This is a genomic window from Chryseobacterium gambrini, from assembly GCF_027920505.1.
Lineage (GTDB): Bacteria > Bacteroidota > Bacteroidia > Flavobacteriales > Weeksellaceae > Chryseobacterium > Chryseobacterium gambrini.
In genome coordinates, this window is the sequence record NZ_CP115857.1 from 692057 (window position 1) to 749727 (window position 57671).

The 57671-nt window shown below is 36.1% G+C and carries 59 protein-coding genes (2 of these 59 running past the window's edge); 16 read left to right on the top strand and 43 right to left on the bottom strand.

The window, feature by feature from the left end; genetic code table 11:
• From PFY09_RS03060 to atpB, 33 genes are all read right to left on the bottom strand, one after another.
• Positions 1–413 carry the 5' end (the start) of a UbiA family prenyltransferase gene (locus PFY09_RS03060; RefSeq protein WP_271161369.1) on the bottom strand. Its footprint begins 517 nt before the window's first position, so the window shows 413 of its 930 coding nt (coding positions 1–413); its start codon is at positions 411–413; its stop codon lies beyond the left edge, outside the window.
• Between the two features lie 12 nt (positions 414–425).
• Positions 426–1352 carry a mevalonate kinase family protein gene (locus PFY09_RS03065; RefSeq protein WP_076390124.1) on the bottom strand — a complete coding sequence of 309 codons (927 nt, stop codon included), beginning with the start codon at positions 1350–1352 and terminating at the stop codon, positions 426–428.
• A gap of 235 nt (positions 1353–1587) precedes the next feature.
• Positions 1588–3759, bottom strand: coding sequence for a T9SS type A sorting domain-containing protein (locus PFY09_RS03070; RefSeq protein ID WP_076390123.1), 2172 nt, complete (start codon positions 3757–3759; stop codon positions 1588–1590).
• Positions 3760–3954: 195 nt separating this feature from the next.
• Positions 3955–5484 carry an MFS transporter gene (locus tag PFY09_RS03075; protein ID WP_116099197.1) on the bottom strand — a complete coding sequence of 510 codons (1530 nt, stop codon included), beginning with the start codon at positions 5482–5484 and terminating at the stop codon, positions 3955–3957.
• Between the two features lie 447 nt (positions 5485–5931).
• Complete coding sequence (locus PFY09_RS03080) at positions 5932–7113, bottom strand: acetyl-CoA C-acyltransferase (RefSeq protein WP_271161370.1); 1182 nt, start codon at positions 7111–7113, stop codon at positions 5932–5934.
• 55 nt (positions 7114–7168) lie between these two features.
• On the bottom strand, positions 7169–7600 hold the full coding sequence (locus PFY09_RS03085) for a hypothetical protein (RefSeq protein ID WP_271161371.1): 432 nt from the start codon (positions 7598–7600) through the stop codon (positions 7169–7171).
• Between the two features lie 7 nt (positions 7601–7607).
• Positions 7608–7997, bottom strand: a complete 390-nt coding sequence (locus PFY09_RS03090; RefSeq protein ID WP_271161372.1) for a hypothetical protein — start codon at positions 7995–7997, stop codon at positions 7608–7610.
• A 72-nt stretch (positions 7998–8069) separates the two neighbouring features.
• Positions 8070–9155 carry a coiled-coil domain-containing protein gene (locus PFY09_RS03095; protein WP_271161373.1) on the bottom strand — a complete coding sequence of 362 codons (1086 nt, stop codon included), beginning with the start codon at positions 9153–9155 and terminating at the stop codon, positions 8070–8072.
• Positions 9156–9235: 80 nt separating this feature from the next.
• Positions 9236–9943, bottom strand: coding sequence for a hypothetical protein (locus tag PFY09_RS03100; RefSeq protein ID WP_271161374.1), 708 nt, complete (start codon positions 9941–9943; stop codon positions 9236–9238).
• The gene (locus PFY09_RS03105; RefSeq protein WP_108408611.1) at positions 9921–10466 is read right to left on the bottom strand and encodes an RNA polymerase sigma factor; all 546 of its coding nucleotides are present in this window, start codon (positions 10464–10466) and stop codon (positions 9921–9923) included. Before PFY09_RS03105 ends, PFY09_RS03100 begins: the two co-directional genes overlap by 23 nt.
• A gap of 114 nt (positions 10467–10580) precedes the next feature.
• Positions 10581–11915, bottom strand: coding sequence for an MFS transporter (locus PFY09_RS03110; RefSeq protein WP_271161375.1), 1335 nt, complete (start codon positions 11913–11915; stop codon positions 10581–10583).
• Positions 11916–11936: 21 nt separating this feature from the next.
• Positions 11937–12536 carry a bifunctional nuclease family protein gene (locus tag PFY09_RS03115; protein ID WP_271161376.1) on the bottom strand — a complete coding sequence of 200 codons (600 nt, stop codon included), beginning with the start codon at positions 12534–12536 and terminating at the stop codon, positions 11937–11939.
• Positions 12537–12725: 189 nt separating this feature from the next.
• A complete protein-coding gene (locus PFY09_RS03120; RefSeq protein WP_271161377.1) occupies positions 12726–13673 on the bottom strand; it encodes an electron transfer flavoprotein subunit alpha/FixB family protein in 948 nt (315 codons plus the stop codon).
• A gap of 129 nt (positions 13674–13802) precedes the next feature.
• Complete coding sequence (locus tag PFY09_RS03125; RefSeq protein ID WP_076390078.1) at positions 13803–14549, bottom strand: electron transfer flavoprotein subunit beta/FixA family protein; 747 nt, start codon at positions 14547–14549, stop codon at positions 13803–13805.
• 183 nt (positions 14550–14732) lie between these two features.
• Positions 14733–15440 (bottom strand): SDR family oxidoreductase, encoded by a 708-nt coding sequence (locus tag PFY09_RS03130; protein WP_271161378.1) that lies wholly within the window; start codon positions 15438–15440, stop codon positions 14733–14735.
• Between the two features lie 141 nt (positions 15441–15581).
• Positions 15582–16499 (bottom strand): T9SS-dependent choice-of-anchor J family protein, encoded by a 918-nt coding sequence (locus PFY09_RS03135; RefSeq protein WP_271161379.1) that lies wholly within the window; start codon positions 16497–16499, stop codon positions 15582–15584.
• Between the two features lie 159 nt (positions 16500–16658).
• Positions 16659–17663, bottom strand: coding sequence for a T9SS type A sorting domain-containing protein (locus tag PFY09_RS03140; protein WP_271161380.1), 1005 nt, complete (start codon positions 17661–17663; stop codon positions 16659–16661).
• Positions 17664–17752: 89 nt separating this feature from the next.
• Positions 17753–19132, bottom strand: a complete 1380-nt coding sequence (locus PFY09_RS03145) for a dipeptidase (protein WP_076390074.1) — start codon at positions 19130–19132, stop codon at positions 17753–17755.
• Positions 19133–19433: 301 nt separating this feature from the next.
• Positions 19434–19706 (bottom strand): hypothetical protein, encoded by a 273-nt coding sequence (locus PFY09_RS03150; protein WP_076390073.1) that lies wholly within the window; start codon positions 19704–19706, stop codon positions 19434–19436.
• 120 nt (positions 19707–19826) lie between these two features.
• Entirely contained in the window at positions 19827–20975 is a 1149-nt protein-coding gene (locus PFY09_RS03155) for a THUMP-like domain-containing protein (RefSeq protein WP_271161381.1), read from the bottom strand.
• 2 nt (positions 20976–20977) lie between these two features.
• The gene (locus PFY09_RS03160; protein WP_256040720.1) at positions 20978–21427 is read right to left on the bottom strand and encodes a hypothetical protein; all 450 of its coding nucleotides are present in this window, start codon (positions 21425–21427) and stop codon (positions 20978–20980) included.
• An 11-nt stretch (positions 21428–21438) separates the two neighbouring features.
• Positions 21439–22590, bottom strand: coding sequence for a methylmalonyl-CoA mutase family protein (locus PFY09_RS03165; protein ID WP_271161382.1), 1152 nt, complete (start codon positions 22588–22590; stop codon positions 21439–21441).
• Between the two features lie 173 nt (positions 22591–22763).
• Positions 22764–23117 carry an FtsB family cell division protein gene (locus PFY09_RS03170; protein WP_087710363.1) on the bottom strand — a complete coding sequence of 118 codons (354 nt, stop codon included), beginning with the start codon at positions 23115–23117 and terminating at the stop codon, positions 22764–22766.
• Position 23118: 1 nt separating this feature from the next.
• A complete protein-coding gene (udk, locus tag PFY09_RS03175; protein WP_076390068.1) occupies positions 23119–23733 on the bottom strand; it encodes a uridine kinase in 615 nt (204 codons plus the stop codon).
• A gap of 129 nt (positions 23734–23862) precedes the next feature.
• Entirely contained in the window at positions 23863–25701 is a 1839-nt protein-coding gene (locus PFY09_RS03180; protein WP_271161383.1) for a T9SS type A sorting domain-containing protein, read from the bottom strand.
• Between the two features lie 132 nt (positions 25702–25833).
• On the bottom strand, positions 25834–26139 hold the full coding sequence (locus PFY09_RS03185) for an ATP-dependent Clp protease adaptor ClpS (protein ID WP_271161384.1): 306 nt from the start codon (positions 26137–26139) through the stop codon (positions 25834–25836).
• Positions 26140–26160: 21 nt separating this feature from the next.
• Entirely contained in the window at positions 26161–27519 is a 1359-nt protein-coding gene (locus PFY09_RS03190; protein WP_076390065.1) for a hemolysin family protein, read from the bottom strand.
• A gap of 102 nt (positions 27520–27621) precedes the next feature.
• Positions 27622–28485 (bottom strand): ATP synthase F1 subunit gamma, encoded by an 864-nt coding sequence (gene atpG / locus PFY09_RS03195; protein ID WP_076390064.1) that lies wholly within the window; start codon positions 28483–28485, stop codon positions 27622–27624.
• A gap of 85 nt (positions 28486–28570) precedes the next feature.
• On the bottom strand, positions 28571–30148 hold the full coding sequence (gene atpA / locus PFY09_RS03200) for a F0F1 ATP synthase subunit alpha (protein ID WP_076390063.1): 1578 nt from the start codon (positions 30146–30148) through the stop codon (positions 28571–28573).
• Positions 30149–30165: 17 nt separating this feature from the next.
• On the bottom strand, positions 30166–30705 hold the full coding sequence (atpH, locus tag PFY09_RS03205) for an ATP synthase F1 subunit delta (RefSeq protein ID WP_076390062.1): 540 nt from the start codon (positions 30703–30705) through the stop codon (positions 30166–30168).
• Between the two features lie 2 nt (positions 30706–30707).
• Entirely contained in the window at positions 30708–31205 is a 498-nt protein-coding gene (locus PFY09_RS03210) for a F0F1 ATP synthase subunit B (RefSeq protein ID WP_108409973.1), read from the bottom strand.
• A gap of 86 nt (positions 31206–31291) precedes the next feature.
• Positions 31292–31486: an ATP synthase F0 subunit C gene (atpE, locus tag PFY09_RS03215; protein WP_002979108.1), complete on the bottom strand. Its 195-nt coding sequence runs from the start codon at positions 31484–31486 to the stop codon at positions 31292–31294.
• Between the two features lie 51 nt (positions 31487–31537).
• Positions 31538–32641 (bottom strand): F0F1 ATP synthase subunit A, encoded by a 1104-nt coding sequence (gene atpB, locus PFY09_RS03220; RefSeq protein ID WP_271161385.1) that lies wholly within the window; start codon positions 32639–32641, stop codon positions 31538–31540.
• Positions 32642–33269: 628 nt separating this feature from the next.
• Here atpB and ffh point away from each other — a divergent pair.
• Positions 33270–34631 (top strand): signal recognition particle protein, encoded by a 1362-nt coding sequence (ffh, locus tag PFY09_RS03225; protein WP_100375478.1) that lies wholly within the window; start codon positions 33270–33272, stop codon positions 34629–34631.
• A 31-nt stretch (positions 34632–34662) separates the two neighbouring features.
• Positions 34663–34935, top strand: a complete 273-nt coding sequence (locus PFY09_RS03230; protein WP_087710381.1) for a TM2 domain-containing protein — start codon at positions 34663–34665, stop codon at positions 34933–34935.
• A 78-nt stretch (positions 34936–35013) separates the two neighbouring features.
• Here PFY09_RS03230 and PFY09_RS03235 read toward each other — a convergent pair whose 3' ends face one another.
• From PFY09_RS03235 to PFY09_RS03255, 5 genes are all read right to left on the bottom strand, one after another.
• A complete protein-coding gene (locus PFY09_RS03235) occupies positions 35014–35637 on the bottom strand; it encodes an OmpW family outer membrane protein (protein WP_271161386.1) in 624 nt (207 codons plus the stop codon).
• Between the two features lie 88 nt (positions 35638–35725).
• Positions 35726–36334: an outer membrane protein gene (locus tag PFY09_RS03240; RefSeq protein ID WP_268054132.1), complete on the bottom strand. Its 609-nt coding sequence runs from the start codon at positions 36332–36334 to the stop codon at positions 35726–35728.
• Between the two features lie 211 nt (positions 36335–36545).
• Complete coding sequence (locus PFY09_RS03245; protein WP_116547534.1) at positions 36546–37055, bottom strand: hypothetical protein; 510 nt, start codon at positions 37053–37055, stop codon at positions 36546–36548.
• A 120-nt stretch (positions 37056–37175) separates the two neighbouring features.
• On the bottom strand, positions 37176–37844 hold the full coding sequence (locus PFY09_RS03250) for a porin family protein (protein ID WP_271161387.1): 669 nt from the start codon (positions 37842–37844) through the stop codon (positions 37176–37178).
• A 141-nt stretch (positions 37845–37985) separates the two neighbouring features.
• Positions 37986–38945 (bottom strand): PhoH family protein, encoded by a 960-nt coding sequence (locus PFY09_RS03255; RefSeq protein ID WP_087710390.1) that lies wholly within the window; start codon positions 38943–38945, stop codon positions 37986–37988.
• 135 nt (positions 38946–39080) lie between these two features.
• Between PFY09_RS03255 and PFY09_RS03260 the strand changes: the two genes are divergently transcribed.
• From PFY09_RS03260 to rplI, 8 genes are all read left to right on the top strand, one after another.
• Complete coding sequence (locus PFY09_RS03260; protein ID WP_076390051.1) at positions 39081–39908, top strand: SAM hydrolase/SAM-dependent halogenase family protein; 828 nt, start codon at positions 39081–39083, stop codon at positions 39906–39908.
• Between the two features lie 63 nt (positions 39909–39971).
• Positions 39972–41282, top strand: a complete 1311-nt coding sequence (locus tag PFY09_RS03265; protein WP_271161388.1) for a dihydrolipoamide acetyltransferase family protein — start codon at positions 39972–39974, stop codon at positions 41280–41282.
• Between the two features lie 209 nt (positions 41283–41491).
• The gene (locus PFY09_RS03270) at positions 41492–42919 is read left to right on the top strand and encodes a beta-lactamase family protein (RefSeq protein WP_271161389.1); all 1428 of its coding nucleotides are present in this window, start codon (positions 41492–41494) and stop codon (positions 42917–42919) included.
• A gap of 53 nt (positions 42920–42972) precedes the next feature.
• Positions 42973–43596, top strand: coding sequence for a hypothetical protein (locus PFY09_RS03275; protein ID WP_271161390.1), 624 nt, complete (start codon positions 42973–42975; stop codon positions 43594–43596).
• A 40-nt stretch (positions 43597–43636) separates the two neighbouring features.
• Positions 43637–44995: a chloride channel protein gene (locus PFY09_RS03280; RefSeq protein ID WP_271161391.1), complete on the top strand. Its 1359-nt coding sequence runs from the start codon at positions 43637–43639 to the stop codon at positions 44993–44995.
• A gap of 165 nt (positions 44996–45160) precedes the next feature.
• A complete protein-coding gene (rpsF, locus tag PFY09_RS03285) occupies positions 45161–45502 on the top strand; it encodes a 30S ribosomal protein S6 (protein ID WP_029293501.1) in 342 nt (113 codons plus the stop codon).
• Positions 45503–45532: 30 nt separating this feature from the next.
• Complete coding sequence (gene rpsR, locus PFY09_RS03290; RefSeq protein WP_002979091.1) at positions 45533–45835, top strand: 30S ribosomal protein S18; 303 nt, start codon at positions 45533–45535, stop codon at positions 45833–45835.
• A 132-nt stretch (positions 45836–45967) separates the two neighbouring features.
• Positions 45968–46477 carry a 50S ribosomal protein L9 gene (rplI, locus tag PFY09_RS03295; RefSeq protein WP_076390046.1) on the top strand — a complete coding sequence of 170 codons (510 nt, stop codon included), beginning with the start codon at positions 45968–45970 and terminating at the stop codon, positions 46475–46477.
• 452 nt (positions 46478–46929) lie between these two features.
• Here rplI and PFY09_RS03300 read toward each other — a convergent pair whose 3' ends face one another.
• Positions 46930–47733, bottom strand: coding sequence for a helix-turn-helix domain-containing protein (locus tag PFY09_RS03300; protein ID WP_271161392.1), 804 nt, complete (start codon positions 47731–47733; stop codon positions 46930–46932).
• Between the two features lie 194 nt (positions 47734–47927).
• Here PFY09_RS03300 and PFY09_RS03305 point away from each other — a divergent pair, with 194 nt between their 5' ends.
• The 3 genes from PFY09_RS03305 to PFY09_RS03315 all read left to right on the top strand — a co-directional run bounded on the left by PFY09_RS03305 (position 47928) and on the right by PFY09_RS03315 (position 52037).
• A complete protein-coding gene (locus PFY09_RS03305) occupies positions 47928–49208 on the top strand; it encodes a TolC family protein (RefSeq protein WP_271161393.1) in 1281 nt (426 codons plus the stop codon).
• Positions 49209–49212: 4 nt separating this feature from the next.
• Positions 49213–50259: an HlyD family secretion protein gene (locus PFY09_RS03310; protein WP_271161394.1), complete on the top strand. Its 1047-nt coding sequence runs from the start codon at positions 49213–49215 to the stop codon at positions 50257–50259.
• 215 nt (positions 50260–50474) lie between these two features.
• Positions 50475–52037: an MFS transporter gene (locus PFY09_RS03315; RefSeq protein WP_271161395.1), complete on the top strand. Its 1563-nt coding sequence runs from the start codon at positions 50475–50477 to the stop codon at positions 52035–52037.
• Between the two features lie 32 nt (positions 52038–52069).
• Here PFY09_RS03315 and PFY09_RS03320 read toward each other — a convergent pair whose 3' ends face one another.
• Positions 52070–52645 (bottom strand): thioredoxin family protein, encoded by a 576-nt coding sequence (locus PFY09_RS03320; RefSeq protein WP_076390043.1) that lies wholly within the window; start codon positions 52643–52645, stop codon positions 52070–52072.
• A gap of 79 nt (positions 52646–52724) precedes the next feature.
• Between PFY09_RS03320 and PFY09_RS03325 the strand changes: the two genes are divergently transcribed.
• Genes PFY09_RS03325 through PFY09_RS03335 form a run of 3 tightly spaced genes read left to right on the top strand, consistent with a single transcriptional unit; the run spans position 52725 to position 55186 of the window.
• Positions 52725–53609: a lysophospholipid acyltransferase family protein gene (locus PFY09_RS03325; protein WP_256039921.1), complete on the top strand. Its 885-nt coding sequence runs from the start codon at positions 52725–52727 to the stop codon at positions 53607–53609.
• A gap of 6 nt (positions 53610–53615) precedes the next feature.
• Positions 53616–54602: a glycosyltransferase family 2 protein gene (locus tag PFY09_RS03330; RefSeq protein WP_271161396.1), complete on the top strand. Its 987-nt coding sequence runs from the start codon at positions 53616–53618 to the stop codon at positions 54600–54602.
• A gap of 29 nt (positions 54603–54631) precedes the next feature.
• Entirely contained in the window at positions 54632–55186 is a 555-nt protein-coding gene (locus PFY09_RS03335; RefSeq protein WP_076390040.1) for a 3'-5' exonuclease, read from the top strand.
• Between the two features lie 73 nt (positions 55187–55259).
• Here PFY09_RS03335 and apaG read toward each other — a convergent pair whose 3' ends face one another.
• The 3 genes from apaG to PFY09_RS03350 all read right to left on the bottom strand — a co-directional run.
• Positions 55260–55649: a Co2+/Mg2+ efflux protein ApaG gene (apaG, locus tag PFY09_RS03340; RefSeq protein WP_076390039.1), complete on the bottom strand. Its 390-nt coding sequence runs from the start codon at positions 55647–55649 to the stop codon at positions 55260–55262.
• Between the two features lie 81 nt (positions 55650–55730).
• Complete coding sequence (gene odhB / locus PFY09_RS03345; protein ID WP_271161397.1) at positions 55731–56999, bottom strand: 2-oxoglutarate dehydrogenase complex dihydrolipoyllysine-residue succinyltransferase; 1269 nt, start codon at positions 56997–56999, stop codon at positions 55731–55733.
• Between the two features lie 38 nt (positions 57000–57037).
• Positions 57038–57671, bottom strand: the end of a protein-coding gene (locus tag PFY09_RS03350; protein WP_271161398.1) for a 2-oxoglutarate dehydrogenase E1 component. It continues 2183 nt past the right edge of the window; only the last 634 of its 2817 coding nucleotides appear in the window; its start codon lies off the right edge, out of view; the stop codon is at positions 57038–57040.

Here is a 57671-nt window from a genome sequence, read left to right on the forward strand (position 1 = left end):
AAAAATGCAAAAACATTATGTGAAATCATCCATGCAACTCCCAAAGAAATTAGGCTTAAAACGAGGTAAGCATAGAGAAAATATTTCTGCTTAATGAAGCTCTGAATCCTCGTTCTGAAAGGCTTTACAACATGATCTTTTTCGAAATCGTAAAACTGGTTGATGATTCCTCCGGCAAGAATCGTAAGAACCGTACAGAAAATAATCCCGTGAACTTTAAAATCGAATACGAATTTTCTGAAATTTTCATCCTGATTAAAGAGGAAAAATGTGGAAACATAGAGGGCAAAAATCAGCAGAACGGCAACAAAAAAGCGAGCTCCCAAAAGAAAGCCCACAAATTGTGAAAATCTGTAAAAAAAAGATTTTTGAATATAATTTCTCTGTTGGAAAGTTTCTTTTTCAGAATTCATTCACAACAATTTTTAGAATCTGTAAATCACTTCTTTATGGAAGCCATCAAGCATTTTTTCTGCTTTTTCGTAATCTTTGGTGAAACCTAAAATATAACCGCCGCCGCCGCTTCCGCAGAGTTTTAAATAATATGCATTGGAATCCAGTCCTTTTTTCCAGACATTAAATAAACTTTCGGGAATCATCGGACGGAAATGTTCATACGCCCAATGAGAAAGCTTTTTCAGATTTCTGAAAAACGGGTTCATATCTTTTTTAAGGAATGCATCGATACAAGCATTGTTGTAACGGATAAATTCTTCTTTCAGGGTTTTTCTGAAACCTTCGGTCTTCATCTTTTCAAAAAAAATCTGAACCATCGGTCCTGTTTCGCCAGTCATTCCTGAATCGATTAAAAATATTGCCCCTTTTCCGGCTTCGCTTTCCGGAATGGCAACTTTATCTACACTTTCTTTGCTTTCGATAAGAATCGGAAGATTCATATAGCAGATCAGAGGATCAATTCCTGAGCTTTTTCCGTGGAAATAGCTTTCCATTAAGCCAAAAACTGTTCGAAGACTTTTCAGTTCATCTTTTGAAATATTTTCAGGCTCATGCTTGGAAACAGAATATCTTTCGAAAATTGCGGCAACCAAAGCACCGGAACTTCCTACTCCATATCCCTGAGGAATATTGCTGTCGAAGAATAATCCTTCAGAAATTTCTTCTTTAAACTTTGAAACATTAAGCTCAAAAGTTTCAGGAAGTGCTAAATTCTGCAGATAATCTGCGTATTTTTTAAGATGATCATTGGATTTTTTTTCAAATTCGGAATCCAGTGAAGAGAACTTGAGGGTACCTTTATAGAAACTATAAGGTAATGTCAAACCTTGGGAATCTTCTATGATTCCGTATTCTCCGAACAAAAGAATTTTTGCGTAAAATAATGGGTTTGTCATTTATTTAAATAAATTTTTTTGCAAATTTAATACTATTCTAGTGAATATAAGCAAATCCCGCGCCGAATTCTAACAAATTTTAACAGCAAAATATTCTTAAATTTTAATTAAATCTAAAATCAGGATTCCTATTACTATAAATATACAAAAAAAGCCTGAAAAAATCAGGCTTTTTTACATTATGTTTAAAACTGTCTGTCTGCAGTTTATTATTAAAGAATGAAGGAGCTTAAAATTACTGCTTAATCAGCTTTTTGGTAATTTTCTGTTTTTCTGTTTCTACCGTCACTACGTAATTTCCTGTCTGCATGGAAGAAATAGTAACGTCATGTTTATTACCTTTTAATGAAGATTCAGATTTTATTAATCTTCCTGCTTCATCATAAATCTTGAATGATTTTAAAGCATCTTTTGAAGAAATTGTAATGATGTTTCTTGCCGGATTAGGATAAATATTGACAGTATTGTCTTTCGTATTAACATCTTCCACCGCCAAAACCGCACAGGAGAAGTTTGCTTTCCAGCCAATGTCATTCACTGCAGGATCAGACACGAATCTTACCGTAATTGCACCGGAAGGATGGGTAGAAGTAAATGTTCCGGGTAAAGCAGTTCCCGTTAAACCATTTCCATTCGCAAACAAAGGAGAACTTGTAGAAGGACCGTTATAAATATACATAAAATCATAATCCTGCTCAAGACCGAATTCTGTAAAATTCATCGTTAAAGCTCCTGAACTTGGGTAAAAAGTTTTCACAATAGTCTGGCTGTCTCCGTAGTTGGAAGTTGTTCCTCCTGTGTCTGTAAACTGCGCTCCGTCGCACCAGTCTCCATCTGTTAAAAACATCTGCGTTCTCTGGTAACCCGCAGAACAATCTGTTCCTACTGATAAAAGATAATAGGTTGCGGGCTGAAGATTTGCCATGCTTAAAGATTGTGTGGAAGTCGTTCCGCTGGAAACAACCGTTCCGTCATATTTCGTCAGTCTGTATTTCCAGGAAGCAGATGTGGCATCGGTAAATGCTGCGTTTGCTGAAATCTGTGTAATGTTGGAAACAGAAAGTGAAGTCACCGTTGTAGAACATGCTGTTGTACAATTCATTCCTAAACAAGGTTTGGATTCCACTGTATTTCTGATCAAAGCAGCCGGTTGAGGACCGAAACCGTTTGCAAAATTAATTCCTACTCCTGAAACTAAGTGACAGTAACTCATGATGGTTCCTTTCACTGTAGAAGAAGGAATGGGTCCTGTGGCGCAGGTTCCTTCAGGATAACCAGCCTGCGTTCCGCAACCATCGATTGCTGTTGAATTTCCGTTCCACGCACATGCATGAGTGTGAGGCGAACCTAAACTGTGCCCCATTTCGTGAGTCATCGCTTCGATGGTCCAGGAATAGACAGGAACATTATTGTAAGTCTGTGAAGCTCCGGAATACGCGTGTCTGCTTGTTGTACAAAGAGAATTGATGTAAGCTACACTTGTTGTAGAAGGCTGATTGACCAAATGAGCCAGATCTCCGTTAAAAGTCTGTCGGTTGGTTCTGAAACTTGCCAGATTTGCATTTGGTGTTCCGGTGTAAGGATCTGCCGTTGTCCACACATAAATTTCGTTTAAAGCGATTTTGATATCATCATTGCTGTAAAGCGTTGAGATATTGTTATGAATTGCGGTTAGCCAATTCGCTGTAGTTGTTGTATTAGATCCGTTGTTTGTGTAAGGTGTGTAGCAAACTTCGTAATAAATTCTTACACAGTTTTGCGTCATGACCTTTCCTGTTGTTTTCTTTGCATCCGGATCGAAAGATATTTTTTGGTTGTGATTATCCGTTAATTCATCCACGCCGCAGACAAAAGGATTTAATCCTGTAAGTTTTGAATCTGAATAGCTTACAAAGTCTGTAGAATTTTTAACTTTTCCGAGAATTACATTTCCCAGTTCGGGGGTGGAAGCTACTCCTACCACATCATCTTCAAAAAAACTGAACGCGACCACGGATTGATTGTCTCCTTTTACAATTCCCTGATAATACGCTCCGGGTGTATAATCTACGATTTCGCCCTTGTTGGTAGTCACTTTAAAATCGTTTGTAAATATCTGATTTTTATACAATTCCAAAGTAATTACCTTCTCATTGAAAGGAAAAGAAATTTCAAGATATTCAGGTTTTTCGTGTACTAACTTTTTGAGCTGTTTAGAATCGATATTCAGCACAGAAATATCGGTTGCCGCTCTTTTGTATTCGGCAAGTTTTTCTGAATTTTTGTTGATGGTGAATAAATCGAACTTTTCAAAGTCCTTCTTTTGGGTGTGGTATTGCGAGACTTTTTGGGCTACAGGTCTCATGTTTTGGGAGAAGCCAAAAACCGCAGACTGCAAAATACAGAGAGTTAGAAATTTCTTAATCATTTTAACGACTTATTAGATTTGCAAATAAACAAAAAAAATCAAAACACAGTGAATAAATAATAATATTTTCACATTTTTTAATTGTTAAAAGTAATGAAAAATTTAATTATACCATAAAATATATAATTTCTCATGATGATAAAATAAAAAAGACGCTTTATCAGCGCCTTAAGTTTTTTAAAAATATAATTTCAATTATTTTTTCTGGGTATTGAGCTTCAAAAATCGTATTAAAATTAATCCTACAAAGAAAAACAATGCCATTGAAAATGCTGCAAACCTCATTCCTGAAGCAGAAGGCAGCGTAACATCAATTTTAGCAAAAATGGCTCTTAAAGAATCGTATTTGTCGATAAATAAAGCAAAAACAAATGTTCCCACAATGATGGCAATTTTTTCCAGAACATCATAAAAACTGAAAAACGTTGTGTTTTCCATTGAGTTTTCCGGTAAAAGTTTGGAATAGGTAGATCTGGACATTGCCTGAAGTCCTCCCATTACCAAACCAACCACAGCAGCTACGCCATAAAACTGATACTCTACTGTAGGATTTTCTTTGTTAAGGAAATATGCCCAGATGCAGGCAACGATCCAAAGAATAATAGCAATGGTGATGACATTTTTGTTTCCGATTTTTCTGGATAATCTTGAGAATATTACGGCTCCGATGATGGCTTCAATCTGAATGACCAAGAGTGTTCCGATCAGTTTATCCTGAGGAAGATTGATCTCACTTTTCCCAAACAGGGTTGCCATCAGGAAAATGGTCTGCATTCCTACGCTGTAAAAAAAGAAGCTGGAAAGGAAAAATTTCAGGTTTCTATCTTTGAAAAGACCTTTTCCTACTTTAAATAATTCATGAAAGCTTTCTTTAGCGATATCTTTATAGAAGCTTAAATTGTCTTTTAAAACTTCGAAGAATCCACCCTGTTCTTTATGTCTTTTGAAGATGTTTTTATAGTTTAAAAGGACTAAGTCTTTCGGAAGCTTTTCTTTCACATCACCGAACTGAGGCAAATGTTTGAAGGTATACTGAGAAAAACCGAACCACCAAGCTCCGGTTAATAAAAAGCTGATTCTTGTGAAAAGCAACTGTTGTGCAGCGCCTTTTGCAAAAACCTGAATTAAAAGTAAACAGATGATCACCAAAACTACCGATCCGATATATCCGTAAACATATCCTTTTGCGGAAAGTGCATCCTGTTTGTCTCTTGTCGCAATATCCGGTAAAAAGGAGTTGTAAAACACCAGACTTCCCCAAAATCCGACACTTGCGGTAATGCTGAAGAGTAATCCTAAGAATACGTTGTGCATTCCGGTAAACATTGCCAATCCCATACAAGATGTAGCGCCTAAATAGCAGAAAAACTGAAGGAAGGATTTTTTGTTCCCGATCGTATCTGCCAAAGAGGATAGAAACGGAGATAATAAAACTACTATAAAGAAGGAAATCGTTAACGAATATCCGTACACTGCATCGGGTTGATATTCTTTTCCGAAGATCTTAATCATGTGTCTTACAGGGACATCGATCCAGGATTTTGTTGCCGCCACATATTCTTTTTTTTCGTACGCTGTGGTAAGAATAGAATAGTAAATAGGGAAAATAGTAGAGGTAATTACCAAAGAATAAACGGAGTTTGCCCAGTCATAAACCGCCCAGGCTTTCATGATCTTTGGATTATTCTTTATATTTTGAGTTTGCAGATTCTCAATTTCAGACATTTCAAATAAATATTAATAAACACAAAAATAGCAAAACCGCTGAATATTCGGAGGTTTTTATTTTGTTTGGAGGAAATTTTATTATTCCGTTAAAGTTGGAGTGTGTAAAATGGTTTTTCCTCATGCGTAATTTATCCGAAATGTTTCCTGTTGTGTCTGACTATTTTTTGGACGAAAAAACGGTCTACAGCAATTAAGCATTGTATTTTTTTGATTGAGTTTGATTTTTAAAAGTTTTTTAACTTTCAAATGAATTTTACCTTTAATTTCTGTAGATGTCTGTAGTTGTAGCCCCGATTGTAGCTTTGTCTGAGCTCATTTTGGGATTCGGCGGCGGCAAAAGCCGCCGCCGAATCCCAAAATAGCGAGTGCGGAAAGCGGGAAATAGCTCCAAAAAAAATCCGAAAGTAAAAACTTCCGGATTCTGAATATATCAATATCAATGATTTATTGCATATTTTCGATAACGATTGCAGAAGCACCGCCACCTCCGTTACAGATTGCAGCGGCACCATATTTACCGTTATTCTGCTTCAAAACGTTAATAAGAGTAACAATGATTCTTGATCCTGAACTTCCAAGAGGGTGACCAATTGCCACAGCTCCACCGTTCACGTTTACTTTAGAAGCATCCAGTCCTAAGATTTTGTTGTTTGCCAAACCTACAACAGAGAAAGCTTCATTGAATTCGAAGAAATCGATGTCTGAAACCTCTAACCCCGCTTTTTTAAGCGCAATGGGTAAAGCTTTTGCAGGTGCTGTAGTGAAATCTTCAGGAGCCTGCGCTGCATCTGCGTAAGAAACGATTCTTGCCAAAGGTTTAAGTCCCAATTCTTCCATTTTTTCTTTAGAAACAAGAATTAAAGCAGAAGCTCCGTCGTTTAATGTAGAAGCATTTGCTGCCGTTACTGTTCCTTCTTCTTTTTTGAATACTGTAGGAAGTGAAGGAATTCTGTCGAAATTTACGGTTTTATATTCTTCATCTTCTGCGAAAATGACAGGATCTCCTTTTCTCTGAGGAATTTCCACAGGGACAACCTCATCGGCAAATTTACCTTCAGACCAGGCTTTTGCTGCTCTTTTGTAAGATTCTATGGCAAAATTATCCTGCTCTTCTCTTGAAATGCTGTAATCTGTTGCACATTTTTCTGCACAAACTCCCATGTGAACTTTGTTGTAAACGTCTGTAAGTCCGTCCAGAACCATTCCGTCCTGCATTTTTACATCGCCCAACTTTGCCGCATTTCTTGCGTTGTAGTAATGAGGAACTGAAGACATGTTTTCCATACCTCCTGCAACAATTACGTCTGCATCTCCTGCTTTAATTGCCTGTGCCGCCATAGAAACGGCTTTCATTCCGGATGCACAAACTTTATTTACCGTTGTAGAAGGCGTTTCGTTAGAAAGTCCTGCTCCTAAAGCTACCTGACGCGCCGGAGCCTGTCCTTCTCCCGCCTGTAGAACGTTCCCCATGTAGATTTCCTGAACCTGTTTAGGATCCAGACCGATTTTGTCTAATGCTCCTTTTACAGCAACTGCTCCCAGTTTAGTTGCAGGAACTGCTGATAAACTTCCCAAAAAACTTCCCATCGGAGTTCTTACTGCGGAAACGATGAATACTTCTTTCATTTTTATAATTCTATTTTTTACGTTTAGTTGAAGCCGAACCGGATGATTCGTCTGTTTATTTTTTGTTTTCTTTCGCTTTTACCAGCACAAAATCGTAGGTATCGTTCTCGAATTTCGACTGAATTTTCAGATAATCATCCTGCGTGGCAAGAACTTTATTGCTTAAGACATCTCCTATTTTTATAGGATGTTCTTTTTCGCTTTTTTCAACAACGACTAATTTATAATCGCAGTCTCCTACAAAAACCATGGATAATTTTATAAAATCTTTACCGTCGTTATAATATTCGGTCTGTATATTATCTTTTACGGTCATGTACCAAAGATTGGGCGGATAATTCATCCTGAAAAATTTACCTTCTTTGATGTTGGCACATTTTGGAGGGTTATCAACAGGTTTCTTTTTTGCTGCTTCTTTCGTCTGTGCATTCGCGTAAGATGCACCAAGAAAAAATACTCCGATCGAAAATATTTTTAAAAAATTCATACGTGAATTATGCTTTTACTTTATTATTTTTAACCAAAATGATGATGAATGCTCCTAAAAATTCTAATATCCAGCCCCATTTTAACTTAACTATTCCCGCAAGTTTATCCTGCCACGATTTAAACGGCATAAAGCTGAAGTAATCTGAAGCCTGAAGTTTTACAGCGATGAGTGTAAAAATAAACAGGACGACTAAAAGAACTCCAAAAATCTTCGAAACTTTTGCCTTGTTGTTGGCTATTCCGAACAGCGCTCCTGCGGAAAGTATCCAACAGATTATTGCCAGAGAATGATCGAGCTTCCAATAGTTCCAGTTCCCGATAATCGGAACGTGAACAAGCGGCAGAAAACTTCCTGCAACCACCAACACCAATCCTAATAACTGAATATTTTTCATATTTCTTAAAGTGCCAAAATACAAAAAAAAACACACTCCAAAAAGTGTGTTTTTCTATGATGAAAATTCATATTAAAAATTGATATATAACAGCTCCAATCCTATCTGAACGCCATATTTGTTATTAATTTTTGCCTGATCGTTAAATATGGGTGTGAAATCTTTTTTCACGAAAATATTAAGCGGACCGTATCCTAAAGACAATTTGCCTCCAAAAAGAAAAGCATTAACAGCATCCGGAATGTTTTCCCTGTATTTTACGCGATTGTTCTCTTCATTCTTGTAAATGATATAGTTTTGGGTAAGAAATCTTACGCCTCCGTAAACGCCTGCACTGATTCTGAAATTTCCTTTGGAATTATCCAGCATTTTTTCATTGTTTTCTACGGTATATTTAGGATTTAAGACAAATACAAAATCGATCGGAACCAGAAAATAATGATTTTTGAGATATGATTTTTTTAAACTTCCTTCGGCGAAAGTATTAAAATCCGAAATAGAGAGTTCATTTTTATTCTGAGTGAAAATTGTTGTTTTTTTTGGTGAGAAAGAATCTGACCGATATCCCAGACCGATACGGTAAAATACCGGAGAAACCAGAGAGCCGATCTGTCTCGTCATTCTCAATTCCATTTGTGAAGACATGGAATTTCCTACTCGTATTCCGGATTCTTTATTACCTATTGCAAGGGAAGAGGATGATTTTGTAAGATTCATGAAACCGAAACCAATGTTAAAATCTGTTGTGCATAAAAGGTCTTTTTTTGTTTTATTACCGGAGGTATTCAGTGTGAGAAGTGCATTATTTTGAGCTAAAAGTTCAATAGAATGTTTTCCGGATCTTCCCATCACAACATCTTTTACAATGCCTTTTGTTGCATTTTCCAGCTCTTCTTTCTGGCTGTTTATTTTTTCGTTGATGATTTCTTCGTATTTCATCGCGATTTCTGTTCTCTGCTTCTGCTTTTCATCAGCGCTTACTTTGTTTTCTCTGTAGTTTTTATCCAGATCATCCAGCTCCAGATTCATTTTAGACTTTTCTGATACTACAATGCTGTCCACTTTTTTAGAATAGCTTCTTAATTCCGGTCTTACTTCCTGTGAAAAGGCGTAGGAAAAAGCAAAAAGAGCAGTCATTAAGGCAAATTTAGTTTTCATGTATTTTCTTTTATTTTTTAGACAATATTTTACCGCTGTTCATAAAAAAGAACAGTAATTTTTATTTAAAGTATTAGAATCTATTTCGTGTCTGTGTAGACCGTTACGCCAAGAACCGTTACATTATCCACTTTCTGAAAGACTTTATTGATATTAAAAACGCCGAATTTGCGATCATCTTTTTTCACTTCTTCTCTGGTTTTATCAAATTCTCTTCCCATAAGCAGTTCATCAGCATTAGTATAGCCTGATTTTGTTTTCTTTGCTTCGGCAATCGCAGGAAAAATTATATTTTCGCTTTTAATTTTGTCGGGGTTAATATCGATAGTTCTCTGTTGCATAACTGCAATTTCTTCAATTACAGGACTCGAAATTTTTTGAATTTTGACTTCTTTTTTTGAATTTAAAACCTCAGCCGAATTCGTTTCCTGATTTTTTAAAACAGCTTTTACCGTATTTTCCTGATTGTTTTTTTGTTCCTCAGAAGCGACAGATTGTTTTTCGAATTCCGGATTTATGGGATTTACCGCATTTTCAAGACGCTGTTTTACAATATAGTCGGTTTTTTGATGGTCAAAGTTATTTTTGTTTTTAATATAAATAATTGTTCCTACAGAAACCATCAACAAGATAATGGCTGCATATTTCCACCATCCGGAAGACTGTTTTGAAGCATTTTCAGGCTTTTCATCCAGCTTCTGATCCAATCTGTCCCAAAGATCGGCGGAAGGCTTTATTTCAAGCTTCTCGTACTCGGATTTTAAATTATTTAACGTATTGTTTTTCATTTTGCTTCTGTTTTAAAAAATCTGCAATCCATTTTTTAGATTTGCTCAGCTGGCTTTTGCTGGTGCCTTCAGAAATATTCAGTATTTCTGCTATTTCATGATGCTTTTTTTCTTCAAAAACATAGAGATTGAAAATCAATCGGTATCCATCGGGCATTTTTGAAAAAATTTCCTCCATATTAAGCTCCTCCATTTCTTCTTCCCAGTTTTCCTCAACATTTCCGATTTCGCTGATCTCAACATCCGTGTAAAGGATATTTCTGTTTTTCCTGATAAAATTAATCGAGTTATTCACTACGATTTTCCTCAGCCAGAACTGAAAGCTTTTCCATTCTCTGCATTCCTCTATTTTTGAAAAACAAGTGAAAAAAGAATTCATCAAAATATCTTCCGCATCATGAAGGTTATTCACATAAGAATTTGCTATGGCAAGCATTTTCGCCGAAAACATTTCGTACAGAGCTTTCTGCCCTCTCCGATCCTGCTTTTTTGCCAGTTTAAAATTCTCTTCTAAATTCTTCATTAATTAGTTTCTGTTTATAAGACGAAAGATTTTTGAAAGGGTTGCCTGAATATCAAAAAAAATTGCACTTTTTTGAAAGTGCAATTTAATATATTAAAAATCAATGATATAATTTTAATGTTTTACTTCTGAAATTTCAGCCGGATTATGCTTATGCTTGAAAATTAATGCAAATAATATAGTAACAATTAAGGCATATCCTGCAAAAATGTACCAAGATGTTTGCCATCCCTGAAGTTGTAAAACAGGATCTGTCTGAGAAAAAACATAATGATTAACCACCTCTTGTGCTCCTAACATTCCTATCGTAGCTCCAAATCCATTTGTCATCATCATAAATACTCCTTGTGCACTTGAACGGATACTTTTATCGGTCTCTTTATCTACAAATAATGAACCTGATACATTAAAGAAATCGAATGCGATGCCATAAACAATCATAGAAAGAACAAACATCCAAACTCCTCCACCCGGATTTCCAAGACCGAACAATCCGAATCTTAAAAACCAAGCAAACATTGCCATCAACATTACTTTTTTAATTCCATATCTTTTTAAAAAGAATGGAATCAGCAATATACAAAGTGTTTCTGATACTTGTGATAACGAAATAAGCGCATTTGCATTATTTGAACCCCAAGTATTTGCATATTCTGGAATTTCTTTAAAGCTTGTAATAAATGGATTAGCATAACCATTTGTTATTTGCAATGAAACACCCAAAAACATAGAAAATATAAAGAAAATAGCCATCTTTTTCTCTTTAAATAGAGCGAAAGCTTTCAAGCCTAATGCATCAAACAAAGTTCTTTTTTCTGTACTTTTATTAACCTCACAACTTGGTAAAGTGAATGAATAAAAGAATAATAAAATCCCTAAAATTCCCGAAACAAAAAACTGACTGTAACTATGCTGAAAACTTGGAAAACTTGTTTCGTTTGAAAAATTAAACTTTAAATTTCCATCTTGAATTCCTGCAAAGTTTACAAATAACATTGCACAAATGAAACCAACAGTTCCCAGTGTACGAATTGGCGGAAAAGCTTTAATTGTATCATAATTATTGTTAACCAAGACTGTGTATGCAACAGAATTTGAGAGTGCAATAGTCGGCATATAGAAAGTGACACTTAAACTGTAAAGAAGAAAAAGCTTGGAAAATTCTACATTTCCACCCGCTGACATACCGTAATAACCTGCCCAAATCAAGAAAATGGCTGCAAGAAAATGCGAAATTCCTAGAAGCTTTTGAGCCTGAATCCATCTGTCTGCAATAATTCCCATGATCGCGGGCATAAAAATTGAAACAATTCCTTGCATTGCATAAAAAAGTCCAATTTTGGAACCTAATCCCACTGAGCCTAAATAATTTCCCATGGAAGTAAGATAAGCTCCCCAAACTCCAAACTGCAGAAAACTCAGGATGGTAAGTCGTAATTTTAAATTCATAATTAGTGTAAAATATCTCTATTAATCAATTTTCTTTTTCCTCCTCTTGATTTCTTCCTGAATTTCAAGAGCAGTGTCATAATCTTCTTCTTTTACCGCTTCATCCAATAACTTCTGCAATTCTTCCATTGAAATGGATTTCAGGTTATCTTCTACCTGAACCGTTTCGGAAAATGACTGTTCTTCTTTGGAAACATCTTCCAGTTCCAGAAGAATTCCGGCTTCGTTCAGCACCTGTTGTGTGGTAAAAATAGGCGCATCAAACCGCACTGCCATCGCTACCGCATCGGAAGTTCTTGCATCTAAGATAAGCTCTTCGTCGGTTGCCTTATTTTTAAAGTTGATATTTGAGAAGAAAACGCCGTCTACAATCTGATAGATGATAACGGATACAAGTTCGTAATTTGCAGAATGTATAAATTTTGTAAATAAATCGTGTGTGAGAGGACGAGGGGGATGAATGTCTTTCTCAAGCCCCAAAGAAATGGATTGTGCCTCAAAATTCCCTATAACAACAGGTAATTTAATATGTGTTTCTTCATGTTCCAATAGTAGTGCGTACGCCCCGGATTGTGTCTGGCTGTACGATATCCCGCGTATAATTAACTGTTTATAATCCATAGCTACAAATATAGATTAATTTTTCAAAGTTTTTTTTACTTTTTAGACAAAAATAAAAGCCCGAAATGGGCTTTTATATGCGAATTGTGAATTAACGACATTGCCAATTTTACTTCGTAAGTGAATTTTTCGAGATATCCATTAAAAATTTATATCTGAAATAATTGACGATTATCAATTCACTATTTTTTATCCTTTAAGAGCTTTAATTTTTTCTGTTAATGCAGGGATAATCTGGAAAGCGTCTCCTACTACTCCATAATCTGCTGATTTGAAGAACGGTGCTTCAGGATCACTGTTGATTGCAACGATGGTTTTAGAAGAATTTACTCCTGCCAAATGCTGAATTGCTCCGGAAATACCGATAGCAATATACAGATTAGGAGAGATTGCTTTACCTGTTTGTCCTACGTGTTCTGAGTGAGGTCTCCATCCGATGTCTGAAACTGGCTTGGAACAAGCTGTAGCTGCACCCAAAACGTTTGCAAGATCCTCTACCATTCCCCAGTTTTCAGGACCTTTCATTCCTCTTCCTGCTGAAACAACGACTTCCGCTTCTTTAAGGTCTAATTTTCCTGAACTCTGCTCGTGAGAGATTACTTTGGTATCTTCATTTGCAACAGATAGATTTTTCACTTCTTCTGAACCTGAAACTGTATTTTCCTTCACTCCGAAAGCGTTTTGGGATACCGTTACAATAACTCCGTTCCCTTCTGCTTTTGCATGCATAAATCCTTTTCCTGAAAAAGCTCTTCTTTTCACCTGAAACGGAGAAAGGCTTTCTGGAGCTTCCAATACATTCGTTACTAAAGAATGTCCGTTCATTACTGCCAACATCGGGGCAATTGAAGAAGCATCTGTTGTGTGAGGGAAAACGATGATGTTTCCGTTTGCCACTTCACTTACCGCCTGAGCGTAAGCTTTAGCGGAGAAACTTTTAAGACCTTCGTCTTTAATGTTGATTACGTTTGATGCTCCATATTTATACAATAGATCTGAAGAATCTGTAGGGTTTACAGAGATTGCCGTTACGGTATCTCCTGCCTGATCTGCAACAGCTTTAGCATAAGAAACTGCTTCAAAAGCTGCTTTTTTGTAAACTCCGTTTATATTTTCTGCGTATACGAATACTGCCATTTTAAATTTGTTTAAGGTTTAATGTTCAAGATTCAAGGTTGCAAATTGTATTCTATGTTAATGAAATACTTTTGAGTCTTTAAAACCTCAATTTTATCCTGAATCTTTTTACTTTTTACTTGGTTCTTATTAAATTACTTTTGCTTCTTCGTGAAGTAATCTTACCAATTCATCCAAATTATCCGGAGAAACCAATTTTACGGCTGCTCTTGGCGGAACGCTGTCATAAGAAACTCCCTGAACTTTCACCTCAGAAGATGTAGATTCAACTACCTGCAAAGGTTTTGTTCTTGCAGACATAATTCCTCTCATGTTCGGAATAATTAAGTCTTTTTCGTCTACCAATCCTTTCTGACCCGCGATTACAGCCGGTAATTTTACAGAAATGGTTTCTTTACCTCCTTCAATTTCTCTTACTGCAGTAGCTTCGCTTCCGTTTACTTCTAAACCTACAGATGCGTTTACAAAAGGCTGATTCAGTAACTGAGCGACCATTCCCGGAACAGAACCTCCGTTATAGTCGATCGATTCTTTACCGCAAAGGATTAAATCGTATCCTCCGTTTTGTGCAACTGCTGCAATTTCTTTAGCTGTAGAGAAACTGTCTTTAGGATCAAGATTTACTCTTACGGCATCGTTTGCCCCGATTGCCAAAGCTTTTCTTACGACAGGCTCTGTAGAAACATCTCCTACGTTGATTACCGTTACTGTTGCCCCCTGAGATTCCTGTAATTTTATTGCTTTTGTTAACGCAAATTCGTCAAGAGGATTAATTACCCACTGAATTCCGTTTTTGTCGAATGCAGATTTATCCGCTGTAAAGTTAATTTTGGAAGTAGTATCCGGAACACTACTTATACAAACTAATATTTTCATATGTTGTTCTTATTGTTTTAATGGTCAGATGAAACTTTTCGGTTCCATGTGTACTATTTTTATGCTTCAATAAAATTTAAAGTTTCTTTAAATTTCAGTTAAATTATGTTTCGCTAATATAAATAAAAAATATATTATGCATGCATAGTACTTATTATTTTACTATTCAATGCATTAAAGTCATTATTTAGCGGGTTTTGTTGCCCGAAATTCGATCTTACTCGGTAAAACTCTCGGGTTCATTCTTAAAATATCCAAAACCAGATTCCCCATATCTTCGGGCTGGATCTTCCATGCGTCTTTTTCCGAAGGAATATTTCCGTTGAAATGCGTGGCTACAGAACCCGGCATAATTACCGTAGATTTGATATTGTATTTTCTTAAATCGATCATTGCAGCCTGTGTGAAACCTACTACGCCAAATTTTGAGGCATTGTAGCCCGTTCCGTTTTCAAAGAAATTGGCTCCCGCCAAGCTTGAAACCGTGATGTAATATCCTTCTGTCTTTTTCAGCTCTTCCACGGAAGCTTTTAATGTATAGAAAACACCTGTTAAATTGGTTTCAATCATGTCCTTCCACTCTTCAGCAGAAAGTTCATCCACAGGCTTAAAAATTCCCAAACCGGCATTTGCAATCACAAAATCGAGTCTGCCAAATTTCTCTTTTGTCTGTTGTACCGCTTTTTCTTCGTTTTCAAGAACTTTTACATCCGATACAATTCCCAGAACGTTTTCAGAAATCTGCTTTAAATCCTGTTCAGCTTTTTCCACATCTTCTTTTTTTCTTCCCGAAAATGCAACCGAAACTCCGTTTTCAAGCAAAATTTTGGCAATGCCGAAACCGATGCCCTTGGTTCCACCTGTGATGTATGCTACTTTATTATCGATCATAATTATTACGAATTTAAGTTCTTAAAAATAACAAAAATGCTTTAAATAAAGTAATTTTTATTGCCTAACATTTGTCAGTTTACAGGTTCAAATAAAAAAGCGCTCCGAATCGAAGCGCTTTGAAAATAATATAGAATTAATTTATTTTTTGATGAATTTCTGGGAAACTTTATTTCCTTTGGATTCCATGCTGATAATATATGATCCGGAATTGAGATGTTTTACATTTATCTTATCGCCTTCCACTTTTACCTCAACTTTTTTACCTGCAATGTCAAAAACTTCAATATTGCTGAATTTGTCTGCCGATTTGATAGATATGTAATCTGTTGTAGGGTTTGGATATACAGATATGCTTTTTTCATTTAAGGCAACATCATTGGTTGATAATGTAGGTCTGTCAATAGAAAAAGTATCGATTCCTATAAGATCGGAATTGTTTCCGCTTGGTCCTCCGTCTGTAACGTAATATCTAAAGGCAAATCTTACCGGAACCGGATTTGTACCTACTCCCGTAACTGTAAAGCTGTATTTTGTCCATGTTTTAGGATAAACAAAACCTGATGCCAGATTTGGATTCACAGATACTCCTAAGTTGGTAAAAGATCCGACAGCGGAAGCTCCTGTTGTAGGAAGAACCGCACCGGCTGCCAATGCATATCTCAGCTCCAGACGATCGGGATAATCTATCGTCCCGTCTGTTCCCTTTCTGGAATAAAAGCTCACAATATCTCCATCTTTTACGTCTATCGCATTTGTAAATAACCAGTTGCTGATTGTTCCCGCTCCTGATGTGCTTGTGTAATTTACCAATGCAAAAGAATTGTTTCCTCCTGCCTGTCCTACAGGAACAGTAGTGGTATTGCCGCTTCCGAACAAGGGATTGGTTAAAGGAGTTGTATACGTTGCTTTTGTCCAGACCGAAGTGGTTACCGGACTGCTTTGATTAGAGGTTGTCCAGTTTGTGAAAGCGGTATCAAAACCATAGCTGTAAACGTTGGTCTGCGCATTCATCGAGACCAGGCTCAGAATTGAGCCGAGTAGTAGAAGTTTTTTCATATCATTAAAATTTAGTTTTATAAAAATATTAATAATATTTTAAAAACAAAACAATTATATTTAAAATATGATGCTAATACCACATTTTTAAATAATATTTTAACTAAAAAGGCTGCATTATCAAAAATGCAGCCTTTAATGATATAAATGATTTCTTTCCTATTCTTTGATCAGTTTTTTAGTAACCACACCCTCATCTGTTTTAATTCCCAATACATAATTTCCAGTTGCCAAGCCGGAAATATTTACTTTATTACCCGTTAAAGGAAGATCGATCCTTTTTCCGGAAAGATCATAAACGTATACTGAAAGTATTTTATTTTTACCTTCAATCGTTACGATATCTTTTGCAGGATTTGGATAGATGACAATATCTTCTTTTGCTTTAGAAACTTCTTCTCTAGTTGCAAGGATTGTATTGTTAGAATAAGATAGATTAAAATTATCAATTGCCCAGTTATAAGCTACAGAATTTCCTGATGCATTAATATTATAAGTACGGTACTGCCCTACATCCAAAGCCGGAATTAGCGCATATCCTGAAGGAGGAGAAGAGAAAGTGTAACTTTCCTGTGGAGTATACCAATTCATTACTCCGGTTGTCATATTATACGCCATACCTACATTAACCCACGTGTTCGCAGGATAGGTTCCTCCTAAAGTTTTAATACCAAAGAAACCTCTTGTTCCGGCATTGGTTAATGTGCCTCCTGCTGTCATGGTTTTTGTGGCCACGTTGTAAATAAGACTTACAATTACTCCCGGAGTTGTTGCGTCATCAAAAAGAGTTATGTATACAGATCCTGTACCGTTCGCAGATCCTGTATAAAAATTGCATGTCGCTTTGATAATATCATTTCCTGCTGTAGCGTTAACTCCTACCAGCTTAACCACAGAATGGTTGTTGGGATCGCTTGTCGCTACATATCCTGAACCCGCTGTAATTTTTAATGAATTTGCATGAGCAGCATCAATAGTAGCGATCTGGTAATCTGAAGCAACACCGTTTAACAGATAATAGCCTCCCTGCCCTGCAGAAGCTCCTGTAAAGTTTGTGCCGACATTTCCGGGCGTTAAGCTGTTAAAATTCTGGCTGTCAATAACCTGTCCGTAAATACTGCCTATGGAAAGTATTCCGGAAATAAAAAGTAGAATTTTTTTCATTAGATTTCAATTAATTTATTAGCATGTTAAATATATAAAAAAATCCCTTAGAAAAAAATCTAAGGGACTCATTTATTGATTGTTAAAATTTACTTGGAATAATTCTCGAAAAATAACGGAATACTTTCAATTCCTTTATAAAAATTGAATAATCCGTAATGTTCGTTTGGAGAATGGATGGCATCAGAATCTAATCCGAAGCCCATTAAAACGGATTTAGCTCCCAAAACCTGCTCAAACATAGCTGTAATCGGGATACTGCCTCCTCCTCTGTATGGAAGTACTTCTTTTCCGAAGGCTGATTCCATTGCCTGTTTTGCTGCCAAAAATTCTTTGGTATCGGTTGGTAAAACATAAGGCATTCCTCCATGATGCGGCGTTACTTTTACTTTTACATTTTGAGGAGCAATTTTTTCAAAATATTTTGTGAATTTTTCGGTGATTTCTTCCGGTGTCTGATAAGGAACCAGACGCATTGAGATCTTGGCAAAAGCTTTTGAAGGAATTACGGTTTTTGCTCCTTCTCCGGTATAACCTCCCCAGATTCCGTTGCAATCTAACGTTGGACGGATAGATGTTCTTTCCAAAGTGGTATATCCTTTTTCTCCTTCCACGCCGTTTAATCCGATAGATTTTTTGAATTCTTCAGGATTATCTTTCAGCTTGTTCATATCTGCTCTGTCTGAATCTGAAACGGTTTCCACATTATCGTAGAATCCATCGATGGTAATATGTCCGTCTTCATCGATCAGATTCGCAATCATTCTAGACAGTACGTGGATCGGATTTGGAACTGCTCCTCCATAAAGCCCGGAATGCAGGTCTCTGTTTGGACCTTCCACTTCTACTTCCACATAGCTTAAACCTCTTAAACCTGTGGTAACAGTCGGCTGTTCGTTGCTGTAGATATGAGTGTCTGAAATAAGAATACAGTCACAAGAAAGTTTTTCTTTGTTTTCATTTACCCAGTCTCCTAAACTTACCGAACCTACTTCTTCTTCTCCTTCGAGAATAAATTTAACGTTGCAAGGAAGCGCATTGGTCTTCATCATGGCTTCAAAAGCTTTAAGATGCATGAAAAACTGTCCTTTATCGTCTGCCGAACCTCTTGCAAAGATAGCTCCTTCCGGATGAAGTTCTGTTTTTTCAATATACGGTTCGAATGGCGGTTTTGTCCATAGTTCCAACGGATCTGCAGGCTGAACATCATAATGTCCATATACTAAAACCGTCGGTAAATCTGTATTTAAAATTTTTTCTCCGTAAACGATAGGATATCCTTTGGTCTGGCAAACTTCCACATTATCTGCTCCCGCATTTTTAAGGTGTTCTGCCACGACTTCCGCACATTTCAAAACATCGTTTTTATACGCAGGATCTGCAGAAATGGAAGGAATTCTCAGTAATTCAAATAATTCATCCACGAAACGCTGTTTGTTTTCGCTGATGTAATTTAATGTCTCTTGCATTGTAAAATATTATTTTGCTAAAAGTAAAAAATTTGCTTCTCAGGAACAAACAAAAACGTATAATTTTCCTCAGGTCTGATGTGTGTTTTCTAAAAATATTAATCTGAAAGGTATTTTATCCCTGAAATTGACTGACAGACTTCAGTTTAGCCGTGATTGCAGCATTTGTCTGAGCTCATTTTCTGGGTTTCGGCGCGGCTTCGCCGCGCCGAAACCCAGAAAATAGCGAGTGCGGAAAGCGCGAAACAGCTCCTAAAAAATCTCCCACATTGCTGCGGGAGATTTTATATTGTACTTTTAATTAGTGTTCAGCTTTTGGAGCTTCTTTAGCTTCGGCAGGTTTTGCAGTTGCTGTACTGTCTGTCTTTGGCGCTTCGGCTTCGTGCTTTTCTGCAGTTGCCTCTTCTGTATGCATTGTTGCAGCTTCGTGACCATGACCTTCACCTTGAGGATCGTCTGAATATCTTTCTGCTCCTTCTTCAAGTTTCAGAGTATTCTTGTTTCCTCCTGCAGCTACTTTTTTACAGCTTACAGCCATTGCTGCGATCGCTAAACATATAACTAATTTTTTCATATGTAAAATTTATTTTTTTAAGGTCATCAGAATCATTTTGTCTGGATAAGCAAAAGACGATTCTTATTTTAATTTTTAATTGCCCAAAATTAAGGATTCCTATTTTTTTCGGCAACATTTTTATACTGATTTTAGTATAATTTTTCCTTTTTTGGATTGTGTAAAAATAAGATAGCTTTCCCCACCATCCTTCAGGCTGTATTTCTTTTTAATTTCTTCCGGTTTTAAAGGGTAATTTTTGGAAATAATATTGAACTGACTTTTCTTTACAATCTGTTTAGCTTCAATAACTTCCATCTCTAAAATCCTTCCTGGAAAATCAGTTATCTTTTGATTTGACGTGTAAAGATGTGTATTCGTATGTAATTTTTTTAATTTGAATTTTTCTGAGATTACATTAAAAACTCCGGCTTTTAAAACCGAATTATTGGGAATGTAGATGTATTTTTCAGGTTCACCAAATTCTGCTGCTGCACTTTCTTCACTGCCAAAATCAAAGCTGAAGTCTGCTTCATGACTTTCGAGGTTTACACAATGACAGATGATTTTGCCTGAATTTTGGTTTGACAGAAATACGACGACTTCTTTAACATCGTTTTTTAAGGCGATAATATCAATCCTGAAAAGGTTGGGTAAAACAGAAACCAGATATTTCAGATCAATTAAGGGCGAAAGCTTTATCACTGCCTCATTGGAGATAGAAAGTAGTTTTTCCTGAATTTCAATAATATCAGGCGACAGATCTTCGAGTAAAAAGACTTTATTTTTATTGTGGTCTCTTCGTGCGGGATCAAGATAGATTACATCGTAAGTTTCCTTATTTTCATTTAAAAAATCTTCGAGGTTCTGGTTGACAAACTTTGCTTTCCTACCTAAAACGTTCCAATTGTGTTCAACAATTGCCAAAAGCTCAGCATTTTGTTCTACCAAAGTTATTTCTTCGAAACTTTCTGATAAATAATAGGCATCAATTCCAAAACCGCTGGTTAAATCAATGAACTTTTTACCTTTTAAAATTCGAGATTTATACAATGCTGTTTTTTCGGAGGAAGACTGTTCTAAATTCAGTTGTGGTGGAAAAATAATTCCTTCTTTAAGCAGAAACGGAAATTTCTTCTGTGCAACCTGCTTTCCTTTGATCTGCTGAACAATTTCCTGTATGGAGACTTCCGGAAAAGGGGATTTTTTTAATAATAAAGAATGCAAATCTGCGTTTAGATTTGCATTGATAAATTGCTGAATTTCTTTTTTTAAAAGCTGTTTATTCACCTTTATTTTGAAATTTTCTTGAGATGAACGATCTGGTTCTTGTCCGCTTCCTCAAAAGTTGCCGCATCCTTTCCTGACATATCAAGATAGAGATCCATTTCTTTATCGTTTGTAAAACGGACAATTCCGTTCAATGTACCTTTTTCCACTTCCTCATTACCTTCAAAATAACCCGTTTTTATAAGAATTTTTGCAGGATCTGTAGTTTCGTCCAGTTGATACTTGATGTAAGAAAACTTTCCTTTAAACGGTCCTTTTTGAATGAGTGTCTTTTTACCTACCATATTTAAATCTTTCACATGAAGACTAAAATATCCGTCTTTAGAAAAGGAAACCGAGCTTTTTACACCTTTGGAATCAACTCCCTGCCAATTTCCCACAATTCTGTTTTGCGTCTGTGAAAAGACGAAAGTAGAGATCAGAATTCCCATCAATAAATACAAGTTTTTCATAGTTTAGTTTTTTATTCAAACATTTCCGCCCAGCGAACGGATTTAATTTCTTTTTCGCTGTATAATTCCTCAATAGACTTTTTAATGTCTAATTTCGGGTATAAATTAACGCCAATCAGCTTTATTTTTCCTTCTTCCACCCACTTCTGCTCTTCGATGGCGTGATCGTAGATTTTTTTCTGAATAGTTCCCTGCTTCAAAAGTTCCAGATAGCCTCCGTTCTCCTCTATTTCCACAAAAAATGCCCAAGATTTTTCCGCAATCTGCCGTGTAATATCTTCTACATAATAACTTCCGTTAGATGCATCTTCAAAAACATTGATGATGCTTTCATACGCAAGAACAATCTGCTGTTTGAAAGAAATTTCTTCTGAATTTTCCGTGCTTTTTTCTACCAGATAATTATTGCTGAAAACGGCATCTGCACCGCCGATCATGGCTGCTGCAAGCTCTAAAGTAGAACGGATCAGGTTGTTTTCATTATCGGAAACCGCTTTATTTCTCAGGGAAGTTTCTGCAAAAATGTATGGAATTTCGTCAAGATCGTATTCTTTTGACAATTGATTGAAAACTATTTTAAAGGCTCTCAGTTTTGCCATTTCGAAGAAGTAGTTTCCACCGACTGCTATTCTGAAGATGAGTTTGTTTACAATTTCTGAACCGTAGATTTCTACAAGTTCTTTGGTTTTTGCCAAAGCAATTCCCAATTGCTGAACAATAGAGGCTCCAGCGTTCTGATGAAGGGAAATATCTATACAAATATTTCTTCTGAACTGTTTTGCGAGTAATTCTTTGACCAACTGATCGTTAATTACAGCTTGTTTTTCATCAAAAACATCAATTAGTGAAAAGTACTGATCCTGTTCTTCGGGACTGATGTGTCCTGCCAACTCTTCATTGTTTATGAAAATTGTTTTCTGCTCGAGATTTTCTACATTTTGGTCTAAAATAAATGCAAAAACGTCTTCTTCCAAACTTTCATGATATTTTGCTACCAAATGGGTACTTTCTTCAATTTTCGGCAGATTTAACAATGGGTTCTGCACAGCGTCGTAGAAAGGTTTTACCACAATTCCTTCCAGATTTTCTTTGGTAAGGACTGGATAAATATCGTCTGTTTTAAGCTGTTTTTTTACTAAATTTTCCCAGGCTGTATTTGACATAGTTTTTGTATGAATTTGTGAATGGTCAATAGTCAATCCGCTTTTATTCATCAATTTTTACTTGATTATAATCCTAACGCAAAGATTTTTCAATGATGATAAATGACGAACAATCATTTTTTAAAATTTACTTGCGAAGCAAAATTCATTATTGACAATTCATTAAAAAAAAATTATTTTTTCGCGTTTGCGCTGTCAACTACCAGAATAAAAATTTCTTCATCCGGTTTTTTCATGAAATAGTTTTCTCTTGCGTATTTTTCTTTTTCAGATTTGTTGTTCATCAGCTTTTTATAAAACGCATCGTTCTTCTCGTACTCGGTTTTATAGTATTGAAGCTGTTCTTCGTATTTGCTGATTTCGCCGTTCAGTTCATTGATGACAAGAAAGGAAGTTTTATCAAAGAAAATCATCCATACCAGAAACAGACAGATTGTAATGGTATATTTATTCAAAAAATATTTCTGAATAAGTTTGAATGTTTCAGACTTGGGCTGAATGTCTTTAATAAGCTTATTATCTTTCATTTTAATGTTTTCTCAACGAGTTTTTAATAACGGTGGTTAAAAAATCTATCGCAACGGAATTCTGTCTCATATTCGGGATGATAAGATCCGCTTCATTTTTGGAAGGTTCAATAAATTCCTGATGCATCGGCTTCAGAGTTGTCTGATAACGGTGTAGAACTTCATTTAGATCTCTTCCTCTTTCCTGTGTATCTCTTCTGATCCTTCTGATGAGTCTTTCATCCGAATCTGCGTGTACAAAAACTTTCAGATCAAATTCCTTCAATAATTCCTTGTTGGTAAGAACGAGAATTCCTTCTACTACCAATACATTTTTAGGTTCTACGGTAACGTGATCTCCTGTTCTTCCATGCGTTACAAAGCTGTAAATCGGCTGCTCGATTGATTCGTTATTTTTTAAAGCTTTTACATGTTTTATCAGAAGGTCAAAATCGATGGATTTGGGATGGTCATAATTCAAGGCTTCTCTTTCTGCCAATGTAAGATTATGATTATCATGATAATAGTTATCCTGTGAAAGGATGTTCATTCCTTCGATGTCAAGCTGCTGAATGATCTTATCAACAACCGTAGTTTTGCCGGAGCCTGTACCTCCTGCAATTCCTATTACAAGCATTATTTTTGTTTCTTTATAGTTTTTACAAATATACTATTTTACTTGAATGCAAATAAAATAATGAAAGATGAATTTTAATCAAAAAAAATCCAATGCAAAACATCGGATTTTATATTCTTTACGGAAATTCTATTTTTTGATGAACTTTGTTGAGACTTCCAAGCCTTTTATTCTCAAAAGATAGTCTCCAATCTGTAAATGTGAAACATTGATTGTATTTTTTCCTTTGCCAATCGTAGTTTCCATTACTTTTCTGCCTTCCATATTATAGATTTCTGCCTTCTCGTCTTTATTGATTTTCATTGAAACCGTTAAAATATCTGAAACAGGATTAGGATATATGGCAATACTATTCTTTTTCTCTGCTTCATCTACTGCCAAAAGACATGTATAAGTAAGCAAAACATACCCTGCAGCGTTAAATTCCTGTGTCATCTGAGCAATATCCGCACAGGTGAATCCAAAGGTTCCAAGCATATCGATTGCAGCCTGTCTTACAGCAATTGCAGCACTTTGCTGGTTCGTACTTGAACTGGTCATGCTTATTCCTTCCAGAAATGCTCTGTCTGTCTTTGCTTTCCCTATTTTATCATAGATTCTCATAAGAGCGGATGCCCAAATCTGCCCTCTTGTATGAATGGCTCCGGAACCCGGATATAATACTGTGTAATTGGTAATTCTTCCTGACCAATATTCGTTATGCCCATCCCAGCTGAACATCCAGTTGTATGCAGCGGCAGATGAAGGCCACTGATTGAGACTTCTGCTATAGGATTGCGCCCAGTAGTCTCCACAGCCTTCGCTTAATCCCTGAACCTGAGATAAGCTTCCATTCGTAAGCCAGTCGTGAATGCCGTGTCCCAATTCGTGCAAAACAACATCTGCATCTTCAGCATCGTCTACTCCGCCTTCTCCAAAAACAAGCTGTCCGTTGCTGTAATAAGAATTATCATCTCCATCTAAACCATGGGGATCAAACCATAAAATTCCTGCGTTTGTTAAGGGTTTACAATCAATATTCAATGTCTGGTTAATATAACGCAGGCTGTTATCAATATGCCAGTAAGCATTGACCGCTTCAAATCCCTGATCGTTTCTGTTAAATAAAAACTGATTGGTTGTCTGTGTAAAAAGTCCCGTCGATGGTGTTTCAAGATCTTTTATTTCTGCATAAGAACCTTTTAACTTGTAAACTCCCGCTGTTAAATCCAATTCAGGGATTGTAACTAAAGTTCTGGCAGCATCCAGACTTGCATTTGTTGCGTCGTTATTATCTACATATTGTCCTGCATAGGCTACCTGCATTTTAGAAAGCGGATCCGGATTGAAAATATAACCAGTTCCGGAAACCAAAACTTTTTTAGCTTTGGTATTCTTTTTATTGGATTTCTTTTCAGGATTTTTTTCTTTTTCTTTATAGTAATATGCCACATCTTTCACACTTATGACTTCTCCAGTCTGTGCATCTATAATTGTTTCCCAGCTTCCCGGATTTTCGAAAGAACTCGTGAGCACACGATAGACTAATTTCGTATCTCCGGAATCTGTAAGGTATACATAAAGTTTTGTCTCTTCATGGGTAATTCTTCCTTTCGTATGGGAAGCCTGATGAGCCTTTGCAAGTGCATCTGACGAGGCAAAAGATGGAATAACATTAATTTCTTTAATATCTTTTTTAAAACTTTCTGCAGAAGTATAGGATATTCCTCCGTTTTTATTGAAATGAACAACAAGTTCGGACTGAAAAACCGGAATTTCTTTCATCAGCTGTTGAAAACGCAATGTTTCTCCTGAACTGCTTTTTCTCACAAAGTTTAATTTAAACTGGCTGAAATTCTGAACTCCAAGACTGCTTGAATTTTCCGTAATCCACTTTCTGGCGGATGATTCCAAAGATGATTCCTGACCCATTAATGCTGAACAAGATAAAATGCAGCCAAGAACCAATGAATTAATTTTTAGTTTCATGTAATGTTTTTATAATTTGATTGAGCAATATAACAAATATTCACAAAAACATGAATAAATTCTTAAAAAAATATTAAAAAAATTAAAATTAGATATAAAAAAAGCTCCGACAATAGTCAGAGCTGATAATTTTTATACGATTTCGCTTGTTAATTCCCTTGAAAGCAATTTTTCATGCATAGGTTTCAAAAGATCCATTGAACCTGTTTTTACCGTGCATTTCCCTTTAAAATGAACGAGAATTGTACATTGCTCGGCTTGCTCTAAGGTGTGTTTGCAAATTTCGATCAGACAATCAATAACATAATCAAATGTATGAACGTCATCGTTATGCAAAACCAATTTATAGACTTCATCGGTCTCATCCATTACGAGAACTTCTTCTTCGTACTGACGTTTCGGATCTTCGTAATCTTTTATACTGTTATAAAAAATCATGTTTAAATTGTTTACAATAGATTAAACTTCTCCTATTTTTTCGGCAAGATCACTAATGCTGTTGGGTTCTTCATATACCAACTCTACAAGCTCTACACTTTTATTGTTCATTTTAAGAATCTTGAAATGATAATTTTCCAGATCAAATTCCTGATTTTCTTCCGGAATATCTTCTAAAGCATGAAGAATAAAACCTGCGAGTGTATTGTACTCACTCTCTTCCGAAAGCGGTAATTTTTTAGGAATAAATTCATTAATTTCATCCAAAGGCTGTGTTGCCTGAACCCAATAGGTATTCTCCCCGATTTTATCTACAATTTTCTCTTCATCATCTTCTTCATCCTGAATTTCTCCTACCAATTCCTCTAAAATATCTTCAAGGGTAATAATTCCTTCTGTCCCTCCGAATTCATCGATAACAATCGCCAAATGCTGTTTTTTCTGCTGGAAAATTTTCAATAGGTCTGAAATCTTTTTACTTCCCACCACGAAAAATGCGTCACGCATCAATTCTTTCAGATCATCATGATTGAGTTCTCCTTTTCTTTTAACGAATTCTCTGATGATTTCTTTTGTATAAAGGATACCAATTACATTATCAATAGAATCTACATACACCGGAATACGGGAATAACCGCTATCCATGATCGTGTTAATAATTTCATTGACATCTTCCTTAAAATCTATCGATGTAATATTCTGACGCGGAACCATGATCTGTTTTGCAGAATGATCTGTAAAATCAAATGCATTTTTAATGATCTCATAATTTTCCTCTTCAATTTCTCCGCTGTCGGCGCTTTGTTTTACCAAAAGCTGAAGCTCTTCCGTAGAGTGGATCTCATGTTCTGAAGCTGGATGAATTTTTACCAGTCTTAAAAATGTATTAGACATTAAATTCATCAACCAGATAAAAGGCTTGAAAACCGTATAAAAAACTCTTAACGGAATTGCAGTCGCCATTGTAGTAGATTCTGATTTTCTGATGGCAATGGATTTCGGAATAAGCTCTCCGAAAACAATGTGCATGATCGTAATGAGCACAAAACTTGTAATCACTGAAATTGAAGTGATGGTTGCCTGACTAAGATCAATACTAAGAGAATGGAAAATATTTTCTACAATATGGTGCAATGCGCTTTCTCCTACCCAACCTAAAGCCAGGGAAGCCAACGTAATACCAAGCTGTGTAGCCGAAAGATATTCATCAAGATGCTTGATGATATGCTCTGCCTGCTTTGCCATGGAGTTTCCCTCTGCGGCTTTTATCTGAATTTGGGAATAACGAACTTTAACAATTGAAAATTCTGCGGCTACAAAAAAGCCATTAAGTAAAACAAGTAATAAGGCCAGCAAAAGCCTGACTATGTCCGAGTCCATTTAGAAATTATATAAATTTAGTTCTACAAATATATACAAAATAAAAATAACAAAAAAAGCATCGTGATTTACGATGCTTTAATATTGTGTTAAAATAATTCTTTACGAATTTTTCAAGGCTTCTGCTCCGGAAACGATCTCTAAGATTTCGTTTGTAATGGCAGCCTGTCTTGCTTTGTTGTAGAAGATGACCAAATCGTTCTTCAAAGCCTGCGCGTTGTCTGTTGCTTTGTGCATCGCCGTCATTCTCGCTCCGTGTTCAGAAGCTACTGAATCCAGGATTGCTTTGAAAACCTGAGTCTTGATTGACTTAGGAATAAGGTTATCTAAGATTTCTTCTCTGTTTGGCTCAAAGATATAATCTGTTTCTACCTGAGATTCTGTATTTTCAGGCATTGAGATCGGAAGAAGCTGTTCTGTAGTTACTTCCTGAGTCGCTGCATTAACGAATTTATTATAAATTAAATAAACTTCATCAAATTTACCTTCTTTGAAGCTGCCCATTACTGCTTCTGCAATGTGAGCTACCGCATCGAAGTTCAGGTTATCATACACAGCACTTTCGTTTGCATACACCGTACGCGTTCTTCTTACAGCATCAAAAGCTTTTTTACCAACAGAAAGAACTTCCACCTCGTATTGAGACTTGTTTTGAAACTGTGCATTCAGTTCCTTAACGATGGAAGAGTTAAAAGCTCCGGCAAGACCTCTGTTTGAAGTAATAGCGATGAAAAGTATTCTTTTTACTTCTCTTTTCTGAGCGTAAACAGAAATCTGATCAGGATCTGAACTGGAATTTACATTCTGGATAAGTTCCTGTAATTTCTCAGAATAAGGTCTTAACATTACGATTGCATCCTGTGCTTTTTTAAGTTTCGCAGCGGAAACCATTTTCATAGCACGGGTAATTTGCATCGTAGATGAAATTGACGTAATTCTGCCTCGTATTTCTTTTAAGTTTGCCATATTGGGTTAGTTGTTGGTTGTCGGTTGTTGGTTGCTAGTTTTAGAAAATTCTGTCAACTATCAACCAAAAACCATCAACTAATTTTTAGTTATATTTAGCAGCTAGATCGTTAGCAGCCTGCTTAAGAACACTTGTAATTGAATCATCAATTTTTCCTGCTTTAATGGCAGCCATTGTATCCGGATGCTTAGATCTTAGGAACTCGATGTATTCTATCTGGAATTCTTTTACTTTTCTGATAGGAACGTTTCTCAATAAGTTCTCTGTTCCTGCATAGATCATTGCAACCTGGCTATCTACCGGAAGTGGAGAATTTACCGGCTGCTTAAGTATTTCTACGTTTCTTTCCCCTTTAGAGATTACCGCTAATGTAGCAGCATCAAGGTCTGAACCGAATTTAGCAAACGCTTCTAATTCTTTATACTGAGCCTGGTCTAATTTAAGCGTACCAGAAACTTTTTTCATTGATTTGATCTGAGCGTTACCTCCTACTCTGGATACAGAGATACCTACGTTGATCGCAGGACGAACCCCTGAGTTGAATAGATCAGACTCCAAGAAGATCTGTCCGTCTGTAATAGAGATTACGTTAGTAGGAATATACGCAGAAACGTCACCCGCCTGAGTTTCAATAATTGGAAGTGCCGTTAATGAACCTCCTCCTTTTACGATTGGTCTTAAAGACTCAGGTAAATCGTTCATCTGTCTTGCGATATTGTCATCCGCGATTACTTTCGCAGCTCTTTCCAATAATCTTGAGTGAAGATAGAAAACGTCTCCAGGATATGCCTCACGACCCGGTGGTCTTCTTAAAAGTAGAGAAAGCTCACGGTAAGCAACTGCCTGTTTAGATAAATCATCATAAACGATCAAAGCTGGTCTTCCGGTGTCTCTGAAAAACTCACCGATCGCCGCTCCTGCCATTGCAGAATATACCTGCATAGGAACCGGATCTGATGCGTTAGCCGCAACGATTACCGTATATGCTAAAGCTCCTTTATCCGAAAGTGTTTTAACGATTTGTGCTACAGTAGACGCTTTCTGTCCGATAGCAACATATATACAATATACAGGGTTACCTGCATCAAAGAATTCTTTTTGGTTGATTATCGTATCGATTGCAACAGTAGTTTTACCTGTCTGTCTGTCACCGATGATAAGCTCTCTCTGTCCTCTTCCTACAGGGATCATAGAGTCGATCGCAACGATACCTGACTGTAAAGGTTCAGTTACCGGCTGTCTGTAAATAACTCCGGGAGCTTTTCTTTCCAATGGCATTTCGTATAAATCCCCAGTAATAGGACCTTTACCATCGATAGGGTTACCAAGAGTATCCACTACTCTTCCTAACATACCTTCTCCTACTTTAATAGAAGAGATTCTGTTTGTTCTTCTTACTGTATCTCCTTCTTTTACTAATTTACTTTCACCAAGTAGCGCAACACCTACGTTGTCTTCTTCAAGGTTTAGTACAATACCTTCTACATCACTAGAAAATTTCACCAACTCTCCGTATTGTACGTTTTCTAACCCGTATACACGAGCAATACCATCACCGATGGTTAAAACTGTACCTACTTCCTCAACGTTTGATTGAGTATCGAAGTTGGCCAATTGCTGTTTTAAGATCGCAGATACTTCTGCCGGATTTATTTCTGCCATTGTATGGTTGTTTTTTCTTAATTTAAATGAAAATCTTTTTTAATACTGTTAAGTTTAGACTTCACAGAAGCATCGATCTGCTGGTCTCCAACTCTTAAAATGTAACCTCCTAAAATTTCAGGTTTTACGTTAATCTGCAAATCAAAATTTGCATTGGTATTAACAAGATTGGAATTTCTTAAAATCTGATCTAGGTTTTCTTTGGAAAGCTGAGTTGCCGAGGTAACAGTTACTCTCTGTACTCCACTGATATCTTCAACTTTGTTAATAAATTCCTGAGCAATATTTTTCAACTGGTTTTCACGACCGTGTCTGATTACCAAAGTAATCAAGTTCTGTGAAGAAGCTGACAAACCTTTGAAAATCTCTTTTGCTACTTCTATTTTCTTTTTAGAATCGATGTATGGGGTAAGGAAGAATTTTTTTAAGTCCTGAGACTCATTCATCAACTTTACTACATCTTTCATTTCAGAAAATACAGTAGCCGTTTGACCTGACTCATTTGTAAAATCAAGTAAACCTTGTGCGTATCTTTTAGCTACTTTAGATGTAAGCATTCTTAGTTAAGGTTTGATTTGTTTAAATAATTCTGAACTAATTCGTTTTGAGCTTCGCTGTTGTCTAATTTCTGTTTCAGTATAGATTCTGCGATGTTTACAGATAAAGTACCAATCTGAGTTTTGATGTCTGCCATTGCAGCATTTTTCTCAGCATTGATGGTTTGCTTAGCTGCTTCAATCATTTTATCGCCTTCTACTTTAGCAACATCTTTAGCTTCACCTACGATTTTATCTCTGATTTCTCTTGCTTCTTTAAGGATGGCATCTCTTTCGATTTTAGCCTCACGAATAATTCTTTCGTTATCCTCTTTTAAAGTTTCCATCTCTTTTCTTGCCAAAGTAGCCTGATTAAGAGCGTCAACAATAGAAGTTTCTCTATCATTAATAGATTTTAAAATAGGTTTCCAAGCGAATTTACCTAACAAGAATAACAATGCCAGAAAGATAACAGACTGGATAATAAATAATCCTGATGAAAACTGATGAATTAATTCCATTATATAAATGTATAAATAATTATTACTTTTTTTCTTAAATAACCACTATCTGTAACCAACCGTTACGGATAGTGGTTTAGTTTTAATTAGTTTACCGCGAATAGAGCAGCAAACGCAACACCTTCTACAAGTGCAGCTGCAATAAGCATAGCTGTTTGGATTTTTCCAGATTGTTCAGGTTGTCTAGCGATAGCTTCAAGAGCAGCAGCTCCGATTTTACCAAGACCGATACCTACACCTAGTACTACGATACCAGCACCTACAATTTTAGGGATTTCCATAATATATAATTTTAAAAAATTTGTTTCTGATAATTAATTTATACTTTCAAATTAGTGAGCAGCATGGTGTTCATGCTCATGCTCCTGTACTGCCATTCCAATGAACAAAGCAGATAACATTGTAAAAATATAAGCCTGTAAGAATGCAACTAACACTTCTAACAAATAAATTACTAATGTTAAGAAAGGGAATGCAACTCCTGCCACTACATTTTTAAATACATAGATCAATCCGATCAAACTCATTACTACAATGTGTCCAGCAGTCATGTTGGCAAAAAGTCGGATCATTAAAGCGAAAGGCTTCGTAATTGTTCCTAACAGTTCGATAGGCAACATGATTAATTTCATTGGAACCGGAACTCCAGGCATCCAGAAGATATGTTTCCAATAATCTTTATTAGCAGAGAATGTCGTAATCAAGTAAGTAAGGATAGCCAAGAAGAATGTCATAGTAATATTTCCTGTAACATTAATTCCGAATGGCATTAATCCTAATACGTTCAAAAATAAAATAAAAAAGAATACAGTTAAAAGATAACCAATAAATCTTTTATACTTGTGTCCGATGTTTGGTATAGCAATTTCATCTCTTACAAAAATCACCAACGGCTCTAAAAATCTGGCAACACCTGTAGGAACAGCAGATTTTTTATAAGACTTAGCCATTCCAGTGAATAATAACATCATGAAGATTGCTGTTAATAAAATAATAAGTACACTTTTAGTAATTGATAAATCTAAAACTTTCTCTGATGTTACGTGACCTTCTGCATCTTCTGCTAAATTCCCCTGCGCATCAGTCTTATAAATTTTTTCGTGGTGCAATTTATAGAAAGCCCCATCAACTTCTGTAGTTTCTCCATGCATGAATCCTTCTTTAGCATTACTCATGAAAGCATGAAAACCGTTATCGTAAAAAATAACCGGAAGAGGAAAACCAATGTGATGACCTTCTTTATCCACCATCAATGTAAAATCATGAGCATCCAATAAGTGATGATCGATATACTCCTTGTTTTCTTTACTTACTTTATCTTTCTCAGAAAGCTCTGTAGTAGCAGAACCTGCTTCAGCAGTAGCTTCACCATGCTGTGCAGATACTAAGTTTAATACAAAAATACTGTAGAATAAAACTGCGAATTTCTTAAACATTGATAGGTTTTTTTCGTTGTGCAAAAATATAATAATTTTTCTAGTTTCAATAAATATTTTTACTGTTTTTTGTCATAATTGATGAGCTTAATGGCATAGTACGTAAGCAGTGTTGTCAGGACAAAATACGGCAATATAAAATGAAATTTATACCCAGGAATAACTTCAAAGTTCAGTTTTTTTCTAATTAAATACATTAATCCGAACTTCAAAAGGATTAATCCGATCACAGATAACCCTAAAAACTCCGGTGCCACTCTGTTTATTAAAACAATTAGTGTAATCATCATCATAAACATTACGCTTAAAAAAAGATAAAACTTAACAATTATGATTTCATCAAGATGGAAAACAAATTTCCATAATGAGAAATGAATCAAAAATGTTAAAAAAAACAATATCGTAACCAGAATATTGGGATTAGCTTTCATTCTAAATTTAATTTTCACCTAACAGTTATTAGGTTAATTTTAACTGAACACAAAAATAGACTTTTTCTATCGGATTTTATCATAATTTGACTTTTATCATATCTTAAAATTTATTCCTTATATATAATATTACGTGGAAGACCATTTTATATCCTAAAAATTTCCTTATTTTTGCAAACCTATAATTTACAATACATATGTTTAATAGTTTACAGGATAAATTAGACAAAGCGCTGCATAATATTTCAGGACGTGGAAAAATCACGGAAATCAACGTTGCGGAAACCGTAAAAGAAATTCGTAGAGCATTGGTGGATGCCGATGTTAATTATAAAGTTGCAAAGGATCTTACCAAAAGAGTTCAGGATAAAGCTTTAGGACAGGACGTTCTTACATCGCTTACTCCGGGACAGCTGATGACGAAAATTGTTCACGATGAGCTGGTAGATCTGATGGGTGGTTCTCAGGAAGGTATTAATCTTTCAGGAAAGCCTTCTGTAATTCTTATTGCAGGACTTCAGGGTTCGGGTAAAACTACTTTCTCCGGAAAACTGGCGAATTATTTAAAAACAAAAAGAAATAAAAAACCTCTTTTGGTTGCGTGTGACGTTTATCGTCCGGCTGCGATCGATCAGCTTAAAGTTTTAGGCGGACAGATCGGGGTTCCGGTTTTCACGGAAGAAGGTTCTACAAATCCTTCCACAATTGCTGAAAACGCGATCAATTTTGCAAAATCAAACGGTCATGATGTTGTGATTGTGGATACTGCAGGTCGTTTGGCGATTGATGAGCAGATGATGAACGAAATTAAATCGGTTCATTATTTTATCAAGCCGAACGAAACGTTATTTGTTGTTGACTCAATGACCGGTCAGGATGCGGTAAATACGGCTAAAGCATTTAACGATGCTTTGAATTTTGACGGAGTTGTTTTAACCAAATTAGACGGTGATACTCGTGGTGGAGCTGCTTTAACGATCCGTTCTGTTGTTGAAAAGCCGATTAAATTTATTTCTACAGGAGAGAAAATGGAAGCTTTGGATCTTTTCTACCCGGAAAGAATGGCAGACAGAATCTTAGGAATGGGAGATGTTGTTTCCTTGGTAGAAAGAGCTCAGGAACAGTTTGATGAAGAGGAAGCGAAAAAACTTCACAAGAAAATCGCTAAAAACGAATTTGGATTTGATGATTTCTTAAAGCAGATCAACCAGATTAAAAAGATGGGTAATATGAAGGATTTGATGGGAATGATTCCGGGCGTTGGAAAAGCGATCAAAGATGTTGAGATCAGCGATGATGCATTCAAGCATATCGAAGCGATCATCTACTCTATGACTCCTGAAGAAAGAAGAAAACCTTCCATCATTAACACGCAGAGAAAAAACAGAATTGCAAAAGGTGCAGGAAGAAAAATTGAGGATGTTAACCAATTGATGAAGCAATTCGATCAGATGGGTAAAATGATGAAAATGATGCAGGGTCCTCAAGGAAAGCAGATGATGCAGATGATGAGCAAAATGCCAAATATGCCTGGAATGGGCGGAATGTTCGGCAAATAAAACACAAAAAAACGATTAAAAAATAATTATTATGGAACTCAACGAAAAACAAGGGAACTACAATCAACCTTACAAATCAGAGAAAAAAGTTGTTGCAGGAATTTTAGGAATCTTACTTGGAACTTTTGCAATTCACAAATTCTATCTTGGATATACTAAAGCAGGAATTATTCAATTAGTTTTAGGACTTGTAACTTGTGGGATTGTTGGTATTGTTGGATTTATTGAAGGGATCATCTACCTTACAAAATCTGATGAAGAATTTGACAGAACGTATGTTCAAAACCAAAAAGAATGGTTCTAAGACTTTAAGTTTTACAAATACAAAATCCGGCTCATATCTGAACCGGATTTTTTGTTTATCCTAATGAAAGAAATTGAATTATTTATCAGATTTCTGAGCTTTAGCTTTGATGAAATAAGAGAAACCTACGTTTACCCCGAAAGTATTTACTCTGTTCTTAAATTCAGTACCGAAATAAGTTTCTTTGTTCGAGAACTGATCGAAAGATACTCCTAAGTTAATCCCTAAAGACTGAGTTGCCATATAAGTAACTCCTCCTTTTACTTTCCATGCTAAACCGTCAGCAGTAAAATCTGTTGAAGTTCCTGAAATAGTTTCTTTTGTTTTGCTAGAAGCATAACCGATACCCGCTCCCAAGAAAGGAACTACTTTGCTGCTGTTTGCAAAATAATAAGTAGCAGTCGGCATTACAGAAAAGCTGGAAACAGTATTCTTGTCACCGTTATCTTTAGTTGTAACACTAGTAAATCCTAAATCGATTCCAACAGCCAATTTATCAATTACGAAATAACCTACAGATGGAGTAACAGCAAAAGTGCTTACTTTAGTTCCGTCAAAAGTCTGTCCGTTCACCTTTGTTTTAGTTTCCATGTTGTTGAAACCAATTCCTGTATTTCCGCTGATTATCCAGTCTCCTTTAGTCATTTGAGCATTTGACAAACCAAAAAGTGCAACAGCACCCGCCAGTAATAATTTTTTCATAGTTATAAAATTTATTTTTAAGTTTATTTTTAAAGATTAAAAAGCCCTAAGTAAAACTCAGGACTTTTTAGTTTATATGCTTTGTTTATTATTTTGCAAAAACATATTTTACACCGATTCCAACAGAAGCCAAATCAAGACCGAAGTTGTAGTTATCTACACTTTTAGCATTCTTGTATTTGAAGTTGCTGTATCCGAATTCTCCGATTGTAGCTTCTATAGTCCAGTTTTTGTTTAAGAAATAATCTAAACCTGGCTTCACAGCAACACCGAAAGAGTTGAATTTCTCTTCTGTTGTGTTTGTTACATTTAAAGTAGTATTCTCAAGCTTATCTTTTCCGAAAGCCATTGGTACTGAAAGCTGACCGAAGATGTAGAATTTCTCACCTAAAGTCCAGTACTTTCTTGCAAAAGGTTCTACAACAAATGCAGAAACAGTGCTTTTAGTAGTAGTAAGAGCACCTTCATTTTTTGCTACGCTTGAAGCATAACCAACTCCAACTCCAACTGCTACGTTTGTTCCAACGAAATGTCCGATGGTAGGAACTAATGTTAAATCACTAGTTTTGATGTTTGTATTGTTGTTTTCAGTAGCTGCAAAGTTTAAAGTTCCAGACACATATGTAGTTCCTTTAGCGATTTGCGCGTTAGATAAACCGAAAAGTGCGATAGCACCCGCTAATAATACCTTTTTCATTTTTTAATAATTTTAATACTTTCTGACAGCAAATTTACAGTGACCATGCTGAATATTAAAATTTGTTAATGTGATTAATATCATCGGTATTTTTTAGCAATTTTCAACAATAAAAGCTATTAAATAAAGGCTTTTAGCGTTTTCATAATTTTTTGAATAAAAAAACTCCAATTTTGCAATCGGAGTTCATTATAGTTGATTTTAAAAAATTTTACTTCAGGAAGAAATTTACCCCGAAATTAACCGCTCCGAAGTTAAATCGGTCGTCTCCGTACCAATAAGGACCACGACCTTTGTATTTACTGCTTACACTCTGAAATCCTAAATACAGCTCTGTATTTTTCATCTGATACCCTACTCTCGGCGCTACATAAAGTCCGCTGTTGATATAGTTTCTGGTAGAAATTCCTGCTCCAAGATCCAATCCTACGAACAACGGAATCTTGTTAAATCTGTATTTTCCGGAAACCGCAACAGGAACAAACCCGAAATCGTCTACATTATCTTTTCCGAAAAAATGAGAATATCCTGTAGTAGCACCAATGTCAAGACCTTTTGTAATATTCCACATATAAGCTGCGTCTAATCCAAGAGTTACACTCGCCGCATCTGCTGCATCTCCAAGCGGTGCCCCCACATGAGCTCCCAACCTGAAACCTTCCTGAGCCTGCGTAAGACCTCCCAAAAATGCAAAAGCACCTAACAATAATAGTTTTTTCATTTTAATAATTTTAAATTTTGAATAGAGAATTTTCCGATAATAAAAACGGGGTAGCATTTTATACAGAAAAAAAGCGGTACAAATTCTGTACCGCTTTAATTTTTTTATGAGAATAAATTCTTAGTTCCCTCCGAATTTAAATCCTACACCCACTTGAGCAAAGCTATTGGTTACTTTACCACCGCTTCCATCATTAGAAAGATTAGAAACACCTAAGCTATACCTTGCGTCAAAGAACAATCCGTTCTCTAACATATATTCTACACCAACAAAAGGTGCAATATTTAAAGATTTAGTTTGTTTCTTAATATCTATTTCGCCACTGCTTTCGCTATCAGTTACATCTACACTGATAAGATCTGAACCGATTACAGTTTTTTGTTTAGCTGAAAGAATAACTCCAAAATTTGCTCCTGCTGCTACAGAAAACCCCTCTGTAATGAAATATTTTGCAGACACTGGGAATAAAAGAGTTCCATAAGTAACTTTTGTCTGTTCGCCAACAAATACTACTCCTGCGTTTACTCCATCAATTTTTTCTTTAGCTCCAAGAGGTGAATATAACACTTCAGCCTGGAAACCAAAATTATCATTGATTTTGTATTCTGCCATACCTCCAATATAAAATGTATATTTGGGATCCATGTTTCTTTTTTCTAGATCATCTTGCTTTTCATCAACCTTAATTGTTGACATAGCAAAACCTGCTTTAGGTCCGAATCTGAATTCCTGAGCTTTTGCGCTCAATCCCATAACAGCGACTGCTGTCAAAAGAAATAATTTCTTCATAGTTAATAGTTTTTTTTATTAATCAGTCGCAAAAATAACACTTTTTTTTAAATATCAAAATGATTACAATGAAGTGTTTAAAAAATAAAAAACAGATCAACACCTGTTAATCTGCTTTTCAATTATATTATGATAAATTGTTTAATCGTTTCGCTGTCTTTTCTCCTCGTCATTATAAGCAAGGATAATCTTTCTTACAACAGGGTGTCTTACTACATCCTCTTCTGTTAAATGAACAAAACCGATTTCTTTTACATCCTTTAGAATTCTCATCGCTTCTTTTAATCCGGATTGCTGTTTCGGAGGTAAATCCACCTGACTAGGATCTCCGGTGATGATAAATTTAGCATTCATCCCCATTCTCGTTAAAAACATTTTCATTTGGGAATGGGTCGTATTTTGGGCTTCATCCAGAATTACAAACGCATCATCCAAAGTTCTCCCTCTCATAAACGCTAACGGAGCCACTTCAATCACTTTCTTTTCAATAAAGCCTTCCAGCTTTTCGTGAGGAATCATGTCGCGCAGTGCATCATACAAAGGCTGTAAATACGGATCCAGCTTTTCCTTAAGATCACCCGGTAAAAATCCTAAGCTCTCCCCTGCTTCAACCGCAGGTCTTGTTAAAACAATTCTTTTAACCGTTTTATCTCTCAAAGCTTTTGCTGCCAAAGCCACACTTGTATACGTTTTTCCCGTTCCGGCAGGTCCGATGGCAAAAACCATGTCTTTTTTCTCGGTTTCCTTTACCAGTTTTTTAAGATTGGTGGTTTTGGCTTTGATGATTTTGCCATTAACGCCTTTTACAATAATATCCTGATCGAAAACAAGCTGCTTTTCGTTTTCATCTTTAATATTCAGAAGATTTTCAACATCTTTCAGGTCTATAGAATTGTTTTTTGAAATAAAATTGACAATATCATCGAGCTTTTTCTTAAAAATGTCCAAAGCTTCCTGATTGCCCATCGCAAAAATATAGTGATCTCTTCCAGTGATTTTAAGAGTGGGAAAAGTAGATTTTATAAGGTTGAAAAATTGGTTATTTACTCCGTAGAAGATTTTCGCATCGATATCCTCAAGATCATATGTCAATTCAAACATGCAGTATTATTATTAATTTTAGATTTTAAATTTAAAGCTTTTTTTGAAATTTATATCAAATTCTTTTCCATAATTTTTCCGGCATTCCTTTTATTTTAGATAAATTTGCATTTCTATCATTCTATACAACCATCAATGTCAATTATAACCCTCACTTCAGATTTCGGAAATTTGGATTACAGAGTCGCCGCTGTAAAAGGGAGCATTCTTTCTCTGAATCAGAAGGTTAATATTGTTGATATTAGTCACGAAATACAGGCATTTAACCTTATACAGACGTCTTACATCGTAAGAAATGCGTACAAACACTTTCCGAAAGGCACGATTCATATTGTTTCCGTAGACAGTTTTCACAACAGAAACAGGAAAAATATTTTATATAAATCCGACGGACATTACTTTCTGGCGGCAGATAACGGCGTTTTAAGTTTGATATTTTTTGATATTAAACCTGAAGCGATCTACGAAATCACTTTGAACAACCGTTTCGACGATATCGTTAATTTTACTTCTACAGATGTTTTTGTTCCTGCAGCCGTTCATTTGGCAAACGGAGGACTTCCCGAAGTGATCGGCAGAAAAATAGACTCTGCAAAACAGCTTCTGTTTCCAAAACCTGTTTATAATGAATCTGAAAAAATGATTATCGGAGAAGTTACGTACATTGATAATTTCGGAAATATAATATCAAATATTAACAAAGATCTTTTCGAAACTATCTCAAAAGGATACGAAAGTTTCACGATAAAATTCAGAAACTTAGCACTTTCAAGAGTCTTTTCGAGTCATACGGAAGTGGTTTCGGACTGGGAAAGAGAAACAGAATTTCATGGGCAGTCTGCTGCAATCTTCAATGACAGTCAGCTTTTGGAGCTTACCATCTACAAAGGAAGCCGAAAAAACGGGGCAAAATCACTGTTTGGGCTTAACGTGGGCGAAAATATTTACATTGAATTTTTCTAAAATTTAATATTTCATAAAAAAATCGATTTTTTTTATATATTTGTCAAAATCTAAAAATTAAAAATGGCAGAATACAAATTATTGCTTCCGTCCATGGGAGAAGGTGTTATGGAAGCGACAATTATCTCCTGGTTGTTCAACGAAGGTGATAGCGTAAAAGAGGATGATTCCGTAGTAGAAATTGCAACAGATAAGGTAGATTCAGACGTTCCGACACCCGTTTCGGGGAAAATCGTAAAGATTTTGAAACAGAAAGACGAAGTTGCAAAAGTAGGCGAAGCCATTGCTATTTTAGAAATTGAAGGAGAAGGCGGAAACACTGCTTCTGAAGAAGTAAAAACGGAAACTCCGGCGGCGGCTCCGGACGCGGAAACCTTAAAAACCATTGAGGAACCTTTAAAAGTAGCTGCTTCAACAGAGTTTTCGGGAGATCTTTATCTTTCACCGCTTGTAAAATCTATCGCACAACAGGAAAATATTTCTGAAACCGAACTGAAAACCATCAAAGGAAGCGGTCTGGAAGGAAGAATTACCAAAGAAGATATTTTAGCGTACGTTAAAAACAGAGGAAACCAGCCAGTTCAACAGGCTGCTCCTATACAAACTGCATCTGCTCCACAACCGGTTGCGACTTCAGCTCCGGCGGCAACCATTACCGCTGCTGCAGGTGACGAGATCATTCCGATGGACAGAATGAGAAAAATCATCGCTGAAAACATGGTAAAGGCGAAGCAGATTGCTCCTCACGTTACCTCTTTCATTGAAACAGACGTTACCAACGTTGTGAAATGGAGAAATAAAAACAAATCTCTTTTTGAAAAACGTGAAGGTGAAAAACTGACGTTCATGCCGATTTTCGTGAAAGCAGTTGTGAAAGCGATTCAGGATTTCCCTATGATCAACGTGTCGATCAGCGGTGAAAATATCATCAAAAAGAAAAACATCAACATCGGTATGGCAACAGCTTTACCGGACGGAAATCTTATCGTTCCTGTTATTAAAAACGCAGATCAGTTATCACTTTCAGGATTGGCAAAAGCAATCAACGATTTAGCGTACAGAGCAAGAAACAAAAAATTAAGACCTGAAGACACTCAGGGTGCAACATATACAATTTCTAACGTAGGAAGCTTCGGAAACTTAATGGGAACTCCGATTATTCCTCAACCTCAGGTTGCAATCTTGGCAATCGGAGCTATCGTTAAGAAACCTGCCGTTCTTGAAACGCCGGACGGAGATGTAATTGCAATCAGAAACCTGATGTTCATGTCTCACTCATATGACCACAGAGTTGTAGATGGTTCTCTAGGCGGAATGATGCTTAAACATGTTCATGATTACCTTGAAAACTGGGATCTGAATACAGAAATATAATTATAAATGATGAATGATAAGTGATAAATGATGTAATTGTCATATTAAGCTTATCGAAACATCTTTACAATATAAAACCTTCGATTTTTTTCGGAGGTTTTTTGTTTGAAAAACTTTGTAACATTTTATACCAAATCCAGACAAACCATGTAATAGAATGCTTTTTTTAACTGTCTTTAAATAAAAGCAAGAACCTATATTCTCAAAATATGAAACAAATTCTTCTGGCAACTTTTGCCTTAAATATTTCTGCCGTCTCTTTTTCGCAGCAAGCCAATCAGTTTACATTAATTGATAATTACGTAAAAGAAGCCATTAAAGCAAATCAGATTCCAGGTTTAGCAATTGGTGTTGTAAAAGATAGTAAAGTAATTTTTGAGCAATATTACGGTACGGAAAATTTGGAAGATGCTAAAAAAGTAAGTCCAAGTTCAATGTTCAGGATATATTCTACTTCAAAATTAATGACTGACGTTGGTGTTTTTCAATTAATAGAACAAGGAAAATTATCTTTAGAAGAAAATGTTTCAAAATACGTTGAAAATCTACCCCAAGAATGGCAAAATGTAAAGGTGAAAAATCTCTTGACCCATTCTTCCGGAATACCGGATTTTATTGCTTTCAGTGATATTCTGCCGGAATATTCAGGTTCTAAAACTATTGAACGGTTGAGCAAAGAGAAAATGGATTTTACAACAGGGAACGAATTCAGATATAATCAAACGAATTATATGCTTCTCTCTATGATTATTGAAAAAATTACAGGACAATCTTTTGAAGATTTTATTCTAAGTAGTCAATTTTTTGATGTAAAAAATCAGGTTGTTTATTCGTCAAATGCTCTTGAAAAAATTCCGAACCGTGTTATAAAATACAATTTCAATTCGGAGACTAAAAAATATGTAAAATCTAAAGATGTTGAAGGAAAAAAAGCATATCCCGGAAACGGTATAGCCATTACTCTGCCTGCATTTTTAAAATGGAGCAGCCATTTAAGTAAAAATGACTTCCTGAATCAAAAAACAAAAGACATGATGTGGCAACCATTTGAATATGGAAATAAAAAAGATGTCTTTGCATACGGCTGGGAAATCAATAAAGTGAATAATATTTCGTCTTACGGTTTTTCTGGAGGAAATGTGAGCGCTTTCAGATTTTATCCACAAAATAATATGGCAATAATCATGATGTCAAACGGTTATAACTTTTTTCCAGAACAATATCACATCATAAATCATATTGCATCCATCGTGGATAAAAATTTAACAGATAATTTTCTGTTAGCAGAAGAATCAATTATTACTGAATTTGCTAAGCCAAACAATCCAAATGCTGAAAAAAATTATTATTCCATTAAAGCAAAAGATTCAAAATGGAATTTTGAAGATACCTTGAATAATATCGGTTATATTTTAATGAGAAATTCCAGATTTAATGAGGCAGTAAAAGTTTTTGCGTTAAATGCTAAAGAAAATCCTCAGTCGGCGAATGCTTTTGACAGTTTGGGAGAAGGTTATTTTTCAATTAAAAACTATACTTTAGCCTTAGAAAATTATAAAAAATCTTTAGCATTAAACCCAAAAAATACCAACGCAGAAAATATGGTCAACAAAATACAAGATTTAATGAAAAAATAATTAACATTTAACTTTAATTCTCAGTTTGTCTAAACTAAAAAAACCTTCTCACCGTGGAACTGGATTTCAGAAAACTCAATGTTAAAAAACTTTTCGATTTTTCAAAAGAAGAAGAAAATCTCATATTTGAGGTTTATGACAAACTTTTTGAAATTTACGATATCGCCGTTATTGAAATTAAAAACTCCCCTTTTCATGAATTTAATTCCGGTGAAGGAATACCGCTTTTTGCTCCCAAAATAGGCTATTTCATTACGGATAACAACAGACAGAATTCTTTTTATCTCTTTATCGTCAGCAAAATAGGAACCAACGCAAAAGGAGCACGCACAACAACTTCGTATGACAGTCTGCAAATCTGGGGAATGAAAAAACTAAGCAGTGATTTTGGATTTATTTCAGTCAGCAGAAAGAAATGGGCAGATAAAATTGCAGGAATATTCAACAGCTTTACTGTTAATTTTAAAGACCGTGATTTTAAAGATTTTTATGTTTTGGGAAGCGATCCTTTTAAAACCCAATCCTTTTTAAACTCCGGAAGAAAGGAAGTTATAAAATCATTTCCTGATGAAAATTTTAAGCTGGAAATTAAAAACAACCTATTAAGCTTCGCCTTGCCTAAAGAACTTTCTGTACAAAACGCTTTACTGGTGGCAAAATTTTTAGAAGAAATATAAATTCCTTATTTTTATCATCAATCTTGCTACCAACAATTAAATGCTGAAAATAATAGTCATCATCCGAAGATCTCTAAAAAAATCTTTTGACAATATTAGAAACGAACAACTGAAGTACAATCTGCTTCAGGCAATTCCTTTCTGGATCGGTTCCGTAATTACGGGATTTGTAGCGGTGATGTATGCCAAAATTTTTGCATGGGGAGAAAATCTTCTGCATTTTATTCTGGATTGGCATTCGTGGATGATCTTCATAATTGCCCCGATTGGTTTTGTTGTCTCATGGTGGCTCGTAAAAGAATTTGCCCCGAATGCAAAAGGAAGCGGAATTCCGCAGGTGATGGCGGCTGTAGAACTCGCCAATCCGAAAGAGCACAGAAAAATCAGAAGTTTATTAAGCTTAAAAATTATTGTTTTTAAAATCCTTTCCTCTTTGGTTTTGGTCATCGGAGGCGGTGCAGTCGGTCGTGAAGGTCCTACGATTCAGATTGCAGGTTCTGTTTTCAGAAAAGTAAACGAATACCTTCCCGCATGGTGGCCGAAAATTTCAAAGAAAAATATGATTATGACGGGTGCAGCAGCGGGACTTGCAGCAGCTTTCAACACACCTTTGGGCGGAATTGTTTTCGCTGTGGAAGAACTTTCCAAAACCCATATCAATTATTTTAAAACCGCTCTGTTTACCGCAGTTATCATTGCGGGTTTAACGGCGCAGACTTTGGCAGGTTCTTACCTTTATTTGGGATATCCAAAAACAAATGACGTTTCTTTAATGGTCATGTTTCCTATCATTTTAGTGGGCGGAATTGCCGGAATTTTAGCCAGTCAGCTCTCCGTAATCATGCTTAAAATGAATGACTGGAAGAAAAGAAAACTTAAAACAGACCGTGCGAACGTAGCATTTTTAATTTTCTGCGCTCTGATCATCGCTTCTATAGCCTTTTTCATCAACAGAGAAATATTAGGCTCCGGAAAAGAAATCATGGAACGCGTTCTTTTTACTTCAGAAAAACATGAAGACTGGTACGTTCCGGTTTTAAGAATGTTGGGTCCTGCCCTTTCCTTCACTTCCGGCGGCGCCGGAGGAATTTTTGCCCCCGCTTTAACAGCCGGAGCAAGTATTGGTTCTGTTATTTCAGGATTCATTCATTTAAGCCCGAATGAAACCAATGTTGTTGTTTTGGCAGGAATGGTTGCTTTTTTAACCGGAATTACAAGAGCGCCTTTTACATCGGCAATCATTGTTCTGGAAATGACGGACAGACATTCTTTAATATTTCATCTTATGTTAGCCGGAATGGTGTCTTCCATTGCCTCCATTTTGGTAAGCCGACATTCTTTATATGACGTCATAAAAGTGAATTTTTTAACGGAGATCAGAAAAGACAATAGTATTTAGAGTTCAGGGTTTGAGGTTTAAAGTTCATTTATAAAAAAACAAAAACCATGAACTGATAACAATTCTCCATCAACAATTTTTCAGAAACATTCGCTTTCGTATTGCATATTACAAATATATTCTCTACTTTTGCACCTCGAAATAATTAACAAATTTTTTAACATTATGAACAATTACGAAACTGTTTTCATTTTAACTCCCGTTCTATCTGATGCACAGGTGGAGGAAGCAGTGAAAAAATTCGAAGATCTTATTAAAGAAAAGAACTGCGAAATCGTTGCTAAAGAAAACTGGGGATTAAAAAAATTAGCTTACCCGATCCAATTGAAAAAGAACGGATTTTACACTTTAATCGAATTTAAAGGTGAAGGTTCTGTAGTTGCTGATTTAGAATTGGCATTCAAGCGTGACGAGAGAGTAATCCGTTACCTTACTACAAAACTAGACAAACACGCTGTTGACTATGCTGTAACTAGAAGAGCAAAAGTAAAAGCAGCTAAAGCTTAATTATTAACCCTATTTTTAAAAGACAAGACAATGGCAATAGACGAAATGGCTAAACAAGCCTCAGCTGGAGGAGAATCTGAAGTAAAATTCCTTACTCCGCTTGATATCAATACAAAATCTGAAAAGAAATATTGTAGATTCAAAAAATACGGAATTAAGCACGTTGATTACAAAGATGCTGATTTCTTATTACAGTTCGTAAACGAGCAAGGTAAAATCTTACCAAGAAGATACACAGGAACTTCTTTAAAATACCAAAGAAAAGTTTCTGCTGCAATCAAAAGAGCAAGACACTTGGCGTTACTACCATACGTAGCTGACTTATTAAAATAAAAAAATTGCAATTAGCCATTAGCTTCTCGCTTTTGGCTTTTTGTTGCTGAATTAATTTATAAATTCTAACGATGTGAAGAGTAAACCGGAATATAAAATCCGGAGCTCCAAACTCTAAAACGGACAACAACAATGAACATTATCCTAAAAAAAGACGTAGAAAACTTAGGTCTTGAATTCGACACAGTAAGCGTAAAGCCTGGTTATGCAAGAAACTTCCTTATTCCTCAAGGGTACGCTTTATTAGCTACTCCTAAAAACATTGCAGCTTTAGAAGCTACTTTGGAGGCTAGAAAAGAAGAAGAAGCTAAATTGGTTGCTGCTGCAAACGCTGTAGTAGAGCAATTAAAGAAAACTTCTATCACAATTCCTGCAAAAGTTGGTACTGGTGATAAATTATTCGGTTCTATCAACAATGCAGATTTAGCTGCAGCTCTAGGAAAAGCAGGTGTATCTGTAGATAAAAAATACATCAAAATTCCTGGAAACACAATCAAGAGAACAGGTAAATTCTCAGCTCTTGTTAGACTTCACAGAAACGTTGAGTACAACTACGAATTCGATGTTGTATCTGATGCTCCGGTTGAAGCTCCAAAAGCAGCTCCTGCTAAAAAAGAAGAAGCATCTTCTGAAGAAGCTTAATCAAGACGAGATTTTCTCAACATATAAACCACTTCAACCGAAGTGGTTTTTTTGTGCCATTGCGAACAGACTGAAGGTCTGCGAACGTAGTTCTGAAGCGACGAAGCAATCTTTCACAACAATTTATTATTACATCAACACATCTGTCATTTCGACGAAGGAGAAATCTACCCTCAAAAAGAACATCTCTATATTTTTCAGGAGCTATTTCCCGCTTTCCATTGCAATCTTTTTTTTCAAAAAAGGATTTTCATTACAATCGGGGCTAAAATTTCCTCTCATTAATCAATACTAATACGTTTTCACAGCACTTATCTCTCCAAAAAATAAAGAATGAAGCAGAAATTTAATTAATGCTTTCATGAAAAAAATTTATGTCATTAGTATTTAGAAAAAACACAAAAACCCTCCCACTCTCAAACTCTCAAACCCTACAACTCTCCAACTCAAAATCACTCCTCTCCCTTCAGCTTCTGAAGATAATCCGTCGGAGCAACCCCGATCACCTTCTTAAAAATATTACTGAAAGAAGACAAACTGTTGTATCCCACCATCATCGCGATCTCATACATATTGTACTTCCCTTCCAGCATCAGTTCCAGAGAACGGGTAATTCTCAGCGCACGTAAAAAACGGACGTAATTCATGCCCAGAATTTCCTTAAACTTTCTGGAAAGCGTTCTTGTACTCATCCCGAATTCTTTTGCCGTAGATTCTATACTTAAAGGCTTTTCCAGATTCGCATGAATATACTGTGCCACCTTCAGAAGCATTTCGTCATTCGGAAAAGGATGCTGAACCGGAAATGCAAGTTTTTTATCCCTTTTTTCAGGTAAAATCCCTTTTAACGCTTTAAGAAAATCATATTTTACTCCGTCATTCTTTGTGATTTTCCCATCCCAGTATTTAGTGTACAAAATCATCTCCCGAAGAAGATGACTTACCGAATAAATATTAATTTCATCAAAAAAGCCATTTTCGTTGTCTTCTTTTTTAAAGTAAAAATTGTACAGATCCACTTTCGGACTCGTAGAGAAAATATAATGCGGTGTTTCGGCAGGAATCCACATAAAACATCTTGCCGGTAAATACCAGTGTTTCAGATCAGTGAAAATATGCACAATTCCGCCTTCTGCATAAACCAACTGAGCCGAACTGTGATAATGGATTTCGGTTTTCACCTTTCCGGTAAGCACATGATAAACGTAAAATTCCGAATCTGCTTCTTCTACTGCTTTAAAATGACTTTCGTTCATTCAATAAAGGTAAAGAGAAAATTTCAATATGGCGTAAATGAGCAAATTTTTTTCTGTTTTCACAAATCATGTCCGAAGCTGCACCGCGTAAATTTGCAGAGTCAAAAACAATTCAGCAAAAAATCTTAACTATATTTATGAAAATGATATCATACGCAAACAGATATCAGTGGTTTGCGTTGTGCCTATTACTTATGAGTAATTTATTACAGGCACAGATAACCGATTATCAACATCTTAGTCTGCAAAAAGCAATAGAGATCGGATTAATTCAAAACAAAAAAATAAAAATCAGCCATTTAAAAGATGAAATGTCCGAAACCAGAGAAAAAGATCTGAAAATGGAAAAGCTTCCCGATGTAGAATTTCACACAAGCTACAATCAGGTCACCAATCTTTTTCAGCATGAAGACGGCGTGTTTGCAAAAGCAACAAAGTACAACATCATCAATGGAATGTACGATTTTACGCTTTCGGCTTCCATTCCGGTTTATATGGGCGGAAAAATTAAAAATACCGAAAAAAAAGCCGTCATTGATACCGAAATTTCATCTCTTAAAACCCATCTGAATGAGAGACAGCTAAAGATGGAAATTATCACCGCCTTTCTCCAGATTCATCATTTAAAAGAACAACAGCGTTTAATTAATGATAAAATGAAAGAAGATTCCGTAAACATCAAACAGGTAAAAGCATTGAAAGCAAACGGTGTGGTTACGGTAAACGAAGTTCTGAGAACCTCTTTACAGCTCTCTAACCATAAAATGAGCCGGACAGAACTGGATAATTATATTCAGATTGCAGAACACAAGCTAAAAACGATGCTTTCCCTTCCTGAAAATCAGGAAATGCATGTGGAAACAGAAGACTTAATTTCTGAGAATGCAGAAATCCCTTACATCAATGAATTAACGGAAACCGCTTTACATAAAAACGAATCGGTAGAAATTGCCAATAAAAATCTCACTCTGAAAGAACTGGATCAGAAAATTACCAAAGCGAATTATTTACCGAAAATTACCGCAGGTGGAGAGTACTTTTTAAAATATCCCAACATGATGTTTTTTCCGCCCGAACCTTATGCGTACCGTTTGGGAATGATCGGTATCAATCTTACCTATCCCATCGAAAATCTGTATAAAAATAAATACAAAATGCAGGAAACAAAAGAAAATATAACTCTTGCCCAATTGCAGATCGAAGAAAACGAAGAAAATATCCGGCACGAAGTGTATGAAGCTTTCAAAAAATTCGAAGAAACGGAACAGAAGGTAATTATTGCAGAAGAAGCGATCAATCAGGCAAAAGAAAATTACAGGATCGTGAAGACCAAATATGCGAATAAGCTAAGTTTAATTACCGAACTCATTGATGCCGACAATGCCTATCTGGAAGCGCAATCCAACCTTATTTCCGTAAAAATCAACCGACAACTAAAATATTACCAACTCCAGTACACGATTGGAAATTTATAAAACTATGGCGAAGAAACAATTAACACAAAAGGAAAAAAGAATCAATAAAATCATCAGCGTTTTGGCGTGGATTCTTATCATCAGCGGAATAACAGGAATGTTAAGCTTCTATCTTTTTTCGAGAAAAAATGTAACGACCAACGATGCGCAGATCGAACAGTACATTACACCGGTTTCCAGCAAAGTTTCGGGGTTTATAAAGACAATAAAATTCAATGAAAACCAGTTTGTGCATAAAGGCGATACTTTAGTTATCATCGACAACCGCGAATTTATCAATCAGGTAAAAATAGCGGAAGCCGGTCTCCATGCCAATTCAGATAATATCAACACCATCGAAAGCGGAGTGAATACGAAAGAAAGTGACACTAAAATTATTGATGCAAAAATTGCTTCTGCCAAAATCGACATCTGGAAAACCGAACAGGATTTTAAACGATATAAAAATTTAGTGGATGAAGATGCAGCAACCGATCAGCAGTTTGAAAATGCAAAAGCCTTGTATGAACAGGCAAAAGCGAGTCTATCAGCTTTAGAACAGCAAAAGAACGCAGTAAAAGCAGGCGTTAGTGAGCAAAAAACGAAAATCGCTCCGGTAAAAAGCCAGGTACAGCAAAGTTCTGCCAATCTTAACAATGCGAAGCTTTTTCTTTCCTACACTTTTGTTACCGCACCTTACGACGGTTGGGTAGGAAAGAAAACCATTCAGGAAGGTCAGTTGATCAAAGAAGGTCAGGCTTTGGTTCAGATCGTAAGCAAAGAAAAATGGATTGTTGCCAATTATAAAGAAACGCAGTTAGGGCAAATCGATCAGGAAAAAGAAGTCATTATCACCGCAGATGCGTATCCTGATGTGGAATTTAAAGGAAAAATCGTTTCGGTTTCTCCTGCTTCAGGCTCCCAGTTTTCCTTGGTAAAGCCGGACAATGCAACAGGAAATTTTGTAAAAATAGAGCAGCGATTTCCTGTAAAAATCATTCTCGATAAAAATCAAAACAATGAAAAATTGCTTTCCGGAATGAATGTTCTGGTGAGTGCTAAGAAGATTTAGAGTTTGAGTGTTTGAGAGTTTGAGAGTGAAAGGGTTTGAGCTTTTTTAGTGTTTTCATTTTTCTCGGATTTGAATTTTCAAATTTCTTTTCTCGGATTTTTAATTAACCAATCAATTATTTTTAGCGAAAAGGCAGAATACAATTTTGCCATCTTACCTTTTTTTTACAATTTTCTGTCTTTTCGCAATTTTTTATTTTTTTTATTCAATTAATCATGCATCACAATTCAGTTTATCATACATGGGTTCCGCAGTGGCTGAAACTTCCGCTTCTTATTCTCGCGCTTTTTCCGCATCTGATGCTGCTGTCGCTTCTGCATTCCAACAGTGCTTTTACGGCTTCTTTCATGGATGCAGATTCCGATGACATTCAGTATTTAATGATCCTGATGTACGGAACATTTGTGGTCACGCTTTTGGTAATACAGCGTTTTATGGCATATTTCAGCGTAAAATACTACACTTTGCTGATGTCTTCCGCTTCGGTACTTATTCTTTACGGACTTTCCGTTACGCATGATTATCATATTATTCTTATCATCCGTTTTCTGGAAGGAATTTTCGGAGTTCTGGAAGGCGCTATATTTCTCCCGCTTATTGTGGCTGAATTAAAGACAAAACACGCCAAAGAAATTGCCTATCTTTTTATGTACACCATTATTCTTACAGGCGGAACATTAACCTCTTCCCTGCTGAAATCAAGCATAGAAAACTATGATTTCCGACACATGATTCTCATGATGGTCTATTTTCACGTTTTTGTATTGGTGATGGCTTTTGCTATTTTCAATAAAAACAGATTTTTCCCGAAAAAACCTTTGTATCAGCTTGATATTACAAGCTGGTTTTTGCTTTGGGGATGTCTTCAGGCAGGAGGTTACGCGCTGATCTACGGAAAAAGACTGATGTGGTTTGAATCCGATAGTATTGTATTCTGTTTTTTACTGTTCCTGATTTTTGGAGGATTATTTATGCTGAAACAGAGAAATCAGCCGCGCCCGTTTTTTCATTTTGAAGTTTTCAGCTCAAAAAATGTAATTGTAGGCGTTATTCTTTTCTTTATCTTTTATATTCTCAGAGCTTCCATCAACAATGTATACAGCGTGATGGCTGTTGTCTGGAAATGGCAGTGGGATTATATTGTGGAAGTTCAGTACTGGAACGTTGCAGGAAGTCTTCTGGGCGTTTTTCTGTCCGCATTATGCATCACGAAAGGTGCTTCTTCAAGGCTTGTATTTTTTACCGGATTTTTAATTTTAGCCATAGACAGCGCATGGTTTACCTATACTTTTTATCCGGATACAACGCTTCAGACGATTTGTCCACCCTTGTTTCTTCAGGGAGTCGGACAAGGCTTGCTTTTTACTCCGCTTGTGTTCTTTTTAATCGCAGGAATGCCGGAACAGTACGTTTCCAATGCAACCGCAGTAGGAACCGCCACAAGATTCTGGACCACAGCAATCGGCTATGCGTTGATGCAGAATCTGATGCTTTTTTTAACCCTAAAACATTCCGATTCTTTAAGCTCGGAATTTGTAAGCACAAACCCGATTTTCGCGTCGCAATGGAACCAGATTTTTGGAAATACCATTTCGAAACTTCCGGTTAATGACTCTTTGTCTGTCACTGCCAGAATCTTTAAGTCAAAAATAAATTCACAGGCAATTCTTCTTTCCAATATGGAGATTTTTACAGGATTGTTCTGGCTGGCTTTAATTACCGCAGTGATTATTTTACTGTATCATCCGGTGAAAATTGTGGTAAGGAATATTATTTAAATAAAAAAACCGGGAGAAATTCCCGGTTATGATTATGATTTTGGAGACCAGACGTTGAAAAACTCTTTTACTTTTTCAAGGCTGTATCCTTTTCCTTCCTCTAAAACGTCGCTCTGCTGAACGTGGATCATTTTACCATTCTGATCCAGAACGATGAAAACCGGATATCCGAATTTTGTTCCCGGATCGCCATATTTCGCAAATATCTTTTCGTTTTTGTTTTCCGGAGAATAATTCAGGTGGTAATATACATAATTGTCGTCCACTAGTTTTTTAAGTTCCGGAGTAGTCTGTACATACTGATTGAATCTTAAACACCAGATGCACCAGTTTCCTCCTGCCTGAATCATGATGTTTTTCTTCTCCTTTTTCGCTTTTGCAATAAGATTCTGTATATCTTTTTCTGCATCCGCTTTCGGATCGTAAGGTTTTGGAAGCTTTGCCTTCTCTTCTGCCGCTTTTTTCTTGGCATCCAGTTCGGCATGATCTGTCTTTACCAATAACGCCTTTTCTTCTTTGCTTTTGTCTTCCTGTCTTATGGTATTGGTATTCTGGGAGAAAGCGATAGAGCTTAACCCCATAAATGCTATTAATGATAATTTTTTCATACGTTAAAAATAAAAAAATAATACTATTTGTAAGCAAAAATAGAACCATAATTTTATTATACGTAAATTTGCATGTTTTATGAATTTCCTTATCAAAATATTATATCTGATCTCCAAACTTCCCCTGAAAGTTTTGTATGTATTTTCAGACATTATTTTCTTTCTGAATCATTATATCGTCGGCTACAGAAAAAATGTAATTACCCAAAACCTGAAGAATTCTTTTCCCAAAAAAACGGATGAAGAAATTGCAGAGATCCGGAAGAAATTCTATCTCAACTTTTCCGATTATCTTGTAGAAACGGTAAAATCTTTCAGTATTTCCGAAACAGAATCGCGGGTAAGAATGCAGCACATCAATCAGGAAGTTTTTCATGAGGCAAAAGCCGAAGGAAAAAATGTGATTATGCTTGCGGGACATGTTTTTAACTGGGAATGGATCAATGCACTGGCAAAAGTAATTCCGCAGGATCATTGTCATCCTGTTTACCGAAAAGTGAACAGTGATTTCTGGGAAAACCAGATGAAAAAAGTCCGTAATAAATTCGGGAATGAAGCACTGGAAGCGAATGAAGTAATCATGCACATTTTCAGATCCAAAAGCAAAGGCAGTTCTGCTTATATGTTTGTGGCAGACCAGACACCCCACTTTTCCCACGTTAATTACGGTTTAGAATTTTTAAACCAGAGAACTCCGGTTTTCATTGGTTATGATAAATTGGCAACAAGAATGGATCTGGCGTTCATTTACTGTGAAATGAAGAAGGTAAAACGCGGTTATTATCAGGTTAATTATCACAGAATTTATCCGGACGGAGAAAAATTTGTGGAAAATGAAGTGGTGAAAAAATTCCATAAACTATTGGAAAATACGTTGAATAAAAGACCCGATAACTATCTTTGGTCGCACAGAAAATGGAAATATCAGGATTCTATAAAAACTTTTGATTCAGAAAAAATTTAATTTCTAATGTCGAAAAAATTAGCAGTCGTTATTTTAAACTGGAACGGAAAAAGCTGGCTGGAAAAATTTCTTCCCAATGTTGTTCAGTTTTCTCAAAATGCTGATATTTATGTCGTTGACAATCTTTCCACCGATGATTCTGTCGATTTTCTTCAAAAGAATTTTCCTTCGGTACAGATTATTAAAAACAATAAAAATTACGGCTTTGCAGGAGGCTACAATGAAGGTTTAAAAGAAATTAAAAATGAATTGTACTGTCTTCTGAATTCCGACGTGGAGGTTACCGAAAACTGGATCGATCCTGTTTTGGAACTCTTTGAAAAAGATTCTTCCATTGCCGCGGTTCAGCCAAAAATTCTTTCCTACAACAATAAAAATTATTTTGAATTTGCCGGTGCAGGAGGCGGTTTGATTGATAATTTGGGTTATCCGTATTGCAGAGGAAGAGTTTTTGATGATCTGGAAGAAGATAAAGGGCAGTATGACGATGAAACGGAAATTTTCTGGGCTTCCGGATGCTGTTTATTTATTCGAAGCAAAGATTTTTGGGAGCAGAAAGGTTTTGATGAACGGTTTTTTGCACATCAGGAAGAAATTGATCTTTGCTGGAGACTGATTAATTCGGGAAAGAAAGTTTTTTACACCGGAAAATCAAAAGTATATCATGTTGGCGGAGGAACTTTAAACAAGCAAAGTGCACAGAAAACTTTTTTAAATATCCGAAATAACTTTTCGATGTTATTAAAGAACCTGCCTTTTCCAAAATTAATCTGGCTGATTTTTTTCAGGCTGTGTTTAGACGGCGCTGCATCGTTTTATTTTGCCTATAAAAATGGAATTTCCCATTTTTGGGCAGTTTTAAGAGGGCATTTTGGATTTTATGCGCAGATTCCCGGCACTTTAAAACGCCGTCAGAAACATCAGAAAACAGATTATTACCAAGCCAAATGGCTTGTTTTCAAACATTTTTTAGGGGATAAAAAGAAAATTTGATCCCTTACTCAAAACTATAAACTTTATTTATGGATTTCTGCGCAATAGATTTTGAAACGGCAACTCACGAGCGAAATTCCGCGTGTGAGCTTGGAATCTGTGTTGTGCAGGATTCAAAAATCATTGAGACTAAAACATGGCTCATCAAACCTCCTAGTTTTCCTTATTTCAGCCCGTTTAATGTGGATGTTCACGGTATTCTTCCAGATGATGTAAAAGATGCTCCTACTTTCGATGAAATCTGGTATGAAGTGGAAGAAATGATGTACGGAACGTTAATGATTGCCCATAACGCAGGATTTGACGCAGGTGTACTTCGCGGATGTCTGAATCATTATGGAATGTTTACTCCAAAACTCAACTATCTCTGCAGTATTCAGTTAGCTAAAAAATCATGGAATTATCTTCCGAGATATGGATTAAAACATCTTGCTGAATACCACCAGATCAGTTTTAACCATCACAGAGCGGGTGACGATGCAGAGGTTTGTGCTAAAATATCTTTACTGGCTTTTGAAAAACTGTTTCTCACAAGCAATGAAGAGGTGAATGATCTGATGAAATTAAAAATAAAAAAACTTTAATCTTTTTGCTATTCCTTCGAATTGAAACAGCCAAATTCCAAAATACAGAATTTAATTTCCAGATTTTGGAATTTTAATTGCTTAAAACTTCTGATAAAAGATTGAATTTAGGAATATCAATTTCAAAGCTTTCCTGCGTTTCCATATTTTTTACAAGGTATTTTCCGCTCATATTTCCCACTCCGGAACGAAGCATCACATTGGAGAAATAAGCGAAATTTTCGCCTGTAGGAATCTCAGGAGTCAAGCCGATTACGCCATCCCCGATGATCTCTGTATATCCGAAGCCTACGTCGAAGATCAGCCATTTTCTTTTAAGAATTTTTATCGGAAAACTTCCTTCGTTTTCAATAACGATGTTGTATTTAAAAACGTGTCTGTTTTCGGACGGATAACTGTTTTTGCTATCATATTCAGGTATTACTGAAACTTTGATATTGGAGGTCATTTTAGAAAACATCATCTTAGTATTTATTACAAGAGATACAAAAATCTCGCCTTTTTGAGGCGAGATTTATATTTATACTATAATTTTTATCAATAATTATAATCCAAGACCTTTTCTTTCGTCTCCGTTCATTAAGATACCAACCGGATTGTCGATTGCTTCTTTTACTGCAACTAAGAATCCTACAGACTCTTTTCCGTCGATAATTCTGTGGTCATAAGACATCGCAACGTACATCATCGGACGAATTACCACTTGTCCGTCAACCGCAACCGGTCTCTGGATAATGTTGTGCATCCCTAAGATTGCAGATTGAGGAGGGTTAATGATAGGTGTAGACATCATGGATCCGAAAGTTCCACCGTTTGTAATGGTGAATGTTCCGCCTGTCATTTCATCAACAGTGATTTTTCCGTCTCTTACTTTGGTCGCTAAATCTTTGATGTTGGCTTCAACGCTTGCAAAAGACATATTTTCAGCATTTCTCAATACAGGAACCATTAATCCTTTCGGACCAGAAACTGCAATTGAAATATCGCAGAAATCGTAGTTTACTTTGAAATCTCCGTCGATGGATGCGTTTACATCAGGATACATCTGTAAAGCTCTTGTTACCGCTTTTGTAAAGAAAGACATGAAACCAAGTCCTACTCCGTGTCTCTGAGCAAATTCTTCTTTATATAATTTTCTTAATCTGAAGATTTCAGACATGTCAACTTCATTGAAAGTTGTTAACATTGCCGTTTCATTCTTTACAGAAACTAATCTCTGAGCGATTTTTCTTCTAAGAACTGAAAGTTTAGTCGTAGTTGTAGATCTGGAACCTGTAGCGGTAACAGGGTTTCCTCCCAATGCAGGAACTGCAGCCAGTTCAGCGTCTGATTTAGTAATTCTTCCGTCTCTTCCGCTTCCTGAAACCTGTGAAGCATCCATTCCTTTTTCGTCAAGAATTTTTTTAGCCGCAGGAGAAGGAGCACCTGTTGCATACGTCTGCGTTGCAGCAGCTACCGGTTGAGCAGCTGGTTGTGGAGCGGGAGCTTCCTGTTTAGCAGGTTCAGCCGCTTTAGGAGCCTCTTCCTGTTTTGGAGCTTCAGCAGCAGAAGCAGCGCTTCCTGAAGGTTTTGCAGCATCCATATCGATTAAACAAACCACCTGTCCTACTTGTACAACGTCACCTTCTTCAGCTTTCAGAGTGATTACACCACTTTGTTCAGCAGGCAATTCAAGAGTAGCTTTATCTGAATCTACTTCAGCGATGGGTTGATCTTTTTCTACATAATCACCATCTTTTACAAGCCAAGTTGCGATTTCAACTTCTGTAATTGATTCGCCCGGTGAAGGAACTTTCATTTCTAAAACTGACATATCGTATTTTTTATTTTTTTATTGATTATTATTTTTAATTAAGCGGTTACAGGTCTTTTTACCGGAGCATCGTTTCTGTCGAATACTCTGTTGATTACTGCATTCTGATTTTTCTCAAACATTTTGTGACTTCCCGGAGCCGGAGCACCACTTGGAACCGGAGCAATAACGTTGATTCCTGTTTCTCTGAAGTTTCTTAGGATATAAGACCATGCTCCCATATTTTCCGGTTCTTCCTGAGCCCAAACCAATTCTTTTCTGTTTGAATATTTTTCGAAGATTGCTTCGATAGCATCTGTCTGAAGCGGATATAACTGCTCGAATCTTACCAGTGCAATATTTTCAGCGTTTAATTCTTCTTTTTTAGCTAATAATTCGAAGTATAATTTACCTGAACAAAGTACTAATTTTTCTACTTTTTTAGGATTTGCAGAAGGATCGTCTAAAACCGGCTGGAAACCTCCGTTAGCGAAATCTTCAAGCGGAGAAACCACTTTCGGATGTCTTAACAATGATTTCGGACTCATTACAATTAATGGCTTTCTGAATGCCCATTTCAACTGTCTTCTTAACAGGTGGAAATAGTTAGCAGGGGAAGTAATGTTTGCAACCACCATGTTTTCATTCGCACAAAGGGTTAAAAATCTTTCCAGTCTTGCTGAAGAGTGTTCT

Excerpts from the sequence above, each read along its gene's own strand:
- PFY09_RS03185 (WP_271161384.1), bottom strand. The coding sequence starts at position 26,139 with ATGATTTTTTATAACAGTATAAAAGATTACGAAGATCCGAAACGTCAG.
- PFY09_RS03270 (WP_271161389.1), top strand. The coding sequence starts at position 41,492 with ATGAAACAAATTCTTCTGGCAACTTTTGCCTTAAATATTTCTGCCGTC.
- PFY09_RS03070 (WP_076390123.1), bottom strand. The coding sequence starts at position 3,759 with ATGATTAAGAAATTTCTAACTCTCTGTATTTTGCAGTCTGCGGTTTTT.
- PFY09_RS03085 (WP_271161371.1), bottom strand. The coding sequence starts at position 7,600 with ATGAATTTTTTAAAAATATTTTCGATCGGAGTATTTTTTCTTGGTGCA.
- atpB (WP_271161385.1), bottom strand. The coding sequence starts at position 32,641 with ATGTTTAAGAAATTCGCAGTTTTATTCTACAGTATTTTTGTATTAAAC.
- rplI (WP_076390046.1), top strand. The coding sequence starts at position 45,968 with ATGAACATTATCCTAAAAAAAGACGTAGAAAACTTAGGTCTTGAATTC.
- PFY09_RS03310 (WP_271161394.1), top strand. The coding sequence starts at position 49,213 with ATGGCGAAGAAACAATTAACACAAAAGGAAAAAAGAATCAATAAAATC.
- PFY09_RS03075 (WP_116099197.1), bottom strand. The coding sequence starts at position 5,484 with ATGTCTGAAATTGAGAATCTGCAAACTCAAAATATAAAGAATAATCCA.
- PFY09_RS03265 (WP_271161388.1), top strand. The coding sequence starts at position 39,972 with ATGGCAGAATACAAATTATTGCTTCCGTCCATGGGAGAAGGTGTTATG.
- PFY09_RS03245 (WP_116547534.1), bottom strand. The coding sequence starts at position 37,055 with ATGAAAAAACTATTATTGTTAGGTGCTTTTGCATTTTTGGGAGGTCTT.
- udk (WP_076390068.1), bottom strand. The coding sequence starts at position 23,733 with ATGCTTGTAATAGGAATTGCAGGAGGTACAGGCTCCGGCAAAACTACG.
- PFY09_RS03150 (WP_076390073.1), bottom strand. The coding sequence starts at position 19,706 with ATGAAAAAATTAGTTATATGTTTAGCGATCGCAGCAATGGCTGTAAGC.
- PFY09_RS03145 (WP_076390074.1), bottom strand. The coding sequence starts at position 19,132 with ATGCAAGAGACATTAAATTACATCAGCGAAAACAAACAGCGTTTCGTG.
- atpE (WP_002979108.1), bottom strand. The coding sequence starts at position 31,486 with ATGGAAATCCCTAAAATTGTAGGTGCTGGTATCGTAGTACTAGGTGTA.
- PFY09_RS03240 (WP_268054132.1), bottom strand. The coding sequence starts at position 36,334 with ATGAAAAAGGTATTATTAGCGGGTGCTATCGCACTTTTCGGTTTATCT.
- PFY09_RS03255 (WP_087710390.1), bottom strand. The coding sequence starts at position 38,945 with ATGTTTGAATTGACATATGATCTTGAGGATATCGATGCGAAAATCTTC.
- PFY09_RS03190 (WP_076390065.1), bottom strand. The coding sequence starts at position 27,519 with ATGGACTCGGACATAGTCAGGCTTTTGCTGGCCTTATTACTTGTTTTA.
- PFY09_RS03280 (WP_271161391.1), top strand. The coding sequence starts at position 43,637 with ATGCTGAAAATAATAGTCATCATCCGAAGATCTCTAAAAAAATCTTTT.
- PFY09_RS03120 (WP_271161377.1), bottom strand. The coding sequence starts at position 13,673 with ATGGCAGTATTCGTATACGCAGAAAATATAAACGGAGTTTACAAAAAA.
- ffh (WP_100375478.1), top strand. The coding sequence starts at position 33,270 with ATGTTTAATAGTTTACAGGATAAATTAGACAAAGCGCTGCATAATATT.
- PFY09_RS03335 (WP_076390040.1), top strand. The coding sequence starts at position 54,632 with ATGGATTTCTGCGCAATAGATTTTGAAACGGCAACTCACGAGCGAAAT.
- PFY09_RS03315 (WP_271161395.1), top strand. The coding sequence starts at position 50,475 with ATGCATCACAATTCAGTTTATCATACATGGGTTCCGCAGTGGCTGAAA.
- PFY09_RS03090 (WP_271161372.1), bottom strand. The coding sequence starts at position 7,997 with ATGAAAAATATTCAGTTATTAGGATTGGTGTTGGTGGTTGCAGGAAGT.
- PFY09_RS03170 (WP_087710363.1), bottom strand. The coding sequence starts at position 23,117 with ATGAAAGATAATAAGCTTATTAAAGACATTCAGCCCAAGTCTGAAACA.
- PFY09_RS03250 (WP_271161387.1), bottom strand. The coding sequence starts at position 37,844 with ATGAAGAAATTATTTCTTTTGACAGCAGTCGCTGTTATGGGATTGAGC.
- atpA (WP_076390063.1), bottom strand. The coding sequence starts at position 30,148 with ATGGCAGAAATAAATCCGGCAGAAGTATCTGCGATCTTAAAACAGCAA.
- PFY09_RS03320 (WP_076390043.1), bottom strand. The coding sequence starts at position 52,645 with ATGAAAAAATTATCATTAATAGCATTTATGGGGTTAAGCTCTATCGCT.
- PFY09_RS03115 (WP_271161376.1), bottom strand. The coding sequence starts at position 12,536 with ATGGATTATAAACAGTTAATTATACGCGGGATATCGTACAGCCAGACA.
- apaG (WP_076390039.1), bottom strand. The coding sequence starts at position 55,649 with ATGATGTTTTCTAAAATGACCTCCAATATCAAAGTTTCAGTAATACCT.
- PFY09_RS03110 (WP_271161375.1), bottom strand. The coding sequence starts at position 11,915 with ATGAATTTAAAATTACGACTTACCATCCTGAGTTTTCTGCAGTTTGGA.
- PFY09_RS03180 (WP_271161383.1), bottom strand. The coding sequence starts at position 25,701 with ATGAAACTAAAAATTAATTCATTGGTTCTTGGCTGCATTTTATCTTGT.
- PFY09_RS03140 (WP_271161380.1), bottom strand. The coding sequence starts at position 17,663 with ATGAAAAAAATTCTACTTTTTATTTCCGGAATACTTTCCATAGGCAGT.
- PFY09_RS03325 (WP_256039921.1), top strand. The coding sequence starts at position 52,725 with ATGAATTTCCTTATCAAAATATTATATCTGATCTCCAAACTTCCCCTG.
- PFY09_RS03210 (WP_108409973.1), bottom strand. The coding sequence starts at position 31,205 with ATGGAATTAATTCATCAGTTTTCATCAGGATTATTTATTATCCAGTCT.
- odhB (WP_271161397.1), bottom strand. The coding sequence starts at position 56,999 with ATGTCAGTTTTAGAAATGAAAGTTCCTTCACCGGGCGAATCAATTACA.
- PFY09_RS03100 (WP_271161374.1), bottom strand. The coding sequence starts at position 9,943 with ATGAAAAACAATACGTTAAATAATTTAAAATCCGAGTACGAGAAGCTT.
- rpsF (WP_029293501.1), top strand. The coding sequence starts at position 45,161 with ATGAACAATTACGAAACTGTTTTCATTTTAACTCCCGTTCTATCTGAT.
- PFY09_RS03300 (WP_271161392.1), bottom strand. The coding sequence starts at position 47,733 with ATGAACGAAAGTCATTTTAAAGCAGTAGAAGAAGCAGATTCGGAATTT.
- PFY09_RS03135 (WP_271161379.1), bottom strand. The coding sequence starts at position 16,499 with ATGAAAAAACTTCTACTACTCGGCTCAATTCTGAGCCTGGTCTCGATG.
- atpG (WP_076390064.1), bottom strand. The coding sequence starts at position 28,485 with ATGGCAAACTTAAAAGAAATACGAGGCAGAATTACGTCAATTTCATCT.
- PFY09_RS03160 (WP_256040720.1), bottom strand. The coding sequence starts at position 21,427 with ATGAAAAACTTGTATTTATTGATGGGAATTCTGATCTCTACTTTCGTC.
- rpsR (WP_002979091.1), top strand. The coding sequence starts at position 45,533 with ATGGCAATAGACGAAATGGCTAAACAAGCCTCAGCTGGAGGAGAATCT.
- atpH (WP_076390062.1), bottom strand. The coding sequence starts at position 30,705 with ATGCTTACATCTAAAGTAGCTAAAAGATACGCACAAGGTTTACTTGAT.
- PFY09_RS03230 (WP_087710381.1), top strand. The coding sequence starts at position 34,663 with ATGGAACTCAACGAAAAACAAGGGAACTACAATCAACCTTACAAATCA.
- PFY09_RS03260 (WP_076390051.1), top strand. The coding sequence starts at position 39,081 with ATGTCAATTATAACCCTCACTTCAGATTTCGGAAATTTGGATTACAGA.
- PFY09_RS03305 (WP_271161393.1), top strand. The coding sequence starts at position 47,928 with ATGAGTAATTTATTACAGGCACAGATAACCGATTATCAACATCTTAGT.
- PFY09_RS03095 (WP_271161373.1), bottom strand. The coding sequence starts at position 9,155 with ATGAAAACTAAATTTGCCTTAATGACTGCTCTTTTTGCTTTTTCCTAC.
- PFY09_RS03330 (WP_271161396.1), top strand. The coding sequence starts at position 53,616 with ATGTCGAAAAAATTAGCAGTCGTTATTTTAAACTGGAACGGAAAAAGC.
- PFY09_RS03130 (WP_271161378.1), bottom strand. The coding sequence starts at position 15,440 with ATGATCGATAATAAAGTAGCATACATCACAGGTGGAACCAAGGGCATC.
- PFY09_RS03125 (WP_076390078.1), bottom strand. The coding sequence starts at position 14,549 with ATGAAAATATTAGTTTGTATAAGTAGTGTTCCGGATACTACTTCCAAA.
- PFY09_RS03165 (WP_271161382.1), bottom strand. The coding sequence starts at position 22,590 with ATGTCAAATACAGCCTGGGAAAATTTAGTAAAAAAACAGCTTAAAACA.
- PFY09_RS03105 (WP_108408611.1), bottom strand. The coding sequence starts at position 10,466 with ATGAAGAATTTAGAAGAGAATTTTAAACTGGCAAAAAAGCAGGATCGG.
- PFY09_RS03080 (WP_271161370.1), bottom strand. The coding sequence starts at position 7,113 with ATGAAAGAAGTATTCATCGTTTCCGCAGTAAGAACTCCGATGGGAAGT.
- PFY09_RS03235 (WP_271161386.1), bottom strand. The coding sequence starts at position 35,637 with ATGAAAAAATTATTACTGGCGGGTGCTGTTGCACTTTTTGGTTTGTCA.
- PFY09_RS03065 (WP_076390124.1), bottom strand. The coding sequence starts at position 1,352 with ATGACAAACCCATTATTTTACGCAAAAATTCTTTTGTTCGGAGAATAC.